Below are 49974 nucleotides of genomic sequence, written 5' to 3'. Positions count from 1 at the left end.
CATTATCAAATGAAACAGTACCGTCACACATTACAAGAAAGAGGTATCGTACAAAGTATGTCTCGTAAAGGCAACTGTTATGACAACGCAGTAATGGAGAATTTCTTTGGAATCATGAAGTCTGAATTTCTCTACATAAAACAGTTTGAAAGTGTAGAGAAATTCAAAATAGAATTAGAAAAATATATAGATTATTATAATACAAAACGGATAAAGGCAAAATTAAAGATGAGCCCGGTGCAATACCGGACTCACTTTTATCAAGCTGCCTAATGAAATAACCGTGTCTAACTTTTAGGGGTCACTTCACTACAACGGAAGTATTAGCTTTTTTATATTTTCTCTAAACGTAATGGTTAATATTTAGAATAGATATTCAGCCAATCTTTAAATTAGATATAGGCTTATTAATATGCTATATTCAATGGACCTATAGTGACTGTGGTGAAAAAAGCAGCGTTAAAATTAATAGGTCTTTCATATGATGCTAAACATGAGATAAGAATAAGGAGATAGAAATAAAATGGAATTCTGAGAATCAAGTTTTATTGAGAAGCAAACGATGTGGGGATTTGAACCTACTGAATCTGCAATTTTGACAAAAGACTTTTTTGTGGAAAACAATGTTAAAGACATCTTAGTTCCGGGTATTGGATACGGAAGAAACGCAAAGGTGTTTATCGAAAATAGTATAAATGTAACAGGTATTGAAATTTCAAAAACAGCCATCGATTTAGCAAGAGAAAACGGGCTAGAAGATGTTAGTATGTATCACGGTTCGGTAAACGAAATGCCTTTTGATAATAAACTATATGATGGGATATTTAGTTATGCACTTCTCCATTTGTTGAATGGGGAGGAGCGAGAGAAATTTATTAAAGATTGTTATAATCAGTTAAAACCAGGCGGGTATTTGGTTTTTACAACAGTTTCTAAAAAAGCGCCAATGTATGGAAAAGGAAAACAGTTGGATAAAGACTATTATGAGGTAATGGAAGGCGTAAAAATGTTCTTCTGTGATTCTGAATCTGTAAAACAAGATTTTAATAAATATGGACTAGTACAAGTTTCAGAAATTGACGAACCAAATAAGAACATGGTAAATAAACCTTCAATTAATTTCTTAATGATAAAATGTAAGAAAGAACTATAAATAAAAGTTATTAACAATTACTAAAGATGTATATATTGATTATGCACAAATAAAAAGGACAAGCATATAATAGAAATACCTATTAACTTTAAGTAACCTTAACTTTCTTTAATAGGGTATCTCAAAATCCCCAAAAAGAGCACTTGCGGAAACAAGTGCTTTTTTATTTTTTGTTTAATAAATATTAAAAGGTAAAAATCTCATACAATAAAAATGAATTAGAAGGAAAGGGTCACATCTTAATTATACGATTATTTCTGAACGACAAAAGTAATAGCATTTGTTTTTAATTGAATGTGTCTTTCGTTTCGGACTATATTATAAGCTAATTCTTTTATTTCAACTTTCATTTCTTGCCAGTCTTCATAAATATTTTTTAATAGATGTATCATTTTATCAGTAGGAAGATTAATTTCAATTAAAGCAACTAATTCTTCATTCGTATGTAAGTCAATTTCTTGTATGTTCGAGTTAATAATGAAACAATTGATACCACCAGCTTTTGTACCTTTTTTCATAGAATGGAGCACGTTTTTTAAATCTTCTTCTGATTTGACATGCTCTAAACTTGATACTGCAACGATATAATCATAAGTATCAGGTTGGATGTAGTAGTTTTCAATTGCTGCTTGTTCTGTTTTTATGACTTCAAATACATCATGTTCTTTGCTGTAAGTTTGTAATTTTGTTAAGGCGGAATCGAGTAAGTCCACACATGTAACAGTGCTGCTAGTATTTTGTATCTTTTGTGCAATTGGAATACTATTTCTTCCAACGCCAGAGCCGAGATCAAGTACTTGTAAGTTATTTTGTCCTTCAAAGTACTCCAGTAAGTCCATAACTGTTTTAACCGGTTTGTAAAGCCAAGAGCCAGTTTCAAATAGTTTATATTGTTCATAGCAAAGGTCATGATATTTTTTTTCTTCGTGTCTTATGTAATCGATACGGTTCATATAGTTTCAGCTCCAATATTTTCATTCCAACATGGCCCTTCAGCTAAACTTGCTTTAGCATCTAAAACTAATTCTATATTACTGATCAAGATGTTCACCTCGCTTTATAAGATATTTATATAATTCGATAAGAATAGAGGTAAACCTTTAGTTAGAAGATATTAAGACTTGTACTTTGGAAAACTGATTTTATCAAGTGATTAAAAAATGTATAAACATGGAGAGGAAAATGCATATGATGTTTTATGAAATTGTTTGTTTTTCTTGTAAAAATATATTCCGTGTTTACGAGGGAAGTGAAAAATATAAACGATTTAAAGAGAAATCAAAAGGGACATATTGTTGTGATGAATGTAGTCATAAAATTCAATTAGAAGCGATAAAGCATTTATTTAGATAGAATTTCAGTTCGGAAAAGTTTGACAATAAAAGTGTTATAAATTATCATATGAAAAACTAATATTTAAAATGGCATGGAAAAGAAGAGTAGTTGAGAAAGGATACATACAGAGAGCTCTGGTAGCTGAGAAAGAGCGGTATACATCTTAATGAAAAAAGACTTGGAGCTGCGCAAGGAACTAATTTGTTTAGGGATGGTGCGACGGGTTCTTCCGTTATAGAGATAGGGTATAAGCATATTTTGCCGTACCTGAAGAGGTTAATATGGCGACGTATTAACAAACTGAGGTGGTACCGCGAAGCTAATAACTCTCGTCCTCAAGATGAATAATCTTGGGGGTGGGAGTTTTTTTATTGCATAAAACTGAAAGTGTGAAAGTAAAAAATCAATTGAGGTGAGTAATATATGTATTGGGCGTATGAAGTAGCACATGAATTAATAAGAAAACATCCAAACAAAGAAACTTTTGTTTGCGCATCTGGAATAAGTCCATCTGGTTCTATTCATATCGGGAACTTTCGCGAAATAATAACGACTTATTTCGTTGTAAGAGCACTTCAAGATTTAGGCAAAAAGACTTGTTTTATATTTTCATGGGATGATTATGATAGGTTTAGAAAAGTCCCTAAAAATATTGATCCATCTTTTGCAAAATATATTGGTATGCCATACTGTGATATTCCAGATCCATCTGGTTGTCATAACTCCTATGCAGAGCATTTTGAAAAAGAGTTTGAGAAATCGCTTCAAGTATTTGGGGTTGAAGTGGAATTCATATATCAACATGCTGAATATAGAAGTGGAAGATATAACAAAAACATATTAGAGGCTTTATATAAAAGAAAAGAAATATATGATATTTTAATAAGTTTTAAAACAGGAGAGTGTAGTGAAGAAGAGCGAGAGAGCTTTTATCCAGTTACATTATATTGTGAGAAATGCGGGAAAGATGCAACAACGATTACACATTTTGATGAAGTATTAAAAACAGTACGATATAAATGTGAATGCGGAAATCAAACTGAATTATCGGTATTAAATACAAATAAAATGAAACTGAATTGGAAAATCGATTGGCCGATGAGATGGATGATAGAGGATGTTATTTTTGAACCGGGCGGAAGAGATCATTCTTCGGAAACGGGTAGTTATAATGTATCAAAGGAAATTGCAATGAAAATATTCAATCGTGAAGCTCCTCATTATGTTGCTTATGATTTCATTGGAATTAAAGGGAATCATGAAAAAATGTCAAGTTCTTCAGGGAATAGTATTACACCTAATGATTTGTTAAAAGTGTATTTACCAGAAGTGATTCTTTTTATGTTTGCTAAATATAGACCAAACGCAGCTTTTCATATCGGTCTTGATGAAGATGTGATTCGCAATTATACAGAATATGAACGATTGAAAGAAAGTTATGAGAATAAAACGCTCAAAAATGAAGATTTATTTGATGCAATTAAACTTTCTAGAGTTGATAGCAGAATTAAAGAATATCCGAAATTTAATCAAGTAGCAGGAACGTTACCGCTATTAAATTTTGATTCATCTATTTTACAAGGTATATTAGAAAAAATAGATAGGAATTATGCATTAGAGGATATGATAGCGATAAGCAAACGTGCAGAGTATTGGGTTAGAAACTTTCAAACTGAAAAATTAATTGCTGTAAATCAAGAGAGAAATATAGAGTTTTACAACACATTAGATGAAAAGCAGAAAGAGTGGCTAGTAGAAGCTTGCACCATACTTCGTTCTAACAAAGATTACTCTAACTTAATGGAGCAATTGTATTCGATTTGTCATCATGAAAATAAAAAAATAATGAAAGAAAATCAAAAACAATTATTTATTATTATATATAAGCTCATTATGAATCAATCCAGTGGCCCTCGAATACCATTATTAATACATGTAGTAGGCATCGAAAAGTTTATCACATTATTAGATTTCTAAAAAATAAAGGGAACGCAAGTACTCAGCTAAGTACTTGCGTTTCAAATTTTGCTACCGTGAATACATTTTCGGACATTCATCACCACTAGGTTCATAAAAACAATGGCTTTTAAACTGTCCTACAAACGGCTGGTTATACCATTCAGGCGGACAAGCACCAACTGGACGGAAATACCAAAGAGCCCATCGTGCTGGCCAACGCCATTCACCTTGTAAAACTTTTCTAGCGATATCCTTTTCTGATTCGCGAGCACGCTGATAAAAATATCCGTATTGCACTGCTTCAAATCCGCCAGGGCTTTGATATACTGCATCACGTACAGTACAGTTCGAAGTTGTTTAAAATCTAAGCAATCACAAAATACACGATTTACTACTACGCAACCAACAAGTTGTTCACCTTGTCGACCTTCTCCTTCAGCTTCAGCACGAATTAAACGAGCTAGTAAATCAACATCGCTTTCGTTATATGGAATAAGGGGCATAGTGCTACCACCTTTCTTTACCTGTTATAGTAAAGAGTGTATGTATGAAAATAAGCTAGGTGCTTTTCTATATGTAAATTTATTAATTTTTCAAAGGAGCTTTTGTGAAAAAAGCTAATTAGTAATTGTAGACTAATATAAAAGGGGAGAGATAAAATGTATCGAATTCATAAAGACCATATTATTTACGCAATGTCACCAGAAAACAAACAATGTATGGAAGTAGAAATTGGGAGTCGTCTTGTATTTGAAACATATGATTGCTTTGAAAATCAAATTGATTCTGAAGATGTTGCGTTTCAAGAATTAGATTGGGACCGAATTAACCCAGCGACTGGACCTGTATATATCATTGGTGCAGAACCTGGTGATATATTAGCCGTAACGATTGAAAAAATTAAAATTGCAGAGCAAGGCGTTTTAACTACAGGTGCAAATCTTGGTGTAATGGGTGAAGAGCTAAATGAAAATACAGTGAAAATTGTCCCGATACATAATGAACATGTTTTATTTTCAAATGAACTGCAAATCCCGATTAATCGAATGATTGGTGTAATTGGTACTGCGTCGAAAGAAGAGAGCATTTCATGTGGCACACCGCATGATCACGGCGGGAATATGGATTGTAAAGAAATAAAAGAAGGGACAACATTATTATTACCTGTAAATGTTCCTGGTGCTCTATTAGCATTAGGCGATTTACACGCAGCGATGGGTGATGGTGAAATTGGTGTTAGTGGAGTAGAGGTTGCTGGTGAGGTGACGGTAACTGTTCAGATTATAAAAGGAAAGAAATGGCCACTACCAATGGCGATCCAAAAAGAAAAACTTATGACGATTGCTTCAGAGAAATTGTTAGATGATGCAGCGAATCGCGCTGTACGTAATATGGTGACATTTTTACATGAAGAATTAGAAATGTCTAAAGCTGATGCAACACTTTTATTATCAGCTGCAGGCGATTTAAGAGTTTGCCAAGTTGTAGATCCACTGAAAACAGCACGAATGGAACTAGGTATGGACTATGTGGAGAAGCTGGGTTTTAATTTGAGTAAATTTCATATTAAATAAGAATAATAGAAGAAGGATGCTGTTGTATAAAAGTATTCTTTTTTAATTTACGGATTTAATAAAAAAAGGTAGTATTTATTTTATATTATTGTAAATAAGATTGTGGATCGAAAAAGGAGTTAACAAATGGTTAAAATTATGATTGTAGAAGACGATATGAAAATTGCAGAACTATTATCAACACATGTTGCGAAATACGGGTATGAAGGAATTATTGTATCGGATTTTCAAAATGTATTAGACATTTTTTTAGAAGAACAACCAGAGTTAGTTTTATTAGATATTAATTTACCGAGTTTTGATGGGTACTATTGGTGTCGTCAAATTCGTGGAGTTTCTACATGTCCGATACTATTTATTTCAGCCCGTGAAGGCACGATGGATCAAGTTATGGCACTAGAAAACGGTGGTGATGATTTCATTTCAAAGCCATTCCATTACGAAGTGGTAATGGCTAAAATTCGTAGTTATTTAAGACGTGCTTATGGAGATTATGCACCGAAAGTAGAAGAACGGATGGTTGAGCAACAAGGTCTTTGTTTATATCCTGAAAGGCTTGTATTGAAATTGCGTAATCAAGAGATTGATATAACGAGAAACGAAGCCATTTTATTAGAAATGTTAATGAAAAATTATCCGCGTGTTGTGGGTAGAGAAGTGTTGTTAAATAAATTATGGGATAGCGAATCTTATGTTGATGATAATACTTTAAGCGTAAATACAACTCGTGTGCGTAAAAAGTTAAAAACATTACAGATTGAAGATGCAATTGAAACGATTCGTAGTGTCGGTTATAGATTGCATATAACTTGGGATAACGGTATAGAGAAATGATAAAATTATTTATTCGTGATCATATACCACTTATTTGTTTTACAGTAATCCAGCTACTAGCCATATTTCTTGTATATTGGTTTGATGGGCATAACCATATTGCAACGGCATTATATGCAATGTTTTTAGGTGTCTTTTTTATGGTAGGCTATTTAGTATTTCGTTACTTTACTCATCGTACGTTCTATGAACGATTAGCAAATCCGTTGCATTCTTTGGATGATTCTGTTCAAAAATCAGATTTTGCAGTTTTATCTACTGCGCTTCAGGACTTACTTGAGGTGCAATATCGACATTATCAAAATCAGCTGCAAATACAAGAGAGAAAAAATAATGATCATTTAACCTTTATGAACCAGTGGATACATCAAATGAAAACACCTTTATCTGTAATAGAATTAATTACACAAGATGAAGTCGATCCACGGTTTGAAAGTATTAATGAGGAAACAGATAGGCTGAAAAAGGGATTAGAGATGGCTCTGTATGTCGCACGTTTAGAGGCATTTACACAAGATTTTCATGTGGAAAAAGTACAGCTACATAAAATAGTGAATGATTCCGTGCATGAACATAAACGCTTCTTTATCCGAAATTTTGTATATCCAGAGCTTAAAATTGATAAGGACATTATTGTAGAAAGTGATGCAAAATGGTTACAATTTTTAATTGGACAAATACTATCGAACGCGATCAAATATTCATCTGGTAGTCGAGAGAAGATTAAAGTAAATGCTTGTAAGGAAGGTAATAACGTTATACTTGAAATTGTCGATAGTGGTGTGGGGATGCCGAAGCAAGATTTACCTAGAGTATTTAAACCTTTCTTTACAGGGGAAAATGGCAGAGATTTTAAAGAATCAACTGGAATGGGGCTATATCTTGTATATGAAATTACGAAACAATTAGGACATAGTGTAGAAATCCATTCAGAAGTTGGTAAAGGTACCGTTGTACGAATTATATTTTTTAATGTGTAAATAAGTGATCTAGGCTAAAGAACTGTGGAGATAAGTTTTTTAGCCTTATTTTATCCCGCTTTAATGGGCAGTAAAACCCCCTACCTCAAAATTCAGCGAAAGCAAAGAAGTTAGGTGGGGGTCGGGCTGCCCATAAAAGTCCGATTGGTTCAACTAATAATCAGTGGGGGATGAAGAAAACCCCTATTGATTAAGGTTTCACTTTATAGCGATTATATGAAATGGTAAAAGGTCATCTTAGTATGTATAATGACACGCTAATAAATACGATTGTTAAATTAGAAGTATTTAATAAAAAGCTGATAAATAGTTTTTGTAAGAAAAAAGCCACCCCTTTGAAAGAGATAGCTTCATGAATCCATCCTATGAATAAGTGTATCAACACTAATAAGTATAATGTTCGAATTCTTGATATGTTTTGTGGATTATAATAGAATTAGTCTTTTGTTTTTTCATGATACAGTATTGTAATTAAGTAAACAAACTTAATAATTTATATCCAATTAATCCTAAAATAATGATAGGAACCATCATTAAGAAAGAAGAAATTCGATTAGCATTAGAGCGTTCTAATACAAGAATCAAGATAATGCCGACTATCACTTCGGTATATCCAACAGGTAACATGTGACTATATTCTTCAAAATTTAAAAGAATATGAAGTCCATCCGTTACAAAAACTCCACTAATAAGCGCGCTTCCGAATTTATGAAGTGGATTTGTAGTATCTTTCCATAGAAAACCTGCAATTCCAAAGATAGTTCCTCCTATAAATGCACATACAATCCATACAGATATAAAATAAATAGAGTGAGCTACATTTTTAATAACTATTGCATAACCATAGTAGCCTAATATCATGCCGAGTAGCGCAAGGATGCCAGAAAGTATAGCTGTACGTTTAGAATAACTCAAGCTAGCCACGAAAAAGGATGGAACTAACCAAACGCTTCCTAGGTTAACTAATGAATTCCAATTTCCTGGAAGTATACCTTGCCCCAATTTAGTTAGTATACCAACAATTACTCCTACTATAATCGGGATGAGAACGATCCTTAAAATAATATTTGATTTTGTAATTTTTAATGTTTTGTCCATAAATTCAATCCTTATATTAATATTTTCTGTAAACATATAATATCTTATTATAGGAGAGTAATCAATAAAAATTTATCGAAAAACAATAAGATATTATTGGATAACGAATAACATATAATTAATCATAAATTTATATAAAAATTATATAAGAGGGGGTACTTAGGGTTTTACTTTTTGGGGAAATATAAAGCAAGTAGTACAATAAATGCTGTTTGTTCAAAATGAATTTAAGAAATGATAAATAGCCCTTGAAGAAAGCAAACTTTATAATAGCACATATAATTGCATTTACTCATACAGTACTATCATGGTACAATATGGTTACTAACGACGGAAAGGAATGATGGGTGGACGATGATTAACTAATCTTATTTTTAAATGTTGAAATTCAATAAATTTCAATTTCTAAAAAATAGGATTAGTCTGCCCAATTTCCATACAACGGTATTGCTATTTATGTTGTGTAATAGCTTATTTGGGTATAAATATTTTAACGACTAATCCTGCCAAATTTATTTGGGAGGATTTTTTTATTCTCCCTTAATGAAAGGGATCGGTATTATGAAAGAACTATTAAAATTAAATGATGTTTATGTTGAAATAAAGGAAAATACTTTGTTAGAGAAAATGAATGTGACAGTAAAACAAGGGGATGTTATCGGATTAATTGGTAAAAACGGGGCTGGTAAATCAACATTACTTCAATTAATAAATGGGAAGATTGAACCGTCAAAAGGTACTGTTGAATGGCTTCAAATGAATATGACAACTGCATATGTTGAACAAGAAAAAGAATCTTTCGTTAGCAAGGATATGATTGCAAAAGAAGCAGAACTACTTGCGAAATGGGGCGTGCCAACGAATGATTTCCTTACTTTAAGTGGTGGTGAAAAGCTAAAAGTTCGATTAGCAAAAGGGTTTGCCCAAAATCCTAATGTCTTAATATTAGACGAACCGACAAATCATCTAGATGAGATGAGTACGGAATTTCTTATTAAACAAATAAAAAATATGAAAGGTACAGTTATCGTCGTATCACATGATCGATATTTTTTAGATGTTGTTGCGACTAGAATATGGTCAATTGAGGATAAGAAATTAATTGATCATAGCGGGAATTATACGAGTTATATGAAAGCACGTGAGCATAAAAGAATGACGCAACAGCGTGAATATGAAAAACAACAAAAGAAAATAGAACAAATAGAAACTCATATAAAAGAATTAAGTTCATGGTCACAAAAGGCACATGCCCAGTCTACAAAACAAGAAGGAGTTAAAGAATTTTATCGTGTAAAGGCGAAGCGAATGGACGCGCAAGTTAAATCGAAACGAAAGCGTCTTGAAAAAGAGCTGGAGAAAACGAAAGTAGAACGTGTGAAAGAGGATTATTCAGTTGAATTTTCTATTCAAGCGAGTAAAAAAGTAGGAAAACGTTTCTTAGAAGTAAAACAATTGCGGAAAGAATTTAATAGACGAACATTATTTGAAAACGTTAATTTTACAATTCAGCACGGTGAGAAGATTGCGATTATTGGACCAAACGGTAGCGGGAAAACAACATTACTGAAGATGATTATGGGAACGGAAACTGTTGAAGGAGAAGTATGGATTTCACCTGCAGCAAACATCGGTTATTTAACACAAGAAGTATTTGATTTACCACTTGATAAAACACCAGAAGATTTATTTTATAAAGAGACATTTGAAGAAAGAGGAAAAGTCCAAAATTTAATGAAACATTTAGGATTTGAATCTTCCCAATGGAAAGAGCCGATTGAATATATGAGTATGGGGGAACGAGTAAAATGTAAGCTCATGGCTTATATTTTAGATGAAAAAGATGTACTTATTTTAGATGAACCGACGAATCACCTTGATCTACCTTCGCGTGAACAGCTTGAAAATACATTAGCTGAGTATAATGGAACACTCGTTATCGTTTCTCACGATCGATATTTTCTGGAGAAAACAACTAATACAAAACTCGTGTTTTTAAACAATACGATACAAAAACAGCTAGAAGAACCTACGAAAACAAGGGATGAAATTGAAGAGCTACGTTTAACGTTAGAAACAGAAAGACAAGAAGTATTAGGAAAATTAAGCTTTTTAACTTCTAAAGACAAAGAATATAAAGAACTAGATGAACGGTTTATGGAACTTACGAAGCAGATTAAGGCGCTTTAACGTAAGGAAGGGGGATTAAGATGGGAGAAGAGAGTTTGACTAAGTTATTTAGAATAGATTGTGGTGATATATACCTACAAGAGTTTACGGTCAAAGATGCAGAGAGTATTTATAAAATAGCAAATCAACCAGAAATAGAAAAGTTTTTACCAGACTGGAAATCAACGAAAGAACAAAGAGTTAATTGGGTTACAAATGATGAAATACCAGAAAACAAAGCGTTTCTTCATGCTGCTAGAACTAGGAATAACATAGATGATCACATATTAAGACTAGGAATATTTAAGAAAACCACAAATGAATTTATTGGATGGTGCTGCACAGGCATGAAAGATGAACTCCCTGCACCGAACAGAGAAATTATGTATGCTGTTTCAAGTGAATATCATAATAATGGATATGCAACGAAAGCAACTAAAGGACTGATTGATTATTTGTTTAAAAATACAAATGTGGATGTCCTTAACGCAATTGCATTAATAAACAACGCACCATCAAATAAGGTCATTGAAAAATGTAGATTTACTTATTTGGGTCAACAGATGATAGAAAATCAAATTTATAATCATTATGTATTGAGTAAATCCGAATGGATAAAAAATAGCGCTCTTTAAAAGGAGCGAAAATGTAATGAAATCATTAAAAAGCTTAGAGCTAAAGTTCTAAGCTTTTTTGCATTGTGTGCTTTTCACCGAAAACAGATGTATTAAGTTGTACATGCAAGAACCATTTTATAAACAACATATTTGAAAAGGGATTTGGAATATTTTGTCGAAAGTGTTTATTTGTGAAAACACTAAATTTTCACTCTAATAATTCTGTAAATGAATTACCTTAAGCTTTAATAAAAGCATAAAGGGAACAAGGAGTTTGTATCTAAAATTAACGGTTAAGTGTTAGTGGATTACATTTTTAAAAAGTATGAAATAGTTTAAACAAGGGAGGAGAAAGCTTATTATACTTTGGTTTCGTGACTTACCACAAATAAGTATGGATTTGTCAGAATGGACTCCTTTTATACAAAATGATTGGCACCGAAAATATTATATGAAGTTTGTATATGTACTTCAAATCATTATTTTTCTAATACCGTATTATTTTGGAGCAAGTTTCACTCATATTAATATATTTTATCTTATCATTTTAGGTATTTTAGTCTTCATCATTCATGAATATCTACACGTTATTGTTATAAATAAAATGGGGGATATTAGCTTAACTTGCAGCGGAATATTTTTTTGGTTAAATACAAATGCAATTCTATCCAAAACGCGTTTTTGGATCTTTATGAGTTTACCTATTATTGTACTATCGGTCATTCCTGGCATTATATCATCTTTTGTATCAGGCAATTTTAAGTCAATCTTATTATTTGTATGTTGGATAAACGCAATAATTTCTGCTTCAGACATATACAATTCTTTGTTAATTGCGATCAAACCGAAGCAATCAATTTTTTGTAGAGGGTATTATAAAGTGAAAAAGAATTAAAATGGTGACGCAAAAACATTTCAATTAAAAGCGTTAGTTAAAAATATAATTTTGGGAAGGAAAAGACCGATAAAGCAATCGGTCTTTTCTCATTTTTATAATAAAGATTTGATATACAATTGTATTTTCTACCACTATACAATTATTATAAGATAGTTATGCGTTAATTTTAATTTGAAAATAATTTTATTGTCAGTTTTTTTAGAAATCTTACAAGCGTGTAAGATAAATGAAAGATGAATCAATATGAGCATTAAGACAATTCATTTACACTCTATTGTGAGAAGTGCAAATGAAGGGAGAAGAGAAATGGAAATTTTACATGCGAAAAATATTAGTAAAGTATATAAAGGGAAAATACCTTTTAAAGCATTAGTAGATATTGATTTATCAATTCAAGAAGGTGAATTTATAGGGATCATGGGGCCATCAGGTAGCGGGAAAACAACGTTATTAAATATGGTATCTACTATCGATTCTCCAACATCAGGAGAAATAGTAATAAACGGTACAAACCCTTTCCAGTTATCATCAGAAGATTTAGCTTTATTCCGTAGGAAACAATTAGGATTTGTTTTCCAATCATTTAATTTACTTAGCACGCTTACAGTGAAGGAAAATATCGTATTGCCAATGACATTAGATGGCGTTTCTGTGCAAGAAATGAACAAATGCGTACAAGAAATCGCAGAGAAATTAAATATTACAGATATATTGAATAAAAGAACGTTTGAAATATCAGGAGGCCAAGCTCAAAGAACAGCAATTGCTCGTGCAATTGTTCATAAGCCGCAATTATTACTTGCAGATGAACCAACAGGGAATTTAGATTCTAAATCTTCAAATGATGTAATGGAGATGTTAGATACTCTAAATAAGGAAGAAAAAGCTACGATGATGTTAGTGACTCATGATCCGTATGCAGCGAGTTTTTGCAGCCGAGTAATTTTTATTAAAGATGGTCAACTATATAACGAAATTTATCGTGGTGAAAGCAGGCAAGCATTTTATCAAAAGATTATGGATGTCCTTTCTTTGTTAGGAGGGAAAAGGCATGACTTTTCGTCAATTCGCATTTAATAATATTTTTCGTAATAAGCGTACATATGCTGCCCATTTTTTAAGTAGTGCATTTTCTATAATGATTTTCTTTACGTATGCTCTTTTATTATTCCATCCTGATTTACAGGGGGAGTTGAAATCGACAAGTAAAACAATAAGTACATTTGGTACATTAGGATTTGAAGTTTCTCAAGGTTTGATTTTTGTCTTTTCATTCTTCTTCATTTTATATTCAGTGAGTTCGTTTTTAAAAACGCGTAAGAAAGAATTTGGCATTTTAATGATGCAAGGCATGTCAATGAGACAGCTTAAGAAGTTATTGTTAATTGAAAATATGTTAATTGGACTTGGTTCGATTTGTATTGGGATTCTTATCGGCCTCGTATTTTCTAAACTAGTTTTATTAATAAGTGCCAGTGTATTAATGATTAGTAACGGCTTACCTTTTTATATGCCAGTGAAGGCGGTATTATTAACTGGCATCACGTTTCTATTCTTATTTTTAATTGTTTCGCTAGTTACTTTTAAAATGATAAAAGTAACAGAACTTGTGGAACTTATTCAAGCAGGGGAAAAGCCAAAGCCTGAACCGAAATCGTCAATTTTATTATCAATTTTTTCTTTATTTAGTATAGGATATGGCTATATTTTAGTATTTCGCTTTATCCCAAGTTATAGTTTTATTACGCTCGGAATGGGTGTTCTCCTAGTAATTATAGGAACGTACTTTTTATATACACAGTGTAGCGTTTATATATTGCATCTTGTGAAAAGGAGTGAATCTTTCTTTTTAAAGAGAACCAATATATTAACATTTTCAGAATTAATATACCGTATGAAAGATAATGCAACAATGTTTTTTATAGTATCTATTATTTCAGCAGTTGCTTTTACAGCAATTGGCACGACAGCAGCTCTTGGAAACAAAGATTTGGTAAGGATGACAAACCCGTATACATTTCTGTATACAGCTCCTGATAAAAATAAAATAACGGATAAACATCTCTCGATTATAAAAAAACATCTTGCTGATTCTAATATTCCATATCGAATGGCTTCCACTTCAGATATTTATACAGAAAGTAATGTAAATGTAATGAAGTTAAGTGAATATAACGAACTTGCGAGAGCACTCGGGTACCAACAAGAAACGATTGAAAAAGAAGATGAAATGTTATTAATCCCTGGAGTCGTATCACAAAAACAAGAGTTTAAAAATGGTGATTATAAAAAGAATATTGAAGTCATTCAAGGCGATTGGACAAAGACATTTTATGTGAAAAAAACTGTAGATAATTTAGTTTTGCCACACGATATGGAAGGGATTAATATTGCGATTCAAGATCATGTGTATGATGAAATTCCGCTTAATAGTAATCTAGATTTTGAAAATATTATTCAATATCGAACTTATGGATTTGTTGTAGATGATTGGATAAAAACGAAAGAGATTTCAAACCAATTAAGTGACATATTCGATCAAGATCCTAGAGACATACATTTTGAATTTAGAGCACTAACTATAGAGTTGTTAAGTGCAAAACAAACGAATGGGTTATTACTTATGGCAAGTGTTTTAGTTGGAATCGTCTTCTTTACTTTCGCTGCTAGTTTTATTTATTTCCGGTTATATACTGATTTGGACCGCGATCAGCAGCAATATAAGATGATTTCGAAAATGGGATTAAGTAAACGAGAGTTAAAAAAAGTTGTAACAAGACAATTAGTATTAATGTTCTTCTTACCGATTATAGTTGCAGTGATTCATACTGTGGTCGCTTATATGGCATTACAACAATTAGTCGATTTTTCTATTATGAATAGCTCTATCATAATTTTAATTTCATTTATATGTATACAAGTTTTATATTTCTTTATAACTCGTTGGCGTTACTTACAAAAGCTTTATAAAACTATGGAACAGTAGAGAATATCAGCAAGTAAGATTGCAGAAAAGCATGTAAAAAAACAATTTGAGTTATGAAAGGAACTGTGATGAAAAAACCACTCTCTATTTTCATATTAAGTATATTAATTTTAATAAGTTTAAGTGCATGCTCTAAAAATGAAAACAGATTTCCAGCTAACGGCGTATTAATCATTGGAGATGAGAATCATACTTCAACAATTATGAATCGTTATAAGGAAAATACGAAAGAACATGAAGTTTTTTCGGTGAAAACAGGTAGATTTGACCAAAAAAGGGTTTTGATATTAAATGAATCTACTGCAAAAGCGATGATTAAAGCAAAAATTTTTCGTAAAAGAGATCATTCATCCCATTCTAAACCTTTAGATACGTTACCGAGTTTTCCAAAAGAAAGTTCACTATTATTTATAAATGAAGAAGAAAAGAATATAAAAAGTATTGAAATAGAAGGTAAAGCGATACCAGTTACATATGAAAGTGATGCTTGGCTTGGTAATAATCGAAACTATGGAACACTATGGTATGTAATTGTGGCGAAAAATAATGTGTATAAAGAAATAAAAGTAAATGAAACAAAAATACAACTTCTTCATCTGAAAAAATATTTAGGTGACGAAAAACCTAAAATGTCGACAGATAATACATTGACTAATGAATATGTAAAAGTAAGAAAGTTAATTAAAGATTTTGAGGAAGAAGTATCAGTTCAATTTGTCACGATTGGAGAAAAATCATAAAAAAGAGTTCAAGGTTGATAGGAATTTTATCAGCCCTGAACTCTTTTTAATTTTAGACCATTTAGATAACATAGTTTACATTACTTCATTTAATCGCGTCTCGCTCGGTTCTTCGATCGCATTTGAATTTTGAACTGAATTATTTTGAGATTCTTTTTCCTTACGAGACCTTTGTAGCATTTCAAGTATGATCCATAAAGGAACACCTTTATCTTTTAACATCTTCCATAAATCTAATTCGTTAAATTTATGCTCAGGTTGTTTCATTTCTTTTTCAGATGAACGAATATCAAATTTGATGGGATCATTTGATTTTTTATCTTCAAGTTTAGTAGAAGAGATAGTATTATGCTCAAGATTAGATGGAGTTATTTTAGTAGGTTGAGATAACGTATGAATATTGAATCCGATTTGCATGCCTTTTCCTCCTCCTTAAGTAATAAAATTAGTTTTCTTATAATTATTAAAGCTATTTAACATGAGGAAACTAAATCTAATTATAAATTCAAATAATAAGATTTACAAGTTATATTGTAAAAAGTAATTCCTCACTTGAATTAATATTTATCAACATTTGTGTATGTTTTCTCTATATACAATGTATATAAAATACTTTACATTATGTTTAAGTTAAGAACTCATTTTTAATAGAAAAATGTAAACGTTTTATTAGAAGGAGGAAGCATGGGGAAATTATTTTTAAAAATATGTTTATTCGCAATAGGGACTGTGTTTTTATTCGCAGCAAAAATAACTTACGCTGAAGAGAAACAACAAAATAATTATCCTATCATATTGGTGAATGGATTTGCTGGGTGGGGTAGAGAGGAAATGTTAGGGGTTAAATATTGGGGTGGTGTTCATGATATACAAGAAGATTTAAAAAGAAGTGGCTATACAGTACATACTGCTGCTGTTGGACCTGTTTCTAGTAACTGGGATCGTGCATGTGAATTATATGCGCAAATTAATGGAGGTACAGTAGACTACGGTGGCGCACATGCTGAGAAACATGGACATAATCGTTTTGGTAGAACTTATAGTGGTTTTGCACCGAATTGGAGTGAAACAAATAAAGTTCATTTAGTTGGGCATAGCATGGGCGGACAAACGATTAGAACATTAGTACAGCTATTAAAAGAAGGTAGTTTTGAAGAAAAAAATCATGTGAAAAATCATCCGAACACGAATATATCACCACTATTTGAGGGCAAGAAATCATATGTTCATAGTGTGACAACATTAGCAACTCCTCACAATGGCACGACACTTGCGGATGGTAGTCTTCTACTACCGTTCGTTAAAGATTTACTCATTACAGCTGCAAGTTTTGGAGGGAATAATAATTTATCGTTATATGATTTTAAATTGGATCAATGGGGGTTAAAAAAGAATGCTGGAGAGTCCCCTTTCCATTATACTGATCGTATTTTAAATAGTTCAATTTGGAAAAATACAAAAGACATTAGTCAATGGGATTTAAGTACAGATGGTGCAAAGGAGCTTAATAATTGGGTAAAGACGCAATCAGATGTGTATTACTTATCATATAGTGGTCATGCATCACAAGCGGCACTTATAACAGGTTTACATCTACCTCATATAACGATGAATAAGGTGTTAATGGGTAATGCGTTTTTCTTAGGTTTCTATGCAAGATATGAAGAAAATCGACCAGTAATTGATACTTCTTGGTGGCAAAATGACGGTGTAGTAAATACAAATTCTATGGTCGCGCCCTCATCTAATGCTATTGTAAATAGTAATGAGCCTTTACAGATTGGGAAATGGAATCATATCGAAACAAAAGCAAATTGGGACCATCTCGATATGGTAGGACTTAGTGTTTCAGATACGTTAGGTTTTTCTAGCATTCAAGAGTTTTATAGAACAATTGCAGAAAAGTTATTAGGATTACCGAAATAGGTAATAATAAAGCGCTCTCGATGGAATTCGAGGGCGCTTTATATTATATTGAAAGAGGGATATGGTAGAAAAATATGGGGGGATATTATGAAAGTTCAAGTTGTATTATCAGGATATGGGACAGTAGGAAGAGAGTTTATAAAATTATTAAATGAAAAATATTTATATATAAATGAATCATATGGAATAGACTTAGTGGTAAGCGCTGTATTAGGTAGAAATGTTGCAATACATAATGAGGATGGATTATCTATTCATCACTTATTAATGTATGGTGGCGGTAGCGCTGCAATTGAAGAATACATTGAACATCATCCAGAGGAACGAGCAACAACTAGCATAAGTGGAACTGTATTAGTAGAATCAACAGTTACAAACCTTAAAGATGGAAATCCAGGAAAACAATATATAAAACAAGCGATTGAGAAACATATGGATATTGTAGCAATTTCAAAAGGCGCACTCGTTACAAACTGGAGAGAAATAAATGAAGCAGCAAAAATCGCAAATGTACGAATTCGATATAGTGGTGCAACTGCGGCGGCATTACCGACACTTGATATTGGTCAATTTAGTTTAGCTGGTTGCCATATTGAAAAAATAGAAGGAATATTAAACGGGACTACAAATTATATCCTTTCGAAAATGAATGAGGAAGATATTACGTTTGAAGAAGCACTGAAAGAAGCGCAAAGTAAAGGAATTGCTGAAACGAACCCAATATTAGATGTAAGTGGTTCTGATAGTGCGTGTAAATTGTTACTTTTGGCAAACAGTTTAATGGGAACAGAAAATACGCTTACTGATATACATATAAAGGGTATTGAACATGTTACAAAACAACAAATTCGAAATGCTAAAGAGCAAAATAAATATATTAAATTAATAGCTTCAGCATATAAGGATAAGGATGGTAAAGTGGCTCTTCATGTGGAACCGTACGAAATAGATAAAGATCATCCACTAGCAAAAGTAAATGGAACAGAAAAAGGAATTACGTTCTTTACAGATACGATGGGGCAAGTTACTACAATTGGTGGTGCTTCCAATCCACGTGGAGCCGCAGCAGCAGCTTTAAAAGATGTAATTAACTTATACCGCAAAGATTTATCCCTTAGTAATAGGCAGTAAAATGCCTGTTACTAAGGGATAATAATCAGTGGGTGATAATCAGCCCCATTGATTAAAGTTCCACTTTATAAGACCGTACCGCCCTTTATAAAAAATACATATGTAGTGGACCTTTTGAGAATGAAATAAATATGCAAAAATGATTGCAGGGGGTAAGGAATTGTTTAAAGATTTTAAAGTTGTGAAAGATCGTCCCGTTTATATTCAATTGAAAGATTATTTGAAAAAGATGATTATGAAAGGTCATTTGCTCGGGGATCAAAAAGTCCCTTCAACTAGGGAACTAAGTGAATTACTAAGTGTGAGCAGAAATACTGTACTCGCTGCTTATGCGGATTTAGAGCAAGAAGGACTCATTTATGCAGTTAAAGGGAAAGGGAATTTTGTAGCGAAGGTTGATATATCGAACACTTCGTCTGTTGAAATAGATTGGAAACATAAACTTAATACAGTTACCTTATTAGCGGATGAATTAGATTTAATGAAACATGGTGTTCGCTGGGAAAAAGGAATGATTGTTTTTAATAGCATTGCTCCGGACGAAAAGCTATTTGATGTGGAAAATTTCAAAAGAGCTTTTCTTACTCGTATGTCCATTGAAGGGGATGTCGTATTAAACTACGGATACGCAAAAGGTTATAGACCTTTAATGAATTATCTACTTCATTATATGGAAATGAAAGGTGTAGATATTTCGAACAAAGATATTTTAATTACAAATGGATTTACAGAAGGATTAGACATCGTGCTATCCTCGTTATCGAAGAAATCAGGGCGGGTTATTTGTGAGAATCCAACTCACCATGCTGCATTGAAGCTTTTCCGTTTACATGGACTTGAAGTTCACGGAATTAATATGAATGAAGATGGCATCGATACGAACGAAGTAGAAAAAAGTTTGCGTGAAAAAGAGTTTGATTTCGCATATTTAATTCCTTCCTATCATAATCCAACCGGTATTGTTACGAGTTCGGAGAAAAGAACGGAACTGATGAGATTATTCTCCAAATATAAGGTTCCTATTATAGAAGATGGATTTAATGAAGAACTACGTTATTCAGGTTCACACTTAGCACCATTATTAACTTTTGCTGGCGCTGGTAATAATGTAATTTATATTAGTAGCTTTTCAAAGGTACTTTTCCCTGGTTTACGTGTAGGCTGGATCATCGCCGATAAAGAACTGATTCATCATTTAGAAAGTGTAAAAAGAGCAAGAACGATTCACACATCTACGTTAGATCAAGCTGTTCTATTTCAATATTTACATGAAGGATATTTTGAAAAATATTTAAAAAAGGCAAGATCAGTTTATAAGAAGAAATATGAATTAGCTGTTGGGGCGTGCAACGAGTACATTCCGTTTCAAAGAATGACCGGTGATGGTGGACTTCATTTATTTATAGAGTTAGAAGAAAAAATTCATGCCCGCACACTTTTACAAAAGTGTTATGAGCAAGGGGTTACATTTTCTCCTGGAGATGTTTTTTATTCTGATGGAGGAGGAGCGACTACTTTTCGATTAGGATTTTCACGTCTGAAAGAAGAAGAAATAGTTCGTGGAATCAAAATAATCGGTGATACAATAAAAAATGAAATTTGGAGTTGAGGAAATGAGAATTGGCGTTATTATGGGTGGAGTATCCTCTGAAAAACAAGTATCAATTATGACTGGAAATGAAATGATTGCAAATTTAGATAAAAATAAATATGAAATCGTACCAATTACGTTAAATGAAAAAATGGATTTAATCGAAAAAGCGAAAGACATTGATTTTGCGCTGCTTGCATTACACGGAAAATATGGAGAAGATGGGACGGTTCAAGGCACGCTTGAAAGTTTAGGTATTCCTTATAGCGGGAGCAATATGTTATCTAGCGGTATATGTATGGACAAAAATATTTCGAAAAAGATTTTACGCTATGAAGGTATAGAAACACCCGATTGGATTGAACTTACAAAAATGGCGGATCTAAATCTTGATGAATTAGATAAGTTAGGATTTCCGTTAGTGGTAAAACCAAACTCTGGTGGATCAAGTGTTGGGGTAAAGATTGTATATGATAAAGATGAATTAATTTCAATGCTGGAAACTGTGTTTGAATGGGATTCTGAAGTAGTAATAGAGAAGTATATAAAAGGTGATGAGATTACATGTTCAATTTTTGATGGAAAACAGTTACCTATTATTTCAATCCGACATGCAGCTGAGTTCTTTGATTACAATGCAAAATATGATGATGTTAGTACAATTGAAGAAGTTATCGAACTTCCAGGAAAATTGAAGGAACGTGTGAACAAAGCGTCACTGGCTTGTTATAAAGCATTGAAATGCAGCGTTTATGCAAGGGTGGATATGATGGTAAAGGACGGAATTCCATATGTAATGGAGGTTAATACATTACCAGGGATGACACAAGCAAGTTTACTACCGAAAAGTGCAGGTGCAGCTGGTATTTATTATAGTAAACTATTAGATATGATTATTGAAACTTCATTAAAAGTAAGAAAAGAAGAAGGGTTTTAAGTAGCAGTATCATGAATGCTTTTGACAGTAACATGAAGTATGTTATGATGTATACAATACGAAAATTAAATATTTATCCACTAGGGGGGCCTATTATAGGCTGAGATCAAATGAGAATTTGAGACTCTTAGTACCTGATCTGGTTAATACTAGCGTAGGGAAGTGGGAAGACATTACTATTTTATGAATAAATACTGTCAATTTCACTTTCTTTACGTTTGTAAAGAAAGTTTTTTTATTTTACAGATTTAATAACTGTGGGTAAATACTTAAATTTTATACTTTATTGGAGGGATTTAAATGACATTTTCACAATCATTACGTCAAGAAGTAGATTCAATTTGGGAAGCTAGTTTTCATCACCCTTTTGTAAAACAACTTGGTGAAGGAACGTTAGATTTAGCTAGTTTTCGCTATTACGTACTTCAAGATTCATATTATTTGAGTCACTTCGCTAGAGTACAAACTTTAGGAGCTGCAAAGGCTCTAGAATTAGAAACGACAGCTCGTATGGCACATCATGCTCAAAATACATACGAGGCGGAATTATCTTTACATGAGAACTTTGCGAAGAAACTAGGGATAACACAAGAAGAGAAAGATAATTTTATCCCTGCTCCAACTGCATACGCTTATACTTCACATATGTATCGTGCTGCGTATGAAGGACATTTAGGCGATATCATTGCAGCAATTTTACCTTGCTATTGGTTGTATTATGAAATTGGTGAGCGTTTAAAAGAGTGTCAGCCAGAAGAGCAAATTTATAAAGAATGGATTTCTGCTTATGGATCTGATTGGTTCCGTACGCTAGTTGAAGAGCAAATTACAAGATTAGATACTATCGCTGAAAACGTAACAGAGTCTGACCGTAAGCGAATGAAACAGCATTTCATTATTAGCAGTCAATATGAATATTCATTTTGGGAAATGGCTTATACTTTAGAAAAGTGGCCAGTGAATACAGAAGTAGAAGATGTCATTGGATAATGAGTAGGGGTATTGTTATACATAGATATGGATAATACTTATGTATATGATTTCACAAAAGAAGTATCGCAAAAAGACGCATCAATCTAAGTGTGTCTTTTTTCAATTTATAAAAATGAGCCTATGGGAAAAATAACCTAAAAATAAGTATATGAACAAGGTGCATTATCTAGTGATAGGTCATATTTTGTAGGGGTACGTATTGAACTTAGTTTATCCCACGTTAACGGACAGTAAAACTCCCACCTCAAAATTCAGTTGGAGCAAAGAAGTTAGGTGGGAGATTAACTATCCGTAAACGTCCGATTGGTGAGGGCTAATAATCAGTGGGGGATGAACAAAACCCCCACTGATTAAAGTTTCACTTTATAGCGCTATTTCTACTTAGATTTAACAAACAGAAATATAGGAAAGCGTCGAAAGGTTTAAAATTAATAAACGGAGGTCATGAAAATGAATAAGTTTCAACAAGAACTACAAGCGTTAAGCCTTAATGATTACCAATCTGGAAATATTGTGTATTGGGACCAACAAAACCAATATCCATATTACTATATTGAAGATGCTGCTCGTCGCTGTGGCGGTTGTGGTCGTTGTGGAGGTCGCTGTGGTGGATTTCGTTGTGGCGGATTCCGTTGTATTGGTTGCTTCGGTTGTTTTGGTTGTGGAGGTTGTGGAGGTTGTGGCGGCTGTGGTAGTTGTTCTAATTGTTTTAGTGGTTTTAATGGTACTACTGATACAACTGGTACTATTGTAACATATGAATATTGATAAGAGAAAAAAGGAATCCAATAGTGAAGTATTATATAATTATTATTAAAGAATTTAATAAAAACACATGTAGCATTCAAGTGAAAGAATGATATTTAGATTTTTAGTTGTAAATCAAGATAAGATATATAAAGCAATGACTAGACTTAAAACCTAATCATTGCTTTTTTATATTTTTACCATCAAATAAGGAATCTGTTGCTTCTAGTTAGTGGGTAGCGAAAGCAATTATTACAACTATGTAAGATTAATGTAATGTTAATCGATAGTAAATGAAGATACTTGAGTGTATTTTAAATAAGATTTAAAAGTACTGTTTATTTTTAAAATATTGAGGTAAGTAAAATTCTATTAGGAAGTGTATTAAAATGATTGAACTTAAATCTATTATCCATTCGTACAAACTAAAGAGAAAAATAGCAAGGGATTTATACGGAAACAGAGATGAATTGACACTGTTATTAAATGAATTTAATAAAATGAAACACACAGTAACATGTGAAAAAAAGAAAAATAATATATTATCTCGTTTACAATTAATTTATCAACATATGAAATTAGATAAACGGTATCCTCTTCCAATTACTTTTAATAGTAAATTATTGGATCGATTAGAAAAAGAATCTCTTCATTCTATTGAGGAAGGTATAGCATGTCTACAAGTAATGTTAGATATGAATTATGAGAAAGTAAAACAATATGGATCGAGTACAAGTAGGTCATTTGTTCCATTATCGCAGTCTTCCATTTGTCTTGCTGATTGTGTTTGCATAACTGGATTTGTATTAGGATTACTAGGTGCAATTACATTTGGAGGGTTTATGTTATCTATATGTTCAATTACATAAAGTTTGATGTTTGCAAGAAGGGCACTGACTTAAGGTGTTCTTTTTTATTTATATTGTAAAATTATTGTAGAGGTTAAATACATTACATCATTCCTATCGTAACAAAGGAGTTCAGCCCCTAACGGTGCGTGTCAAGGGGCTGAAATTTGAGAACTCTTCTTTAATTGATAAATATGATTATCAATCTATCGCATCATACTAGGTTAATTGAATGTAAAACTTAATATTTACATGTATTGATATATGTAGGGAGGTGAACAAATCTGAATGGATTATTGTGATTCTAGAGATTGTAAAGCCATACATGGATGAAAAAGATTTTGAGCAAGTAATGTTTAAAACTGTAGTTCTTATGCAAGAGGAAATGGATATTAAATAAAATTGTTATTTCATTGTAAGTAAAAGAGCACGCATATAAGTATGCTCTTCGATAAGAAAGGTAGATCTCTATGAGCGGAGTGACTACATACAATATCGTATGTTGGTTTCTTTTAAATGTGAAGAAAAAATCAACAAAAGGTCAACGTAAAGTCAATGAAAATTCAACAAAAATACTATTTGGTAAGTACATGTAAAAAAGAGCAGCTAGCAAAAGCTAACTGCTCATGTAAGAAAATCGGAGAAAGATAACCATGTGTCTACATTATTTATGGAATTTTGAGTTTTATTCAAGGGGGAGATATTCATAATTTTTTAATAAACGATAATATCTATGCAATACACGGAATATTTAAAGTGTATAAGTGCAAAAGGAGGTATAGGTGGTATGGATAAAAAGAATACCAGGGTTGTTAGGGTATTTATAGCAAGTCCATTTTTTAATGATGAACAACTTAACAGGGTAAAGAGACTAGAAAATGCGCTTAGTAACAATCCTTTTGTTGCAGATATTTTTTCAGCCAGGTTTTATCAACATGAACATTTAACTTTTGGATCTATGGAGTGGAGAGCTGCAGTTTTTCATAATGATTTAAATATTTAAGAAGAGCTGATGTAGTAGTGGTAATTCATGACTTTGTGAATGGATGCGTAGATAGTGGTACGGCTTTTGAAATTGGTTACGCATATGCATTCCAAAAGCCTATTATTTTGATGAAAGAAAAAGAAAGTATACCTAATCTTATGTTAGTTGAAAGCTTACATGCCTATCTGACAAACATAGAAAATATTGTGACGTATGATTTTATTAATATGCCACGTATTCCATATAAAGGGCCGCTGGAGTGAATTTTTCCAGTCTCTTAGATGTATTAAGAGACTGGTTTATTTAGTGAAAAATAAAAACTGAACAAAATAATCCATTTATAAGTAAGTAGATCGAACGGAGGGGAACCGTATCGTATGAATCAATTGTCATTTTTTGAAGACATCGATGAAAAGGAGATGCGAAGACTTGTGGTGAGGGCGCTGAAAGACTACAAAGCATTGTGCGTCCGGATGAAGAATCAAGAAGAACAGGATCAAGTTGGATGCGTTGTTTTTTTCCTAAAATGAGGGGTGACGATAAGAATCATGAGATACGTTTTAAACAAATTGAACGGACGTTACAGAATGCACTTGATAAAGATTAGAGAAAGATTATTGAGTTAAAGTATTTAGGGAATGAGAAGGTGAAAGATTCCTATGTTTATAGCGAATTGATGATGAGACGTGATAATTTTTATGAGAATAAAAAAATGCTATTCGGTTGATAGCTACTGCTTTGGGGATTATATAAATGAAATTGATATCTCAAGCTAGTTTACCGCCATCAAAACCTTTTTCTTCAGAGGAAGGTTTACCACACATTGCACCTTCTTCCATTGTAACAATGACGCACTCCACTAATTAACCATATCGTGAATTTTTTTGGTAAAAATACTGGTAAATGTGTCCAAATGAGCAAGGTCATCAATTTGAATAAAAACGCTATTTAAATAGCGGGGCGGAATAGTGCACCTAAAGGAGTATATTGATTACAAAGGTGAATCGCTCATATGTATCGGGATTATACAGGAATGCGCTCAGCCTATGGGAGTGTTTGGTGGTTCCTAATATGAAAAGAGAGCCAGAAGACTCTCTTTAATAGTTATTGGATTCGCTAGAAAAACGAAAAGCTTCAGATATATAAATGCATTAAAAATTTTGTGAACATGAAGTGCAAGGTCCACCAGTAGGTTGGAATACAACATTATCAACAAAAGCTGTTGCGCCTTCTCCACCCGTAGCTAAGTTTTGGAAACTAATACATGCTGTAGTTACATCAGCAGGTATACACACAACAAGGGTATAATGTTGGAAGCCAGCTTGTTGTTGATTTGCAACAGGTACAATGTGCGGAATGTTTAATGGTCCAAGTGTTGTAGGGTTAGGAGGACATCCTTGACCAAGTTCTGGAAACGATACAGAAGCAACAAGGAGTGCTCCATCTCTTATATCCCCAGCAAAAGAAAGGGTAAAGCAACAACCTTCGCCCACATCAACAGATTGGGTCATAATTCCTCCAGGTCCAATAGAAACAGCTAAAGCACTCAAGGATCCATTTGGAAGAAAACGACCGCTGTGCGCATTTGGAAATCCTACTTCTGAAACATTTCCCGTTACAATCCATCCTGGAACTGGAGTACCTGGTGTTGCAGGTTCATCAAATCCAGGGTTATCAAGAACATTCGTACATGGACAACATGCCGTAGCAGCTGGTCCCGTAGGTCCTGTAAGTCCTGTAGCCCCGGTTGGTCCAGTCGGCCCGGTTGGTCCAACTTGAGGTGGGGGTACAGGGGGGAGAAAACACTCACATGGAATATGAAATTTCTTTTTAAATTCACTCATTTTTACACCATCCTTATCATTCACCCACTTACACACTACAACTTATGAATTAGTTAACAAACAGGTATAAGAAAAAGGCCCTTGAAAATTAAAATAAATAAAAAAATAAGCCCTTATGTCACAAATATAAACCCATTCCATAATATATACGGAACATGGTTTCACTCCAAAAAGCTTTTAATATATAAGGGGGTCTCTTCCTGAATCTATATAGTTTCTCCTGTTTCTTCTGTTGATAAAGTGAATGACGAAAAATAGGTGGATAGTTGAAGAAATTAAGCCTGATTCAACAGTAGCTTAACGTAAAATAATATTTTCTTCATTCACAACTCCACCCCCTATGATTGCTCGTTATAGGAGGTTAACATTGCAAAAAGAAAATCATGAAGCTGGAAAGCAATTATATAAAAGTGCAAGGATTATTGAGGGGAATTTAAGAACGTATGGAAGTGAAAGGAAAATGTATAAAGAATAGTACAATCATAGTGGTTGGATGATATACGATGATGAATAGGTTGAAGTGGACAAGCAATTGTATTTTATAAATTAAACAAAAATTTCATTTAATAAGTATTCAAAAACTAAAAAAGAGCACTTAATAAAGTGCTCTCGTGACGAGATTCATTTTGTAATGACTATTTCAATTTATAAAGAAAGGAACACAGAATATTATATGTGCGTGCAGTCAATTGAGTTCGTTTTATACAAACAAAGAGCAGCTGGAGTGAATTTTTACAGTCTCTTAGATGTATTAAGAGATTGGTTTATTTAGTAAAAAAACTGAACAAAATAATCCATTTATGAGTAGGTAGATCGAACGGAGGGGAACCGTATCGTATGAATCAATTGTCATTTTTTGAAGACATCGATGAAAAGGAGATGCGAAGACTTGTGGTGAAGGAGCTGAAAAACTACAAAGCATTGTGCGTCCGGATGAAAAATCAAGAAGAACAGGCTCAAGCTGGGGGATCGTTCTTTTTTCTAAAATGAAAGGTGACGAAAAGAATCATGAGATACGTTTTAAACAGATTGAACGGACGTTGAAACATGCCCTTGATGAAGATGAACGCAAGATAATTGAAATGAATTACCTGGGGAATCGGAAGGTTAAAGATTCGTTTGCGTACAATGAATTAATGATAAAGTGTGATCCGTTTTATCAAAAGAAAAAAAGCGCTATTCAGTTGATAGCTACGGTTTTGGGGATTATTTAAACGTGGTTTTAAAGTAACAGAAATGAAATTCTAGCATTTTGTAGTGTTGATATAGATAAGTTAATATGAAGCTACTTAGCCTTATTGTCTCCTTGCCCTGCCTAATAGTGGGGCTTTTTTAATTCTATTAATAATAGTAATAGCTCGTCCAAACCTTTTAAATCTATCTTCCATATTATGTAGTAATAAATTTAAAGGAGGTATTTAGTATGTCTTATTACTACGATGAGCACTGTAAGGATTACAAAAAGAAATATCATGATTGTTATAAAAGCAGTAAGAGTTATGACAAATGTGATAAAAAGCATGAGGAAAAACATTGGGTTAATGTAAAAGTGAATTGTTGTTGTGATGATAATAAGGACGAACTTGTAAGAGCGTCTGCTTTTAGAGCTAGAAATACGGTGGATCAAACTGTTCCTGCTAATACTTTTGTAAAAGTATTGTTTCAAAATGAACAATTTGATTTAGCGAATGAATATAATCCAGCTACCTCTATTTTTATTCCAAAGACAAGAGGGGTTTATTCTGTAATTGGAAAGATTGCTTTTGCTCCTGATAACACAAACTTAAATTATCGAGCACGAGTGGAAATTCGTGTTAATGGAAATCCAGCAATTGCAATAGATAATGATTTTTTTTGGCCCAATAAACTTTATTAATGCTGTAGCTGTTTCATCAATAATTCAATTGAATGCAGGAGATGTAGTCGAGATATTTGCGCAAAGTAGTATAGTTGGAGTTATTAGTGCTGCAGAAGATGGTGCGCACTTTGAAGCGGCGAGATTTCCATCCCCGACTGTCTAAGTGATATAAAACCTCTTCAGTGAGTATAGATAAAAAAGGGGACAAACTTGGGGATTTTTCAAAACAGAATCAATATTACACTATACCTATACAGTTCATTGAAAAAAGAATAGTGTGGGGATAGCGTATCTATGTGCTCATAATCAATGATCATACCCCCTTTATCAAAACGTTACCGGAGAACGGGCAAGGGCGGTAAGAATCCGTAAACAGGACGAAAAGACCAATTACATTTATATATTCAGCCATGGTGCGTAAGTATCGTGGCTTTTGTGTTTCTTATTGAGCCTGGTAATATTACTAGGTTGATTGGTGACATAAACGTTTGAAATGCAGGTACTTTAATTGTATATAGGGGAGTATTCTTTTTCGTTTGCCCCTTTTGAGGGGGACAAGCATATATTGAAGAGTGTAGGACAGGCTCACTCGCTTGTATCTACCTTATTTCAATACTCATAAGAAACTCTTTATCACATTAAGAGCATCTACTGGCGCAGGTGCTCTCTTTTTATTGAACAAAATGGGGGAGGGTTGTTATAAATGATAGGGCTTAATCCACTCCATGAATGGTGGAAGATGAGTAGTTACACAAAATGGTATCACTACTTCTGGTTGACGCCAATAATTGCAGTGTTTCTCGGAATAGCTTGGGTAGTTTTAACAATCGTTGATTCTGTTTTATTTAAGAAATAGGAATGATGCCGAATGATAAGACCAATATCAATTATCGTAGACGCTGCCATGATCTGGTTGGTGTCTTGTTTGTTGTTAAGGAAAGATAAGGGGCGAGGCAGACTTGCAAATTGGAATATTATTAGTGTAAAACAAAAAACATAGGCTAGTAAACAAGCTGTTTTCAACTTTTATTCATAGAATATGATGAATTCTATTTTTAGAGGAGGGAATCATATCTATGGGATGCAACAATAATTTTGGACATTCTCGAGATTGTAATAGATTTTGGGATGATTTAGTATTTTGCGGATGCGGTCGTAGACGCAGAAGAAACGATTTTAACGACTGTCATTGTAGACGTGACTGCGATTGTGATGAGTGTCGTCGCAGACGTAATCATGACCGTGATCGTGATGATCGTCGAGATTGGTAAAGTCTTTTAAAAGAGTGCATATCTTTATAGCACTCTTTTTTATTAAGATTTTTAATACTTAATAATTTGAAAGGCGCAGTCTCAATTGGATTTAGCGTTTAACAAAACAAACGAACGAAAAAGAAAAGTAAGAATCCAATGATTCCTGCTAGGTGGAGATATAAGATGGATAATCCGATAGTGCTAATAAATTCTGGTGAAATGTAAAAATCTGATTTAAATCCGTTTGGTGTTTTGATTTTAAGGTTCATGTCCCGACTCTCTTAGCTCTTTTTTATCTTACATTGCTATATACAAACCAAAAGGAAGTTCGTAACAAATAAACGAGAAATATTTTTAAATAAAATTTATTTAGCAATCAGCATAAGTAGTGAACTCATGAAAATATAAAAACTTGAACGTGAGGTGACAGGTGAAATGTAGATGGCGAGACAGCGTAGTCCAGACCGTGATAAAGTATTTGGCTTAGTTACATAAAATAGAAGATATGAGTAAGTGAAGAAACGGCATAAAAAGAAGCGTAATTCGTCAAAGGAACATAATGATCCATTACCATCAAGTTAAGAAATTTATTGTTTCCGATTAATAGTAACGTTTTTATGTGATTTTTATTTTATTTATAAGAGATTACATTAATGAACAACAAGATAGTAACGTTAGAAGAGTTAGTTCGAAAATTAATAAATGAGAAATCAGAGCAGCCGTAAGCTGTTTTTATTTTGCACAAAATACGGATTTTGTATGGGATTTCCTGCGATGAATTCACCATGAATAAGGTTGTCTCATATCATGTAAAGATTGCTTTATTAAGATGATAAAAGGATGTGAACGTATTGGAAGATGTTTATGTAAAAATTGATAGTTTAAAAGCAGAACAAAAAGAAATTATGCGAGATATTCGTAATTTAGAAACCCGCACAACAATTAATGAGAAAGACATAGCAACAATTAATAAGCAATTAGAAAAGATTAGCATGAATACAACTTGGATTTTGCGAATTATTATTAGCGCAATCACTATGTCAGTTTTGGGTTTAATATTAAAAGGGATGATTTAAAATATAAAAATAAAAGTACTTATTAAGAGAGGGACAAGCGTCTCTCTTTTTTTATTATAAATAAGGAGTGAAAAGATGGATCGTATGGATGTATTACTGAAAGCATTTATAGTTTTATTCGGTGGCTTCTGCGGATATTTTTTGGGAGGACGGGATACAACGTTGAAAGTTCTTGTTATTTTGGCAGCAATTGACTATATTACCGGTGTATTCGCAGCAGGAATTAATGGAGAGCTAAAAAGTAAAGTTGGTTTTAAAGGCATCGCCAAAAAGGTGGTGTTTTTTCTTTTGGTCGCAGCAGCCACACGAGCTGATGCAGTTATGGGAACAAACAGTGCAATTCGTGAAGCGACGATTTTCTTCTTCATTGGGAATGAATTACTTTCACTTTTAGAAAATGCAGGTCGTATCGGAATCCCTTTACCATCAGCTTTAACTAATACGGTTGAAATTTTAGATGGGAAACAAAAACAAACGGAGAAAAAAGGAGTGGATCAATAATGGGACAAATCGTAGACATTTCAAAATGGAACGGAGATATTAATTGGCCAGTCGCAAAACAGTATTTAGATTTTGTAATTGCTCGTGTACAGGATGGCTCAAATTACGTAGATCCATTGTATAAAGGAAATGTACAAGCGATGAAGCAACACAACATTCCTTTTGGTAACTATGCATTTTGTCGCTTTGTTTCCATTGCTGATCCAACTTCAGATGCTCAATTAAATGCGATGAAGGATTATCTTGATCGTAGAGATTGATGGTATGAGTATTTGAAATAAAACAAAAGGATAGCTTAATCAAAAATAACAGCCGACTCGATATAAATGAGTCGGCTGTTATCTTTTAACTATGACAACAATTCCTCAACTCCGACACCATCTATTAACAATGCTTTTAATGAAGGAGCTATTTTAATTGTTTCTTCAATATCTAAATCTCCAAAATCCACTGTATATAATCCGAATCCTTCTTTTCCTTCTACATATAATAATGCTTTTCCGCCTTCGTCATCACCAATTGCCAGTGAATTTGGTATATATTTTTGAATATCATGTGCTTCATTCATCTCTATGCAATCAGTAGGACCCAAAATATGTATGTAAAGTTCATTTTGTACATTAATCTCTGCATTTGTACAATTTTGGATTACTTCTAAATAATCTACTGGTACATCTATTGATGAGAATTTTTGTAATTCTTGAATGGCCTCTTTACTCGCTGGTGATTCCTGAGCTTCTAATTTGAAGGAATCATTTAATTTTTCTAGAATATTCAGTAATAATCAATCCTTTCATACTTTACCTTTAATTTATCAAGCATTTTATATTGCTGTTCTAAGGTTTCTGAAATGTTTTCTTTAGAGAATCCTGCGCGTTCAAAGTCAGATATTAGATTTTTTAATTCATCTTGTAAAGTAGAGCCCCATTTTCCATTGCCTGAACTTAAACCCTCATCAAGCCTTAGATTCTGTGTATTAGAAATAATGGTGTGAGGTAATCCTTTTCCGGTTTCAATAGTTACTGTTGGTGCGAGCTTTGGATCATATCCATACTTACCTAAATTTTCTTTTGCTTATTGATACTGTAAGCCATGATGAGATTGTAAATCACCGCTATTTGGCCCTCGGCCCTTAGGCATTGAATCACGATGTATTTTATTAAATAATACAAAATTTGGTTTTGCACTGGTTACAGCTTTAGTAGCCTCAACAGCCTCAGTGGTCATTTTTACCCCTTTACCCACTTTAGTGAGTTTCCAGACTGGTGTAATACTAGCTACGACTATTCCGCCTGCAAAAATTCTATCCCAGGTTGAAAGTTTTTCTTCAGTAGAAGGGTCAACTCCATCCCAAACTCTTTTAATATCATACTCACCAGTTAATTCAACAGAGATATTTCGAGCTAGTTTACCGCTATTAAATCCTTTTTCTCCAGTAGAAGGTCACACATTGCACCTTCTTCCATTGAAAGCTATGTATATATGAAGTGAAAAAGGTTCTCTTAACTGAGAACCTTTTTATCTATCTTCAACGCCATTCTATTTCATTTGAATCAAAGTAGCAGCAGGTATCCCAATTCCTGCTAATTAATTATTTTTAGATGCAAGCCAATTGTTTTCATCCAATAGGATTTGATTTACATAATCTGAAGTTGGATTATTTTCGCAATTTAGATTTTCGTTATTCCCCACATACTGAATTCATAATGATATTCTGTTCTTTCGATACATACGCCGAATTCTAAATCATCACCAACTAATACAAAATCGGTATACCCAGTTAGAAATCTTGATATGGTTGATAACTCTTCTAAATTATCGAATACTTCAGCAATGTTTAGCTTAACTGCTTCAATTTTACCACCCTTAGAGAAAAAGAGTCTCCCTTGCTTAAGTGGAAATTGAATAGTTTTAGCTGTTTCTTTTAACAGCGCTATTGATAGTCTTCTATTTTCTTCATAATCAGTGCTACCAAAATTTTTTATGTTTGAATTTTGTTCTAGCGTATTAAATAATTCTTTACAAAATAAATCATTAGATTCGGCATCCATAAATGAGTCTATAGAAATCGTAACAATATTAGAAAGTTTGTCTATCAGTTCTTTTCTACTAGCGTTTCTTTTTGCTTTCATTTTTAGAATTTCGATTCGGCTTTTATTCATATTACTCAAATTTTTTCACACCTTTAGTTTCTTCATTTCTTCCTTTTTTCTTGTATCCGTCAAAATCTTCCGGATAATGTCCAGGGTGTTGATTATATCTTCTTTTTTTCCAGTGGGTATCCTTTTTCATTATCTGCAGTATGGAAATGGGAACCTCTTCCCATTTTATCTTCTCTATGCTCAATTATATATACTTATTCATTCTTAATATTAGAATAGTGGCCAGTGAATACAGAAGCGAAAAAGGTAATAGGATAGTGAAAAGAGGTATTGACCATACATAATATGTATGGTCAATACCTCTTTTATAATCTTTTGTAAAATTATTGTAAATCACGAATACAATACGTAACTAATATTGTATAATTTGAATGTAATATATTTATGATTTATAAGGAGGGATATGTATGAAAATTTCTTTTAACTTTTATCAGAGTCATGTCATTAATATGTAAGTCGGATAAGCGGTATTTGCTTCTCTTTTAAATAATTTAATTATGTGATGATACTTTAGTTTTTTGTGATCAAAAAAATGAAGAAAGGAAGTAATCATTTTATGGAAAAATTAAAGTTGTTAACATTTGAAAATATAATAGAACCTCTTTTAAACGAAAGCGTATCATTTATATATTTTCCTATTGAATGGCTCGATATTGTAGAGATACATTATAAGACATTTTTATTAACGAGTAAGTTGAAACGATTGAATGAAAGATTATATGATATGTTTTCTGATATATTGTTTATTCAGCATAATCCATATGTATTAAATGAAAATACACCATGGATTGTATCCAAAGAACCTATTAGAAAAGAACAACTTGATTATATTTTCCAAAGTTGGTATGAGGTGATTCATGATTGGAAACCTAATAAATTAATAGAATTGCCAAAATATGAATGGCATTACGATTTAATTTCTAATTTAACAGTACTACATGATAATGAAATATATTCTAAGTGGGTGCCTGCTTTAATTTCACATATTTTTTGTGAACAACCTGTACGATTAGAGAATCTTAACGAAGATGATATATATTTTTCTCCCCTTAGATCACAAAATATTTGTGAGGCAATGTCAGAGCCTATTAAAGACGAAAAAACACAAGATTATTTTGCCTATGTATATCGGTTCGAATGTATAACGCGCGGAGGCGAGAATCTTCCATTATTAAATGTTTCAATAGGAATTCGGAGATTTTATCAAGAATATAACCATCCAGATATTCCTTTGCTTTTGAGACGAAAACGAGGCATGATTTTAATTTCTACTCCAGAATTTGCACCGAATAATAAAAAAGTTCGGTTTGTAAAACTAAAAGTACAACAAGCTACAAACGGTATAAAGTGGATAAAGATATTTAGAAATTTAAAAGATGATTTTCATATAGGGGGAGAAGTTGAATTAGAGCATATTCTTCAATATCCGAAAGATTATATGCTAGGAACAAATATTAGGGTGTTACTTCCATACAATGAGAGAATATATAAAGTTCAAGGTACTAAAATAAAACCTGGTATAAAAGTAAAGGAAAGAGAGTATCTATTTAAAGGGTTTCAGCAAAAATTCTCTTATTTCACATTACTACCAGAATGTAAAAAGATAGCAACAAATAATGAAAATGAATTATTCCCTTTAATTGCACCAAAAGGATTAGAGACTATAACGTTAGAAATATGGTCTGAAAAAATATCGTTGGAAGTTGAACAAGCGTTATTTGAAAGTGAAATTGTGTTAGCTCAAATCGGTGAGTCGTTATATGTATTAAATGCAGATTCTCCAGTATTGTTAAAAATAGTAAGATATAATATTGAAAAAGTATTACAAAATCCATATAAAATGCAATATTGCCAGAAATACAAAACAAATTTAGTAGAGGATGTTATGAAAGCGGTTTATGCTACTGCGGGTGAGAGCAATGATGTGACATTGGCGTTAATCGCAATGGAAAATTGTGATGGGCGTGAAAAAATTGATCCAAAGCAAATCGTTAGAGAAGGGTTTGCACGAACTAACCGTATTTCAGCATTTATTAATTTATTTATTGGCCAAAGTGTATCTCGTAAAACAATTATGAATTGTATCCTTAGTTTATTAGAACAAAAAGGATTTTTGAAACGTAGTTGGAATAAAATAAATTTACCTTGTACATATGTTAATTTATCAATTGAGCGAATCTCGAAATTTGATTTCTTACCTATTTTTTCACAAATAAAAGGAAAAGACATTTCATATAAACTATACGGGAATACAGAGTGGCAAACGATTGATCGTTTATTATTAAATATAAATAAACATAATGCCTTTTTACCGCAGCCTTCAAAAAGAAATGATATGGGTATTCTATTTAAACAATTTGTTTCTGAAACATTATCAGGAATTTTACAACATGTAAAAGAGCAAAATGAACAAGTGTATTTCATTATAGATGCGAATTTAAGAAAATATTGGATAAAAGAGTTACAAAATAAAAAAATTGATATAGATACTTTACCGGAGATTGTTCCTGATGCGCTAAAGGTCCCTAATTTAAACATTATAAGAATAAATACATCTTTTGATACACCAAAATACGGTGTGATAGAACGTGATGATGTTCCTGAAGGTACAAGTTTATATGTAGATCAAAAAGGGATGTATTATAGCACTGGCGAATATTCGCTAAATGGTAGTGAGACATTGCAGCGATACATACTTGAAATATTAACGCTAGGTGTAAAACCTGTAGAAAGGAATTATATCGCTAAAATGATACACTATATGTGCTGTAATTCAAGTATGCTTCAGGAAAAAAATATACATATGCCGTATTCTATGCATATGGCGAAAGTAATAAAGAGCTATATGACGGATATAGATGCAAGAGAGTTTAAAGAGTTTGATGATGAATTGGATGTAGATATAATGAAAATAGAAAAGAAAGATTCAATTATTTTGCTTTAAATAATAGTAGACAAATCCTGCTCGTTATATTGATCAGGATTTGTCATTTTTTCATGTAAATAAGGATATCCTTTGTCATGTATCTTTTCTTTTATGTATTTACTTTATTTACATACAGGATTAAGATATTTTTTAGAAATACAAAATCTACATCATATGGAAAAGCAATATGAATTGATTCAAAAGAAATTTGAAAGGAATGAGGAATTGTGAAGAAATTAGATGTGTTATTAATGCTATTAAGCGGCCTCTTTCCAGTTGCAGGAATTATGAAGCAAATCCCACTAGAACAATCTTTATATATCGGAGGCCTTTTATTTTTTACTAGTTTCGGTAGCTATTTTGCGAAAAAAATATATTCACGTATATGTAGTTGGATAGCGTATGCGCCATTTATAACACTGCTGTTAGTCATTTGGCATCAAGATATTTCAACAAGTTCAATAATAGGGAATGCGAAAATCGCCGCTTGTATCGCTTTAATTCCATGTTTATTCCGTTTTCGTACATATGGACTTACTTTCGGTTTATTCTCATTATGGGCCGCTTTACTTTGGGATATTAAAGAAGTACAGTCGTTAGTCATACTTGAACGTATGTTGAGTTTAATGACAAGTCATTACTTATATCTTCTACTGTTAGTTGGAGGACTTATATTAGGTGGATTACTTGCGATGTTATTACATCGTAAAGAGCAGGATGATAATAAAGAAAATATAAATCTATTACAACAAAAAAAGAAGCGCAAAAAATTATCATTTAAGATTCCACTTCCTAGATTACCGAAATTAAAGATCAAATTATTTAAGTTTGGTGGAAAAGTATCAAAACGAAATACGCCAAAAAAAATACGTGAGCATAATTACGAAGAACCAGCTCAAGCTGCAACATATGAAATGACAGAGCAAATAGATCCATATAAAGAAGGTATTGCTCAAGGACAAACGAGGATGGAACGTCGTAAAAATAGGTATAATGCATAAGATATTTGAGTAACCCTTTAATGATTTATCATTGAAGGGTTTTTTATGTAATTATATATAGATTGCTAATGAGGCATTTATAGCATACTCTAAAATCAAGGACTAAAATAAAATAATGGGAGGACAAAATGCTTATTATTACATATATTTCTGTCTGTATATTATTTTTAGTTAGCTTTTTACATGTTTACTGGGCTTTCGGAGGTAAGTGGGCGACAAATAGTGTCATTCCAACAAAATCTGGAGAAAAGGCGTTTATACCAGGTGTAGGAATGACATTGTTCATTGCGTTATTACTAAGTATGGCAGCAATGATTTTATTACAACAAACAAATGTTGTTCATTTCGAAGTTCCTAATATTATTGTTCAATTGGGATCCTGGATTTGTATGATTGTTTTTTTTATAAGAGTAATTGGTGAGTTTCATTATTTTGGCATCTTTAAGCGAAAAAAAGATACGTATTTTGCTAAAATGGATACTGTTTTATATATACCACTTTGTGCATTTTTATCTTTATCGTTCTTACTAGCAATTATAACGTGAACATAAAATAGTAGCTGCTTTTTCTAAAATAAATAAACGTGAATTAGCAAGGAGTAAAAGTGAGAAATCTAGTAGTAAATAAAAAGGATGTAAGCGCCTTCTTATCGAAATATAGATTATTATGAAAGGCGGTGACACTATGAAGTATGTAAAAGTTTGTATGAATGGCGGAAGTGAACACAAATTCTCGATGACTTTAGATCGGTTTGAAGAACTTATTACTACAGAGAATGGACTATTAGAAAATAAATTAGTCAGTATTGAAAATGTAATGATTAATCCTACTAATATATCTTCTGTAGTTGAAAAAATTGGTGTACCGGCTAAGTTTATGGAAGCTTAAAAATCGGTACATAAAAAACATCCATAGGGATGTTTTTTATGTGTAAATATAATAATTATACAATTAATAAATGAGCAGAATTTTTAGCAATACGTATACATTGGATGTTTAATAGATGCACAATAAAATAAGTACAAGCATATATTATATTGTAGGACAAGACCTTCGTGTCCTACTTAATACTCAGAAAAAAACTCTATCACATGAGAGCATCCGATTGCAGGGTGCTCTTTTTTTATCCGGCTCTTTAACTTTCAATTTTAAACATATCTTTGATGCTCATAAATATTAAAAATAAAATAATAGCAAAAATTAAGTTAGATAAATAGAAATCTTGATGAAATAGTAATTCAAAGATGACATCGAAAACATATAATAAGGCGATAGTAGGTAATATACAAATAAATATAAATCTCCAATTTTTCAAATAATGTTTATAAGTAGTAATCGCTTTCTCCATACATATAGCTCCTATATTTTTTATTTTCTATATAATTATACATTTAAATAAAAGAATTTACAAAAGAATATTTAGTAATTAAGAATTGTAGGAGAGATTTTGTTGAAAATGTGGATAGCTGTAGCAATCTGAATAATAAATGCTTTTACTTAAAAAAAACTTTAAAAGAATGATACTAAAATGATACACTATAATATACGTTATTTATGAAATGAATAGAGGGATTTGTATGATAGATAAAATCAAAAATGTTGTAGAGGATATGTACGAAGATGAAGCAAAACATTTACTTCAAAGTATTCTTATTCAGTTGAATTTATTAGAAGAAAACTATAGTGAAGATGCAATTAAAAATTTGATGGATATTCCTAAGCAACTAACGAGTAATACATCATATATAAGAAATGTAAAAGAAAGCACACACGTACATATTGCGTTTGATGATTCAACAGCTGGATGTTTAAAATATATGCTTAGTCAAGAAGAACAATTGGAAGAGAGGGTTGTCGCTTTTTCTGAATTCTTTTCAATTGGGTCGATAAACAAGCTACATATGAATGAGGGACAACTTGCAAGACAGAAATGGTTAGTAAACAATTTAACTGCTTATGATAATTATTTTGAAGAAGAGTATTTACCAAGGTTTTTAGAAACTATGGAAGAACTACACACTATTCCTATTGAAACACCTATTACAATTTGGAAAGCTAATAACGCACATGAACATGTAGGCCTATGTTTTGTAATGGCGCAATTAAAAGATAAGAAAAACATTCGCGTTATTAATACGTCTGAAGCAAGTAAAGAAATATTAAAAAAAGAGTATGCTATTCGTGGAACTGGAGAGTTAGCACCTGAAAGTTTAGCTCTAATTCAAAAAAGTTTTGTAGAATTGCCATATTTAACTGTAGAGAAACGTATGCAGTTTGAACATGAGTGGGATAGTCTATCGAAAAGTACGGAATTTTTAAGAGTTTGGACAGACAATGAAGTGCGTTCTGTACAAGAAGATTATTTTGATCAATTTATTATTGAATGTGCGAAAAGTATAGGTGCTGATCGAGAATTCCTAAAAGCCCCTAGGGTAATTGGTGAAGCACTTGGTCATGTAGAGCAGTTAGTTGGCGATACGTTTTTAGAATATCGCTTAAAGGAATTAATTAAACAAGAAGTATTTGAATTTGAAGGTTCGTTAGATGAAATGCGTTTTTATAGTGTGAAATTAAGAAAATAATACATCTATTCCGATTATGAAGAAGCTCGTATTTTTAAAATACGAGCTTTATTTTTTTGTTGAATTTAGGCTATACATAAGCTTCCTATAGGAGGCAAATCACATATGAATGTTAAAGGTACTGAATGAAAAGTAGGTGATTTGTTAATATGTATAACCAGCAAAATTATCCATATGATCAAGGGGTGTATTATAATCCACAAAACTACGGGTATGAATCTGTAAATGAAGTGAGAGATATGGAACAAGAAGATTATAGACCAGATGATGCGGAAGATGCTCCAACGTCACCACCACCATCTCAAGCTCCATCGTTACCATCCACATTTGCTTCGCCAGCACAACCAGGAAATATGAAATCATGGATGTGTAACTGTCTAGGAAGATGGGGATTTTTACGTTTACATCGTCCAGGACCTTTCGGGAGAGACTTATGGTTCTTTCCGACTGAAGTGAGAAGAAACGGAGTATCAGGTTACACTTGGCAAGGTGGTCGTCGTCGTAAAGTAAGTTATCGCTATCAACAAATTAGTAATTTCATGTGCTTCGCATAAAGAAAAGTGAGAGAGTAGAAAGATCTTACTCTCTCACTTTTTTATTTTTCAATATATGAAGTAAGATTTTGATTAAAAATTTACAATTTTCACGTTTTTATTAGAGTATAATGCATATGTTGGTTGGTTTTTAAAAACAAATGAGAGTGAGGGAATACAATGTCAATGAAAAATAAAGTTGGGCAAAGAATAGAAGATGGCATTAATTTGGCTTCAGCGCAGTTTAAAGAAGATGCATATGAAATTTATAAAGAATCGAGAAAAATGCAACCTATATTATTTGTAAATGAAGTTGAAATCGGTAAAGAATGGCTCATTACAAGATATGAAGATGCATTGCCACTTCTAAAAGATAATCGCTTAAAAAAAGATGCGGCAAATGTGTTTCCTCAAGATACAACGAACATGTATCTTTCCGTTGACAATAGTGATCATTTAACAACGCACATGTTAAATTCAGATCCACCTAATCACAGTCGTTTACGATCTTTAGTTCAAAAAGCTTTTACACCGAAGATGATTACACAATTAGACGGAAGAATTCAGAGAATAGCGGATGATTTAATAAGAGAGATAGAGCGAAAAGGTACATTAAATCTAGTGGATGATTATTCATTCCCCTTACCAATCATTGTGATTAGTGAGATGCTTGGTATTCCAAAAGAAGATCAAGCGAAATTTAGAATTTGGTCTCATGCTGTCATTGCATCGCCAGAAACACCTGAAGAAATAAAGGAAACCGAAAAACAACTATCTGAGTTTATTACATATCTTCAATATATAGTTGATATAAAACGAAAAGATCCAAAAGAAGATTTGGTTAGTGCGCTAATACTTGCAGAAAATGAAGGGCATAAACTTAGTGCTCCAGAGCTATATTCAATGATAATGTTATTAATCGTAGCAGGGCATGAGACAACAGTGAATTTAATTACGAATACGGTATTAGCACTTCTTGAAAATCCAAATCAATTACAGTTATTAAAAGATAATCCAAAATTAATTGATTCTGCAATTGAAGAAGGATTGCGTTATTATTCTCCAGTTGAGGTTACAACTGCAAGATGGGCAGCTGAGCCTTTTCAAATTCACGAACAAACAATCCAAAAAGGGGATATGGTTGTCATTGCATTAGCTTCGGCAAACCGCGATGAAACAATATTTGAAAACCCAGATGTATTCGATATTACTCGGGAGAATAATCGTCACATTGCATTTGGGCATGGTAGCCATTTCTGCTTAGGCGCTCCGCTTGCTAGGTTGGAAGCAAAGATTGCTATTACTACTTTGTTTAATCGAATGCCTGCTTTGCAATTAAAAGGAAATCGTGAAGATATTAAATGGCAAGGTAATTATTTAATGCGTTCTTTAGAGGAATTACCATTAACATTCTAGAATATTTATTTTAAGACATGCATACATCGAAAATGCTTTACATAGAGTATGTATGTGTTATTTAAATTCGAAACGGAAGGGTGAACACATCCCAATGATCAACTAATTCTATTTGTAAGAGATCTTCGTTAAAAAACGAAATATTCTTCTGAATAGGGTTAGTCTGTACATTTATAGAAAAGGGATGTATTTCGCTCTGCGAATATATAGTCTTTTTATATGATTTGTGCTGCCTCCTGTTCAGAACACGAAATAGGAGGCCTTTTTATGTCGACAAATGTAGTAACGAAACAAAATAATGGGGTATCACAAGTATTGAAAAATAGATTTGTACAGGGAATTTTAGCTTCAGCATTATTTTTACAAATTGGAATATGGGTTCGAAACTTTGCCGTATTACTGTATGTAATGGAAATGACGAAAGGTGATGCTTTTGCTATTTCAATGATTTCAGTTGCTGAATTTGCGCCCATTTTTATTTTCTCATTCATTGGTGGAACTTTTGCTGATAGGTGGAAGCCGAAGAGGACAATGATATGGTGTGAGACGTTAAGTTCTATTTCAGTATTCGCTGTATTAATTACACTAATGTTTGGAACGTGGAAAATCGTGTTTTTTGTCACGCTTATTTCTGCAATCCTTTCGCAGTTTTCTCAACCATCAGGGATGAAATTGTTTAAACAGCATTTATCAACGGAACAAATTCAATTAGCGATGTCTATATATCAAACAATATTTGCGATTTTTATGGTGTTAGGACCGATTCTTGGAACATTTATCTTTCATAGTTTTGGAATTTATATTTCAATTATCATAACAGGTATCGCTTTTTTACTGGCAGCTGCTGTGTTGTTATTTCTTCCGAAAGATCTTGAGAATGATAATGAGAAGAAAGAAATCACGCTACTACAGGAGATGCTGGATGGTATTAAATATGTGAAAAAGAAAAAAGCATTAACTTTGCTTGGGCTTTGTTTTATGGCAGCAGGACTAGGTATAGGATTGATTCAGCCATTAGGTATATTTATTGTGACTGAGCAGTTAGGGTTATCAAAAGAGAGTTTGCAATGGTTACTAACAGTAAATGGCGCGGGTATGATTGTTGGCGGAGCTTTAGCGATGGTATTTGCGAAAAACGTAGCTCCGCAAAAGATGTTAATTGTAGGGATGCTCGGTCAGGCGATCGGCATTGGTATTATAGGTTATTCAACGAATTTATGGGTGACACTTACAGCACAACTTTTTAGTGGGTTAGCTCTTCCATGTATCCAAATAGGTATTAATACGCTCATTATTCAAAATAGCGATACTGATTTTATCGGTCGTGTAAATGGCATTTTAAGTCCACTATTTACCGGTTCAATGGTAGTAACAATGAGTGTAGCCGGTTCATTAAAAGAGGTGTTCTCATTAAGTACGATGTATGAGGGAACAGCTTTACTATTTATAATTGGATTATTATTTATTTTACCTATATACAATTTAAAGCCAGTAATAGCGGTAGAAAGTGAAATAAATGGTAAGGGAAGTGCTGTACAACATGAATCCTAATCCAAATGTTAAATATCCTATTGAAGGAAATCAAAATGTCCATTTTATAAAAAATACAATAACGAAAGCTAATATACTTGTTGGTGACTATTCTTATTATGATGCGAAAGATGGAGAAACATTTGAAGATCGAGTATTACATCATTATGAATTTCTTGGAGATCATCTTACTATTGGAAAGTTTTGTTGTATTGCAAATGGAGTTACCTTTATTATGAACGGAGCGAATCATCGGATGGATGGATTTTCGGCATATCCATTTAATATATTTGGAAATGGGTGGGAGAAGTATACACCTAATTTGTCTGATTTACCTTACAAAGGTGATACAGTAGTAGGAAATGACGTTTGGATTGGTATGGATGCAACGATTATGCCCGGAATAAAAATAGGAGATGGTGCAATCATTGCAGCAAAATCTGTTGTGACTAGAGACGTCGCACCATATACTATTGTTGGCGGAAACCCTGCAAATAAAATAAAGGAACGATTTACAAATACAATAGTAGAAGAGTTATTGCAAATTCAATGGTGGCATTTTGACATTGAAAAAATAACAGAAAATATAGATGCTATTGTACAAGGAAATATTGAACCATTAAGAAAGCTAAAAAGGTAATAAAAAACGCATGACAAAGAGTATCATACCTCCGAATTTTGTTAATGATAATAGAACAAGGAGGTGTGATACTATGGCACAAGACGTTTTATGTGAAGTAAACAACTGTAAATTTTGGGCTAACGGCAATAAATGTAGTGCAGATGCAATTTATGTAGTAAGTCATAAAGGGAAACATGCATCAACTACGGAAGAAACAGATTGCAAAACTTTCGATCCAGAAGTATAAATTTTTTGAAGGGTAGCCAAATCGTGGTTGCCCTTTTATTAATTATAGTATTGATAATAAATCTCATTTTCATTCATTATTTTTAACTTTTCTTGTTAATTTTTATATTTTCTTCATAAGTGATGTAATCCAGAGTAATTCGTGTTCTATACGTGATTTACTAAATTCAATAACTTCTGTAATAAAAGATGAGCTAACATCTAAAGATTGAATAGCAGTAAGCTGTTTATGTAGTACGTCTTGGCGTATTGTTAAAATTTCTTTTCTACCTTCGTAATCAAGTTTTTCAAATAGAGCGATACGTACAAGGAACTCAGCGTTATTTGTCGCAATTTTTTCAGGAAACTCTCTTAACATTTCTGAAAAAATTTCTTCACCTGTTTCAGTTATATCGTACATATTTCGGTTTGGCTTTCCGACTTGTTTATGTATTTTTTTCGTTATAGCACCCATATTTTCGAAGCGCCGAAGAGCGGGATAAAGTGTGTTATGATTTAATTCAAAATTCTCACCTAACCGGTTTTGAATATTTTTCTTTATTTCATATCCATGTTTTGGTCCAGTTGTTAATTCTGCTAATAGTAAAATGTCAACGTACATAAAAATCCCCCTTATATATTTCTCAAGTTCCCCAATGAAAAATCTCCTTTAGTATATGTTAAAATAACATATGTTAGATTATACAACTTTGAACTACCGACCTATCACTTTTATTGTAAAAGAAAAGGGAGGAAAGAACTATGGCTTCGCCGGAAAATGTGATTTTAGTTCATGAAATTTCAAAGCTGAAAACAAAAGAAGAATTGTGGAATCCGTATGAGTGGTATCAATTTATGAGGGATAATCGCCCAGTACATTACGATGAAGAGCAAGATGTATGGAATGTTTTTTTATACGATGATGTAAATCGAGTTTTATCGGATTATCGCTTATTTTCAAGTAGAAGGGAGCGAAGACAATTCGCAATCCCTCCTTTAGAAACTAGGATAAATATAAACTCTACGGATCCACCAGAACATCGCAATGTACGTTCTATCGTTTCTAAAGCATTTACTCCAAGAAGTTTAGAACAATGGAAACCCCGAATACAGGCAATCGCAAATGAACTTATAGAACATATCGAAAAATATAGTGAGGTTAATATTGTTGAAGAGTTTGCTGCACCTTTACCTGTTACCGTCATATCCGATTTATTAGGAGTGCCAACAACGGACCGTAAAAAAATTAAAGCATGGTCTGATATTTTATTTATGCCGTATAGTAAAGAAAAGTTTAGTGATCTGGATGCGGAAAAGGGTATAGCACTAAATGAATTTAAAGCATATCGTCTACCGATTGTTCAGGGAAAGAGGTACCATTTAACCGATGATATTATTTCGGATTTAATACGAGCTGAATATGAAGGCGAAAGATTAACAGATGAAGAAATTGTTACTTTTTCTTTAGGTTTATTAGCGGCAGGCAATGAAACAACTACTAATTTAATTATTAATAGCTTTTATTGCTTTTTAGTGGATTCACCTGGAACATATAAAGAATTAAGAGAAGAACCTAAATTAATTTCAAAGGCAATTGAGGAAGTATTGCGCTATCGCTTTCCCGTTACATTAGCTAGGAGGATTACAGAGGATACAAATATATTTGGGCCTTTTATGAAAAAGGATCAAATGATTGTTGCGTGGGTAAGTGCAGCAAATTTAGATGAGAAAAAGTTTTCGCAAGCCTCTAAATTTAATATACACCGAATAGGAAATGAAAAGCATTTAACATTTGGTAAAGGTGCACACTTTTGCTTAGGAGCACCACTTGCACGTTTAGAAGCTGAGATTGCATTAAGAACTTTTATAAATGCTTTTGAAAAAATAGAGTTATCTCCATTGTTCAATTTAGAAAAATGTCTATTGGAAAATGAACAAACGTTAAATTACTTACCTATTCTTTTGAATAATAGGTAAATCGATCAGCAAGGTACAAATTTACTGTACCTTGTTTTTTTATCCAGCTTTAATGGGCAGTAAGACCCCCACCTCAAAATTAAGCGAAAGTAAAGAATTTAGGTGGGGGATCAACTGCCCATAAAAGTCCGATTGGTTCAACTAATAATCAGTTGGGGATGAACAAAATCCCCACTGATTAAAGTTTCACTTTATTTCTCAATTGTAAAATTTTAGTTAGTTATTTAGTATGGAGGTGTGTGAAAAAGAATGGAGGAGGACGCTTATGTTAACGTGTAATGGAAGTAAAACGTTTCAAACATTTATTAAAGCTATAACGGATTTAATGGATAGTAATTTATTAGAAGGTCAAATTGTTTGTGCGATTGAAAAATTACTAGAAGAACTTTTAGAAAAGAAAACATGGCTTCCGTTAGAAAAACAGAAGGCGAATTCGGCTCAATACGCACGACATTTGTTATATGAAGATCCTTTTAATCGTTTTGAAGTATTAGCTCTTGTATGGAAAGATGGACAATCTACACCTTTACATGATCATGATGGTACATGGGGAGTAGAAGGCGTTTTTACAGGGAGGATAATGGTGCAAAACTTTATACAAACGAAGCAGTTTGAAAATTCACTTGTTTATTTAACACATACAGGAAATCTTTATTTGGGAGAAGGAGAAACAGATAAAGTCATTCCACCAGCTGATTGTCATATTCTTGAAATAGCTAAAAATGAAAGCGTTGTCACTATTCATATTTACGGAAAACGTTTAGAAAAATTTAAAGTATATGCCCCAACTGAAGAAAAGAATGTGTACATGTGTGAGACGAAATATATTAGTTATAGTTCATAGTATAAAATCAAAAACTTTTCTTTAAAAAGAAAAGTTTTTGATTTTATTATTAATTATTTCTTGACCTGAAACGCTTTTCATAAATTATAAATAAGGAGTACTTCACGAGATCAGTATGAAAACGATACCTTTTGTTTATAATGAACTCGTGTATTTATAGAAAGTGGTGAAGAAATAATGAAATTAATCGCAATTGATTTAGATGGAACTCTTCTTTCAGGGAATAAAATGATTAGTAAAGAGAATGCAGAAGCAATTCAAAAATGTCAGGAAGCGGGTCATGTTGTAGCAATTTGTACAGGACGTTCTATCGTCGACATTGAAAGATTGTTGTTAGAAGTTAATTTAGAGTGTCCAATTATTGCGGAAAATGGTGCGCTTATATATAAAGATAAAAAAATGATGAAGAGATATCCAATTCAAAATATGCAAGCACTTGAGATTGTAGAATATCTTGAAGAGAATGGCTTATATTATCAGCTTTATACTGATAAAGGTGTGTATGTACCGGATTATGGAGTAGAGAGTGTACGTAATGAAATTGAGTATGTGAAGAATTCAAAAGAAAATTTCGACTTGAAAGAATTAGAAACGATCGCAGCTTTATACCTTGAGCATACAGCGTTTCATAGTGCAGAAAGTTGTAAACCGATTGTAGAAACTGATATACATGTGCATAAGCTTTTACCATTTTCTTATGACATAGAAAAATTAAAAAAGTTAAAAGCAGCGTTTCTGCATAATACTGATTTAGCAATTACATCTTCATATTGGCATAATTTAGAAATTAATCATCGAGATGCTCAAAAAGGAAATGGATTATATACTTTAGCAGAACATCTAAATATTCCAGTTGAAAATACTGTAGCGATAGGTGATGGGCTAAACGATGTATCCATGATGGAAAAAGCAAACATATCAATTGCAATGGGGAACGCAGTCGAAGAAATAAAAGCAATGTGTAAATACGAAACTTTATCAAATGAAGAACACGGTGTTGCACATGCTTTATATAAATATGTAATGTAATATAAAAAGAAAAAAAGAATCCAAATGGATTCTTTTTTTCTTTTTATTAGGGGTAAGGTATTCTATGAGATTCATAGAAGCCTTATTACTTTTTATTATATAGAATATATTGGAATAAATGTTTATATTTTTCATATTAATTGTGAAAATTTTATGAACTTTATATTTTTTGTGTTTTTATACTACTAAAATCGATGTGTATGACTCTGATATTAAAATCCGGTTTCTGCATGAGTACCCGTTTTAGGTTGGTCGTACATTCAGAATTAATATGTGATGAACAAAATACGTACTGATTAAGGATTCATTTTATACGCAAATTCTTCTCTATTTTAATTGGAAAATAAAATTTATTCGAATAATTATTCTGCAGCTATATACCTAAAGGCACATTCTACGTATAATGGAGAAGTATAAATTTTGAATTTGTATTAATTTTACATATTGAGGTGAAAAAGGAATGAATGCGCGGCTAATGGAACTTATTGATGTGAGTACAATAGAAACCATGGCAGAACAGTTTTATAAATTAACCAACATATCACATCAACTTCTTGATGCTGAAAAAGAATGTATATTTTCTTTTGGAATAAATGAGATGAAAATATGTAAACTTCCCAAAATTGAAATCCCCATTTTTTTATACAATCAACATTTAGGATCTTTTGTAGTATGGTCAAACAAAAGTGACATTTTCAATTGTCAAAAATACTTTGAAATGCTTTCAAATCTAATTATAGATGGAGCAACAAAGGTATTTCAAAGTAAAAATACAACGTTGCTTTCTCGAAAAGAGGAGGAACTGCATACGATTTTACAAAACATGCCTGTTATGGTTGATGCGCTTGATTATAATGGAGATTTTGTTTTGTGGAATCGGGAGTGTGAAATTGTAACAGGTTATACAGCTGAAGAAATAATAGGGAATCCAAATGCCCTACAATTATTGTACCCAGATCATAATTATCGTCACCAAATACAAACGAAATTTTTAACTTGTGGAAAAAATTTCAGGGATTGGGAAATGCACTTAACATGTAAAAATGGTGAAATCAAAACAATCATGTGGTCCAATATATCAGAACAGTTTCCTG

General features: G+C 32.5%; 53 protein-coding genes, 4 pseudogenes, 1 riboswitch and 1 other annotated feature (1 of these 59 running past the window's edge). Of the genes and pseudogenes, 45 read left to right on the top strand and 12 right to left on the bottom strand.

Annotated features, from left to right (window positions below):
• Positions 1-273, top strand: a 273-nt coding sequence (locus JDS99_RS01805; RefSeq protein WP_199694356.1) for an IS3 family transposase, incomplete at its 5' end; no start/stop codon positions are given.
• Between the two features lie 289 nt (positions 274-562).
• Positions 563-1153, top strand: coding sequence for a class I SAM-dependent methyltransferase (locus tag JDS99_RS01800; protein ID WP_242475598.1), 591 nt, complete (start codon positions 563-565; stop codon positions 1151-1153).
• 251 nt (positions 1154-1404) lie between these two features.
• Here JDS99_RS01800 and JDS99_RS01795 read toward each other — a convergent pair whose 3' ends face one another.
• On the bottom strand, positions 1405-2106 hold the full coding sequence (locus tag JDS99_RS01795) for a class I SAM-dependent methyltransferase (protein ID WP_199694354.1): 702 nt from the start codon (positions 2104-2106) through the stop codon (positions 1405-1407).
• 229 nt (positions 2107-2335) lie between these two features.
• On the opposite strand from JDS99_RS01795, the gene JDS99_RS01790 reads away from it, so the two are divergent.
• Positions 2336-2506 (top strand): DUF2197 domain-containing protein, encoded by a 171-nt coding sequence (locus JDS99_RS01790; protein WP_120450223.1) that lies wholly within the window; start codon positions 2336-2338, stop codon positions 2504-2506.
• A 65-nt stretch (positions 2507-2571) separates the two neighbouring features.
• Positions 2572-2828: a binding site (T-box leader), on the top strand.
• Positions 2829-2911: 83 nt separating this feature from the next.
• A complete protein-coding gene (gene lysS / locus JDS99_RS01785) occupies positions 2912-4465 on the top strand; it encodes a lysine--tRNA ligase (RefSeq protein ID WP_199694352.1) in 1554 nt (517 codons plus the stop codon).
• Positions 4466-4516: 51 nt separating this feature from the next.
• Here lysS and JDS99_RS01780 read toward each other — a convergent pair.
• Positions 4517-4950, bottom strand: a pseudogene (locus tag JDS99_RS01780) (cell wall hydrolase).
• Between the two features lie 156 nt (positions 4951-5106).
• Here JDS99_RS01780 and JDS99_RS01775 point away from each other — a divergent pair.
• The 3 genes from JDS99_RS01775 to JDS99_RS01765 all read left to right on the top strand — a co-directional run bounded on the left by JDS99_RS01775 (position 5107) and on the right by JDS99_RS01765 (position 7835).
• Positions 5107-6021: an acetamidase/formamidase family protein gene (locus JDS99_RS01775; RefSeq protein ID WP_199694351.1), complete on the top strand. Its 915-nt coding sequence runs from the start codon at positions 5107-5109 to the stop codon at positions 6019-6021.
• A gap of 126 nt (positions 6022-6147) precedes the next feature.
• The gene (locus tag JDS99_RS01770; protein ID WP_199694349.1) at positions 6148-6855 is read left to right on the top strand and encodes a response regulator transcription factor; all 708 of its coding nucleotides are present in this window, start codon (positions 6148-6150) and stop codon (positions 6853-6855) included.
• Complete coding sequence (locus tag JDS99_RS01765) at positions 6852-7835, top strand: sensor histidine kinase (protein ID WP_199694347.1); 984 nt, start codon at positions 6852-6854, stop codon at positions 7833-7835. The genes JDS99_RS01770 and JDS99_RS01765 overlap by 4 nt, the downstream gene beginning before the upstream one ends.
• A gap of 471 nt (positions 7836-8306) precedes the next feature.
• Here the strand turns inward: JDS99_RS01765 and JDS99_RS01760 are convergent, their stop codons facing one another.
• Positions 8307-8933, bottom strand: a complete 627-nt coding sequence (locus JDS99_RS01760; protein ID WP_199694346.1) for a DUF6518 family protein — start codon at positions 8931-8933, stop codon at positions 8307-8309.
• Between the two features lie 561 nt (positions 8934-9494).
• Between JDS99_RS01760 and abc-f the strand changes: the two genes are divergently transcribed.
• The 6 genes from abc-f to JDS99_RS01730 all read left to right on the top strand — a co-directional run bounded on the left by abc-f (position 9495) and on the right by JDS99_RS01730 (position 16343).
• Positions 9495-11123, top strand: a complete 1629-nt coding sequence (abc-f, locus tag JDS99_RS01755) for a ribosomal protection-like ABC-F family protein (protein WP_199694345.1) — start codon at positions 9495-9497, stop codon at positions 11121-11123.
• 20 nt (positions 11124-11143) lie between these two features.
• Positions 11144-11737, top strand: coding sequence for a GNAT family N-acetyltransferase (locus JDS99_RS01750; RefSeq protein WP_098857016.1), 594 nt, complete (start codon positions 11144-11146; stop codon positions 11735-11737).
• A 376-nt stretch (positions 11738-12113) separates the two neighbouring features.
• Positions 12114-12614, top strand: a complete 501-nt coding sequence (locus tag JDS99_RS01745) for a DUF3267 domain-containing protein (RefSeq protein ID WP_088063560.1) — start codon at positions 12114-12116, stop codon at positions 12612-12614.
• A gap of 309 nt (positions 12615-12923) precedes the next feature.
• Positions 12924-13694: an ABC transporter ATP-binding protein gene (locus tag JDS99_RS01740; RefSeq protein WP_199694370.1), complete on the top strand. Its 771-nt coding sequence runs from the start codon at positions 12924-12926 to the stop codon at positions 13692-13694.
• The gene (locus tag JDS99_RS01735; RefSeq protein ID WP_199694344.1) at positions 13669-15603 is read left to right on the top strand and encodes an ABC transporter permease; all 1935 of its coding nucleotides are present in this window, start codon (positions 13669-13671) and stop codon (positions 15601-15603) included. The genes JDS99_RS01740 and JDS99_RS01735 overlap by 26 nt, the downstream gene beginning before the upstream one ends.
• Positions 15604-15671: 68 nt before the next feature.
• Positions 15672-16343, top strand: coding sequence for a lipoprotein BA_5634 family protein (locus JDS99_RS01730; RefSeq protein ID WP_199694343.1), 672 nt, complete (start codon positions 15672-15674; stop codon positions 16341-16343).
• A gap of 75 nt (positions 16344-16418) precedes the next feature.
• Here JDS99_RS01730 and JDS99_RS01725 read toward each other — a convergent pair whose 3' ends face one another.
• A complete protein-coding gene (locus JDS99_RS01725; protein ID WP_088122208.1) occupies positions 16419-16760 on the bottom strand; it encodes a DUF3914 domain-containing protein in 342 nt (113 codons plus the stop codon).
• A 267-nt stretch (positions 16761-17027) separates the two neighbouring features.
• Between JDS99_RS01725 and JDS99_RS01720 the strand changes: the two genes are divergently transcribed.
• The 11 genes from JDS99_RS01720 (at position 17028) to JDS99_RS01680 (ending at position 26031) form a co-directional block, all read left to right on the top strand.
• Positions 17028-18269 carry an esterase/lipase family protein gene (locus tag JDS99_RS01720; protein ID WP_199694342.1) on the top strand — a complete coding sequence of 414 codons (1242 nt, stop codon included), beginning with the start codon at positions 17028-17030 and terminating at the stop codon, positions 18267-18269.
• 87 nt (positions 18270-18356) lie between these two features.
• Positions 18357-19400: a homoserine dehydrogenase gene (locus tag JDS99_RS01715; protein WP_075307104.1), complete on the top strand. Its 1044-nt coding sequence runs from the start codon at positions 18357-18359 to the stop codon at positions 19398-19400.
• A 160-nt stretch (positions 19401-19560) separates the two neighbouring features.
• Positions 19561-21009, top strand: a complete 1449-nt coding sequence (gene pdxR / locus JDS99_RS01710; protein ID WP_199694341.1) for a MocR-like pyridoxine biosynthesis transcription factor PdxR — start codon at positions 19561-19563, stop codon at positions 21007-21009.
• Positions 21010-21013: 4 nt separating this feature from the next.
• Positions 21014-21928, top strand: coding sequence for a D-alanine--D-alanine ligase (ddlB, locus tag JDS99_RS01705; protein ID WP_199694339.1), 915 nt, complete (start codon positions 21014-21016; stop codon positions 21926-21928).
• A 72-nt stretch (positions 21929-22000) separates the two neighbouring features.
• Positions 22001-22106: riboswitch (TPP riboswitch) on the top strand.
• A gap of 122 nt (positions 22107-22228) precedes the next feature.
• Positions 22229-22918, top strand: coding sequence for a thiaminase II (tenA, locus tag JDS99_RS01700; RefSeq protein ID WP_199694337.1), 690 nt, complete (start codon positions 22229-22231; stop codon positions 22916-22918).
• 447 nt (positions 22919-23365) lie between these two features.
• Complete coding sequence (locus JDS99_RS01695; protein WP_199694336.1) at positions 23366-23689, top strand: heterocycloanthracin/sonorensin family bacteriocin; 324 nt, start codon at positions 23366-23368, stop codon at positions 23687-23689.
• A gap of 368 nt (positions 23690-24057) precedes the next feature.
• Positions 24058-24537 (top strand): homoserine dehydrogenase, encoded by a 480-nt coding sequence (locus tag JDS99_RS01690; RefSeq protein WP_199694334.1) that lies wholly within the window; start codon positions 24058-24060, stop codon positions 24535-24537.
• A 253-nt stretch (positions 24538-24790) separates the two neighbouring features.
• On the top strand, positions 24791-24916 hold the full coding sequence (locus tag JDS99_RS32310) for a hypothetical protein (RefSeq protein ID WP_255543189.1): 126 nt from the start codon (positions 24791-24793) through the stop codon (positions 24914-24916).
• A 387-nt stretch (positions 24917-25303) separates the two neighbouring features.
• Complete coding sequence (locus JDS99_RS32740) at positions 25304-25519, top strand: hypothetical protein (RefSeq protein ID WP_242475596.1); 216 nt, start codon at positions 25304-25306, stop codon at positions 25517-25519.
• Positions 25520-25536: 17 nt separating this feature from the next.
• Positions 25537-25764, top strand: coding sequence for a nucleoside 2-deoxyribosyltransferase (locus JDS99_RS32735; protein ID WP_472926329.1), 228 nt, complete (start codon positions 25537-25539; stop codon positions 25762-25764).
• 114 nt (positions 25765-25878) lie between these two features.
• On the top strand, positions 25879-26031 hold the full coding sequence (locus tag JDS99_RS01680) for a hypothetical protein (protein ID WP_199694333.1): 153 nt from the start codon (positions 25879-25881) through the stop codon (positions 26029-26031).
• Between the two features lie 621 nt (positions 26032-26652).
• Here the strand turns inward: JDS99_RS01680 and JDS99_RS01675 are convergent.
• Positions 26653-27345 (bottom strand): collagen-like protein, encoded by a 693-nt coding sequence (locus JDS99_RS01675; protein ID WP_199694332.1) that lies wholly within the window; start codon positions 27343-27345, stop codon positions 26653-26655.
• Between the two features lie 837 nt (positions 27346-28182).
• Here JDS99_RS01675 and JDS99_RS01670 point away from each other — a divergent pair.
• The 4 genes and pseudogenes from JDS99_RS01670 to JDS99_RS01655 all read left to right on the top strand — a co-directional run bounded on the left by JDS99_RS01670 (position 28183) and on the right by JDS99_RS01655 (position 30474).
• Positions 28183-28335 carry a hypothetical protein gene (locus tag JDS99_RS01670; RefSeq protein ID WP_176551431.1) on the top strand — a complete coding sequence of 51 codons (153 nt, stop codon included), beginning with the start codon at positions 28183-28185 and terminating at the stop codon, positions 28333-28335.
• A gap of 433 nt (positions 28336-28768) precedes the next feature.
• Positions 28769-29366: pseudogene (locus JDS99_RS01665) on the top strand (ABC transporter permease).
• Between the two features lie 540 nt (positions 29367-29906).
• Positions 29907-30059, top strand: a complete 153-nt coding sequence (locus tag JDS99_RS01660) for a hypothetical protein (RefSeq protein ID WP_157639288.1) — start codon at positions 29907-29909, stop codon at positions 30057-30059.
• A gap of 220 nt (positions 30060-30279) precedes the next feature.
• Entirely contained in the window at positions 30280-30474 is a 195-nt protein-coding gene (locus tag JDS99_RS01655) for a hypothetical protein (protein WP_080000129.1), read from the top strand.
• A gap of 98 nt (positions 30475-30572) precedes the next feature.
• Here JDS99_RS01655 and JDS99_RS01650 read toward each other — a convergent pair whose 3' ends face one another.
• Positions 30573-30725, bottom strand: a complete 153-nt coding sequence (locus JDS99_RS01650) for a hypothetical protein (RefSeq protein ID WP_199694331.1) — start codon at positions 30723-30725, stop codon at positions 30573-30575.
• Between the two features lie 582 nt (positions 30726-31307).
• Here JDS99_RS01650 and JDS99_RS01640 point away from each other — a divergent pair.
• The 3 genes and pseudogenes from JDS99_RS01640 to JDS99_RS01630 form a co-directional block, all read left to right on the top strand.
• Positions 31308-31532 (top strand): hypothetical protein, encoded by a 225-nt coding sequence (locus tag JDS99_RS01640; RefSeq protein ID WP_000390479.1) that lies wholly within the window; start codon positions 31308-31310, stop codon positions 31530-31532.
• 75 nt (positions 31533-31607) lie between these two features.
• Positions 31608-32033, top strand: a complete 426-nt coding sequence (locus JDS99_RS01635; protein ID WP_199694330.1) for a phage holin family protein — start codon at positions 31608-31610, stop codon at positions 32031-32033.
• Positions 32033-32290 (top strand): annotated as a pseudogene (locus tag JDS99_RS01630) (GH25 family lysozyme); the annotation flags it as partial. The gene JDS99_RS01635 and the pseudogene JDS99_RS01630, both read left to right, overlap by 1 nt.
• 92 nt (positions 32291-32382) lie before the next feature.
• Here the strand turns inward: JDS99_RS01630 and JDS99_RS01625 are convergent.
• The 4 genes and pseudogenes from JDS99_RS01625 to JDS99_RS01615 form a co-directional block, all read right to left on the bottom strand.
• Positions 32383-32811: an SMI1/KNR4 family protein gene (locus tag JDS99_RS01625; RefSeq protein WP_199694368.1), complete on the bottom strand. Its 429-nt coding sequence runs from the start codon at positions 32809-32811 to the stop codon at positions 32383-32385.
• On the bottom strand, positions 32808-33050 hold the full coding sequence (locus tag JDS99_RS31825; protein ID WP_255294010.1) for a hypothetical protein: 243 nt from the start codon (positions 33048-33050) through the stop codon (positions 32808-32810). Before JDS99_RS31825 ends, JDS99_RS01625 begins: the two co-directional genes overlap by 4 nt.
• Before the next feature lie 162 nt (positions 33051-33212).
• A pseudogene (locus JDS99_RS31815) lies at positions 33213-33505 on the bottom strand (pre-toxin TG domain-containing protein); the annotation flags it as partial.
• A gap of 198 nt (positions 33506-33703) precedes the next feature.
• On the bottom strand, positions 33704-34204 hold the full coding sequence (locus tag JDS99_RS01615) for a YxiF family protein (RefSeq protein WP_000069069.1): 501 nt from the start codon (positions 34202-34204) through the stop codon (positions 33704-33706).
• Positions 34205-34751: 547 nt separating this feature from the next.
• Between JDS99_RS01615 and JDS99_RS01610 the strand changes: the two genes are divergently transcribed.
• The 4 genes from JDS99_RS01610 (at position 34752) to JDS99_RS01595 (ending at position 39010) form a co-directional block, all read left to right on the top strand.
• Positions 34752-37139, top strand: a complete 2388-nt coding sequence (locus JDS99_RS01610) for an RNaseH domain-containing protein (protein WP_199694329.1) — start codon at positions 34752-34754, stop codon at positions 37137-37139.
• Between the two features lie 209 nt (positions 37140-37348).
• Positions 37349-38122: a DUF3959 family protein gene (locus tag JDS99_RS01605; RefSeq protein ID WP_199694328.1), complete on the top strand. Its 774-nt coding sequence runs from the start codon at positions 37349-37351 to the stop codon at positions 38120-38122.
• Positions 38123-38250: 128 nt separating this feature from the next.
• The gene (locus tag JDS99_RS01600) at positions 38251-38667 is read left to right on the top strand and encodes a DUF3995 domain-containing protein (protein WP_088122229.1); all 417 of its coding nucleotides are present in this window, start codon (positions 38251-38253) and stop codon (positions 38665-38667) included.
• 139 nt (positions 38668-38806) lie between these two features.
• Positions 38807-39010 carry a hypothetical protein gene (locus tag JDS99_RS01595; RefSeq protein ID WP_000878362.1) on the top strand — a complete coding sequence of 68 codons (204 nt, stop codon included), beginning with the start codon at positions 38807-38809 and terminating at the stop codon, positions 39008-39010.
• 247 nt (positions 39011-39257) lie between these two features.
• On the opposite strand, the gene JDS99_RS01590 is transcribed toward JDS99_RS01595, so the two are convergent.
• Entirely contained in the window at positions 39258-39470 is a 213-nt protein-coding gene (locus JDS99_RS01590) for a hypothetical protein (RefSeq protein WP_048547123.1), read from the bottom strand.
• 229 nt (positions 39471-39699) lie between these two features.
• On the opposite strand from JDS99_RS01590, the gene JDS99_RS01585 reads away from it, so the two are divergent.
• The 6 genes from JDS99_RS01585 to JDS99_RS01560 all read left to right on the top strand — a co-directional run bounded on the left by JDS99_RS01585 (position 39700) and on the right by JDS99_RS01560 (position 45052).
• The gene (locus JDS99_RS01585) at positions 39700-40704 is read left to right on the top strand and encodes a DUF1835 domain-containing protein (RefSeq protein ID WP_199694327.1); all 1005 of its coding nucleotides are present in this window, start codon (positions 39700-39702) and stop codon (positions 40702-40704) included.
• A 149-nt stretch (positions 40705-40853) separates the two neighbouring features.
• Entirely contained in the window at positions 40854-41258 is a 405-nt protein-coding gene (locus JDS99_RS01580) for a hypothetical protein (RefSeq protein WP_088063586.1), read from the top strand.
• Positions 41259-41417: 159 nt separating this feature from the next.
• Positions 41418-42653 carry a cytochrome P450 family protein gene (locus tag JDS99_RS01575; protein WP_088609351.1) on the top strand — a complete coding sequence of 412 codons (1236 nt, stop codon included), beginning with the start codon at positions 41418-41420 and terminating at the stop codon, positions 42651-42653.
• Positions 42654-42920: 267 nt separating this feature from the next.
• The gene (locus JDS99_RS01570; protein ID WP_098133338.1) at positions 42921-44204 is read left to right on the top strand and encodes an MFS transporter; all 1284 of its coding nucleotides are present in this window, start codon (positions 42921-42923) and stop codon (positions 44202-44204) included.
• A complete protein-coding gene (locus JDS99_RS01565; RefSeq protein ID WP_097908461.1) occupies positions 44194-44823 on the top strand; it encodes a Vat family streptogramin A O-acetyltransferase in 630 nt (209 codons plus the stop codon). Before JDS99_RS01570 ends, JDS99_RS01565 begins: the two co-directional genes overlap by 11 nt.
• A 73-nt stretch (positions 44824-44896) precedes the next feature.
• Complete coding sequence (locus JDS99_RS01560) at positions 44897-45052, top strand: DUF1540 domain-containing protein (RefSeq protein WP_000046089.1); 156 nt, start codon at positions 44897-44899, stop codon at positions 45050-45052.
• A gap of 102 nt (positions 45053-45154) precedes the next feature.
• Here the strand turns inward: JDS99_RS01560 and JDS99_RS01555 are convergent, their stop codons facing one another.
• Entirely contained in the window at positions 45155-45652 is a 498-nt protein-coding gene (locus tag JDS99_RS01555; RefSeq protein WP_199694325.1) for a PadR family transcriptional regulator, read from the bottom strand.
• A gap of 140 nt (positions 45653-45792) precedes the next feature.
• Here JDS99_RS01555 and JDS99_RS01550 point away from each other — a divergent pair, with 140 nt between their 5' ends.
• The 4 genes from JDS99_RS01550 to JDS99_RS01535 all read left to right on the top strand — a co-directional run.
• A complete protein-coding gene (locus JDS99_RS01550) occupies positions 45793-47007 on the top strand; it encodes a cytochrome P450 (protein WP_199694323.1) in 1215 nt (404 codons plus the stop codon).
• 265 nt (positions 47008-47272) lie between these two features.
• Positions 47273-47851, top strand: a complete 579-nt coding sequence (locus tag JDS99_RS01545) for a cysteine dioxygenase family protein (RefSeq protein WP_199694321.1) — start codon at positions 47273-47275, stop codon at positions 47849-47851.
• Positions 47852-48028: 177 nt separating this feature from the next.
• The gene (locus tag JDS99_RS01540) at positions 48029-48880 is read left to right on the top strand and encodes a Cof-type HAD-IIB family hydrolase (protein WP_087984415.1); all 852 of its coding nucleotides are present in this window, start codon (positions 48029-48031) and stop codon (positions 48878-48880) included.
• 460 nt (positions 48881-49340) lie between these two features.
• Positions 49341-49974, top strand: partial view of a PAS domain-containing sensor histidine kinase gene (locus tag JDS99_RS01535; protein ID WP_098133340.1) — the start only. 1154 nt of this gene lie beyond the right edge of the window; only the first 634 of its 1788 coding nucleotides appear in the window; the start codon lies at positions 49341-49343; its stop codon lies beyond the right edge, outside the window.

The sequence above is a fragment of the Bacillus cereus group sp. N6 genome (assembly GCF_016483705.1).
Lineage (GTDB): Bacteria > Bacillota > Bacilli > Bacillales > Bacillaceae_G > Bacillus_A > Bacillus_A wiedmannii.
Note: the sequence above shows the minus strand (reverse complement) of the source record. Positions and strands in the feature narration are given on the sequence as shown.

What these genes read in the sequence shown, in the direction of transcription:
- JDS99_RS01540 (WP_087984415.1), top strand. Translation starts at nt 48,029, where the DNA reads ATGAAATTAATCGCAATTGATTTAGATGGAACTCTTCTTTCAGGGAAT.
- JDS99_RS01570 (WP_098133338.1), top strand. Translation starts at nt 42,921, where the DNA reads ATGTCGACAAATGTAGTAACGAAACAAAATAATGGGGTATCACAAGTA.
- JDS99_RS01635 (WP_199694330.1), top strand. Translation starts at nt 31,608, where the DNA reads ATGGATCGTATGGATGTATTACTGAAAGCATTTATAGTTTTATTCGGT.
- JDS99_RS01585 (WP_199694327.1), top strand. Translation starts at nt 39,700, where the DNA reads ATGATAGATAAAATCAAAAATGTTGTAGAGGATATGTACGAAGATGAA.
- tenA (WP_199694337.1), top strand. Translation starts at nt 22,229, where the DNA reads ATGACATTTTCACAATCATTACGTCAAGAAGTAGATTCAATTTGGGAA.
- JDS99_RS01735 (WP_199694344.1), top strand. Translation starts at nt 13,669, where the DNA reads ATGACTTTTCGTCAATTCGCATTTAATAATATTTTTCGTAATAAGCGT.
- JDS99_RS01675 (WP_199694332.1), bottom strand. Translation starts at nt 27,345, where the DNA reads ATGAGTGAATTTAAAAAGAAATTTCATATTCCATGTGAGTGTTTTCTC.
- JDS99_RS01555 (WP_199694325.1), bottom strand. Translation starts at nt 45,652, where the DNA reads ATGTACGTTGACATTTTACTATTAGCAGAATTAACAACTGGACCAAAA.
- JDS99_RS01795 (WP_199694354.1), bottom strand. Translation starts at nt 2,106, where the DNA reads ATGAACCGTATCGATTACATAAGACACGAAGAAAAAAAATATCATGAC.
- JDS99_RS01800 (WP_242475598.1), top strand. Translation starts at nt 563, where the DNA reads ATGTGGGGATTTGAACCTACTGAATCTGCAATTTTGACAAAAGACTTT.
- JDS99_RS01650 (WP_199694331.1), bottom strand. Translation starts at nt 30,725, where the DNA reads ATGAACCTTAAAATCAAAACACCAAACGGATTTAAATCAGATTTTTAC.
- JDS99_RS01680 (WP_199694333.1), top strand. Translation starts at nt 25,879, where the DNA reads ATGAATCAATTGTCATTTTTTGAAGACATCGATGAAAAGGAGATGCGA.
- JDS99_RS01775 (WP_199694351.1), top strand. Translation starts at nt 5,107, where the DNA reads ATGTATCGAATTCATAAAGACCATATTATTTACGCAATGTCACCAGAA.
- JDS99_RS01655 (WP_080000129.1), top strand. Translation starts at nt 30,280, where the DNA reads ATGGGATGCAACAATAATTTTGGACATTCTCGAGATTGTAATAGATTT.
- JDS99_RS01690 (WP_199694334.1), top strand. Translation starts at nt 24,058, where the DNA reads ATGATTGAACTTAAATCTATTATCCATTCGTACAAACTAAAGAGAAAA.
- JDS99_RS01770 (WP_199694349.1), top strand. Translation starts at nt 6,148, where the DNA reads ATGGTTAAAATTATGATTGTAGAAGACGATATGAAAATTGCAGAACTA.
- JDS99_RS01565 (WP_097908461.1), top strand. Translation starts at nt 44,194, where the DNA reads ATGAATCCTAATCCAAATGTTAAATATCCTATTGAAGGAAATCAAAAT.
- lysS (WP_199694352.1), top strand. Translation starts at nt 2,912, where the DNA reads ATGTATTGGGCGTATGAAGTAGCACATGAATTAATAAGAAAACATCCA.
- JDS99_RS01580 (WP_088063586.1), top strand. Translation starts at nt 40,854, where the DNA reads ATGTATAACCAGCAAAATTATCCATATGATCAAGGGGTGTATTATAAT.
- JDS99_RS01760 (WP_199694346.1), bottom strand. Translation starts at nt 8,933, where the DNA reads ATGGACAAAACATTAAAAATTACAAAATCAAATATTATTTTAAGGATC.
- JDS99_RS01745 (WP_088063560.1), top strand. Translation starts at nt 12,114, where the DNA reads ATGGATTTGTCAGAATGGACTCCTTTTATACAAAATGATTGGCACCGA.
- JDS99_RS01765 (WP_199694347.1), top strand. Translation starts at nt 6,852, where the DNA reads ATGATAAAATTATTTATTCGTGATCATATACCACTTATTTGTTTTACA.
- JDS99_RS01590 (WP_048547123.1), bottom strand. Translation starts at nt 39,470, where the DNA reads ATGGAGAAAGCGATTACTACTTATAAACATTATTTGAAAAATTGGAGA.
- JDS99_RS01545 (WP_199694321.1), top strand. Translation starts at nt 47,273, where the DNA reads ATGTTAACGTGTAATGGAAGTAAAACGTTTCAAACATTTATTAAAGCT.
- abc-f (WP_199694345.1), top strand. Translation starts at nt 9,495, where the DNA reads ATGAAAGAACTATTAAAATTAAATGATGTTTATGTTGAAATAAAGGAA.
- JDS99_RS01595 (WP_000878362.1), top strand. Translation starts at nt 38,807, where the DNA reads ATGAAGTATGTAAAAGTTTGTATGAATGGCGGAAGTGAACACAAATTC.
- JDS99_RS01790 (WP_120450223.1), top strand. Translation starts at nt 2,336, where the DNA reads ATGCATATGATGTTTTATGAAATTGTTTGTTTTTCTTGTAAAAATATA.
- JDS99_RS01725 (WP_088122208.1), bottom strand. Translation starts at nt 16,760, where the DNA reads ATGCAAATCGGATTCAATATTCATACGTTATCTCAACCTACTAAAATA.
- JDS99_RS32740 (WP_242475596.1), top strand. Translation starts at nt 25,304, where the DNA reads ATGGATAAAAAGAATACCAGGGTTGTTAGGGTATTTATAGCAAGTCCA.
- JDS99_RS01695 (WP_199694336.1), top strand. Translation starts at nt 23,366, where the DNA reads ATGAAAATGAATAAGTTTCAACAAGAACTACAAGCGTTAAGCCTTAAT.
- JDS99_RS01740 (WP_199694370.1), top strand. Translation starts at nt 12,924, where the DNA reads ATGGAAATTTTACATGCGAAAAATATTAGTAAAGTATATAAAGGGAAA.
- JDS99_RS01550 (WP_199694323.1), top strand. Translation starts at nt 45,793, where the DNA reads ATGGCTTCGCCGGAAAATGTGATTTTAGTTCATGAAATTTCAAAGCTG.
- ddlB (WP_199694339.1), top strand. Translation starts at nt 21,014, where the DNA reads ATGAGAATTGGCGTTATTATGGGTGGAGTATCCTCTGAAAAACAAGTA.
- JDS99_RS01660 (WP_157639288.1), top strand. Translation starts at nt 29,907, where the DNA reads ATGATAGGGCTTAATCCACTCCATGAATGGTGGAAGATGAGTAGTTAC.
- JDS99_RS01610 (WP_199694329.1), top strand. Translation starts at nt 34,752, where the DNA reads ATGGAAAAATTAAAGTTGTTAACATTTGAAAATATAATAGAACCTCTT.
- JDS99_RS01720 (WP_199694342.1), top strand. Translation starts at nt 17,028, where the DNA reads ATGGGGAAATTATTTTTAAAAATATGTTTATTCGCAATAGGGACTGTG.
- JDS99_RS01750 (WP_098857016.1), top strand. Translation starts at nt 11,144, where the DNA reads ATGGGAGAAGAGAGTTTGACTAAGTTATTTAGAATAGATTGTGGTGAT.
- JDS99_RS01715 (WP_075307104.1), top strand. Translation starts at nt 18,357, where the DNA reads ATGAAAGTTCAAGTTGTATTATCAGGATATGGGACAGTAGGAAGAGAG.
- JDS99_RS01600 (WP_088122229.1), top strand. Translation starts at nt 38,251, where the DNA reads ATGCTTATTATTACATATATTTCTGTCTGTATATTATTTTTAGTTAGC.
- JDS99_RS01560 (WP_000046089.1), top strand. Translation starts at nt 44,897, where the DNA reads ATGGCACAAGACGTTTTATGTGAAGTAAACAACTGTAAATTTTGGGCT.
- JDS99_RS01730 (WP_199694343.1), top strand. Translation starts at nt 15,672, where the DNA reads ATGAAAAAACCACTCTCTATTTTCATATTAAGTATATTAATTTTAATA.
- JDS99_RS01670 (WP_176551431.1), top strand. Translation starts at nt 28,183, where the DNA reads ATGAATCAATTGTCATTTTTTGAAGACATCGATGAAAAGGAGATGCGA.
- JDS99_RS01575 (WP_088609351.1), top strand. Translation starts at nt 41,418, where the DNA reads ATGTCAATGAAAAATAAAGTTGGGCAAAGAATAGAAGATGGCATTAAT.